The following is a 57671-nucleotide window of genomic DNA, read 5'->3' on the forward strand; positions in this document are numbered from 1 at the left end:
ATCATTGAACCGACGAAGGAGCTGACGGCGGAGATCGACAGGGCCACGCCGCCGCGCCCCTGCTGCGCCATAGGATAACCGTCGATGGCGGTCATAATGGCGGCGGCATCGCCGGGCACGTTAAGCAAGATCGATGAAATACGTCCGCCGTATTCACAACCTATATAGACCGTGGCCAGCAGAATGAGCGCCGATTCAGCGGGCAGATGCAGGGCAAAGGCCAGCGGCAGTAGGATCGCCACGCCGTTAATTGGGCCCAGGCCCGGCAGCAGGCCGACGATGGTGCCAACGAAGCAGCCAATCAGCGCGATCAGCAGGTTGGTCGGCGTCATGGCGACGGCGAAGCCCTGCGACAGATAAATCCAGATATCCATAAACTCCTCCGTTAACTCAACCAGACGCCGAGCGGCAGGGTGACATCGAGCAGGGCGTCAAAGACGTACCACAGCGCGATGCCCATCGCCACGCCGGCTACCCCGGCAGCGGGCAGGGTGGCGCCAAACAGCAGGCCAAAAACGGCGGTCAGCAGCGCGGTGGCCAGAGGAAAACCCAGCCATTCAAAACCCCACGCGTAGACCACCAGTGCCACCACCATCGTCAATAAACGTTGTAAAACCAGACGCCCAGGCCAGGTGATGGCGTCGGGCCGACGCAGAAGCAGTAAAACAGAGCACAGCAGCATCAGGCCGATAATGCCTACCGGGAAAGGGCGCGGGCCGACGGGTTCATAGGCGTATTCGCTGTGGATTTGCCAGGCGATAAACATTCCCCCCGCGCAGAGCAGCAGCCACACACCGGCAAAAATACGATCGCTCATCGCAACCTCCGTTAATTATTTTGCCAGGCCAAAGGATTTCGCCTGCTGGCGATACGCTTCCACCTGCTTTTTGACATAGGCGTCCAGTTCCTTGCCGTTCATGTTGAATTCAAACAGGCCGCGCAGCTCGCGCTGCTTTTTGAACGCGTCGGTCTGCTGCAATTTAGTGAACTCATCCACCCACCACTGATAGTCGGCGTCGCTGACTTTCGGGCCCACGAAGAAGCCGCGAATAATCGGCCATACCAGGTCATAGCCCTGCTCTTTGGCGGTGGGGACATCGGCGAGCGCGCCCGGTAGCCTTTCGTTAGCGAAGACCGCCAGCACGCGGATTTTATTGCCCTGTAGATAAGGCACCATTTCGCTGAGATCGCCGGAGACTGCCTGCACGTGATTGCCCAGCAGCGCGGTGACCGGTTCGCCGCCGCCCTCAAAGGCCACGTAACGCATTTTGTGCGGATCGACGTTCGCTTTTTGCGCCAGCAGCGCCGCTTTCATCCAGTCCTGGCTACCGATTGAGGCGCCGGCGCCGATGACGATACTGGCGGGGTTTTTTTCCATCGCCGCCATGAACGACGGCAGGTCTTTCCACGGCGAGTCGGTGCGTACCGCGATCATGCCGTAATCGGTGCCGACGCTGGCCAGCCAGCGGACATCATCCACGCCGTAGCGGCCAAACTTGCCCTGCGCCAGGTTGAGCAGCGAGCCGCCGGAAAAGGCGACCACGGTACCGGGTTCGCCGGGACGCTGGGCGACGATCGCATTGTAGGCCACTGCCCCTACGCCGCCGGGCATGTAGGTGACGCGCATCGGTTTTTTGATGGCGCCGGTTTCCATCAGGCTGACCTGAATCAGTTTGCAGGTGAGATCGAAGCCGCCGCCGGGCTTGGCGGGCGCGATACATTCGGTACGGGAAGGCGCCTCGACGGCCCAGGCGGAGGCGGTACAAAGGCATAGCGCGAGGGCGCTAAGATGGCGCAGGAATGGAATATTCATAGGCTTCCTCAGTCAGTTACAGGGTACGTTTTTTTGATTATGTGAACCGGCATGTGGCTATTCGGTTGCATGATTGTTAAAACAATTACCTTTCATTTCCCTTTCAACGCGGCAGCAACTTTTCAGGATGTGATATGCGTCTCTTACTGGCAGAAGATAACCGTGAGCTGGCTCACTGGCTGGAGAAAGCGCTGGTACAGGGCGGGTTTGCCGTGGACTGCGTATTTGATGGCCGGGCGGCCGATCATCTGCTGCAAAGCGAAAAATATGCGCTGGCGGTGCTGGATATCGGCATGCCGGGACTCGACGGTCTGGAGGTGGTGCAGCGCCTGCGAAAGCGCGGGCAGACTCTTCCCGTCCTGCTGTTAACCGCCCGCAGCGCGGTGGCGGATCGGGTTAAAGGGCTGAACGTCGGCGCCGATGACTATTTGCCAAAACCTTTTGAGCTCGAAGAGCTGGATGCCAGGCTGCGCGCGCTGCTGCGGCGTAGCGAAGGCCAGGTGCATGAGGTGCAACAGATTGGCGCGCTGGAATATCGCGATGAAGGCTATTTTTTACTGCGCGGGCAGACGCTGTCGTTGACGCCGCGCGAGCAGGCGCTGCTGACGGTGCTGATGTTCCGCCGTACGCGGCCGGTGTCGCGCCAGCAGCTGTTTGAACAGGTTTTCAGCCTCAGCGATGACGTCAGCCCGGAAAGCATTGAGCTGTATATTCATCGTCTGCGTAAGAAACTTCAGGAGAGCAACGTGCGTATCGTGACCCTGCGCGGCCTGGGCTACGTGCTGGAGCTCGCTCATGAGGTGGGGTAAACCGCAGTCGTTATTCGCCCAGCTGCTGCTGTTTCTCGGCCTGCCGCTGGTTTTGCTGTGGGGGCTGTCGGCGTTCAATAGCTACGTCAGCGCCCTGCAGGCGGCGACCCAGGCTTACGATCGTACGCTGCTCTCCTCCGCCCGCACGGTGGCGGAGCGTCTGGTGGTACGCCACGGCAGGCTGGAAGTGAATGTTCCCTGGGTGGTGCTCGATAGCTTCGAGCTGAATATGAACGATCGCCTGTACTATAAAGTTCTCGATCCCGAGAGGCGGGTGATTTCCGGTTTTGACGACCTGCCGCCAATGCCGCCATCAACCTCTCGTACCGATCTCTATCCGGCGCTGGCGTGGTTTTATCATACCGAATATCGCGGCCAGGCCATTCGCGTGGCGCGGCTGCTGCAGCCGGTTAACGAAGGCGGCGTTGTCGGCATGGCGGAAATCTATATCGCCGAAACGCTGCAGTCGCGGCGCTGGCTGGCGGGACAGCTGCTGTTTTCATCATGGATCTCGCAGGGGCTATTAGTGCTGCTGACGCTGGTTCTCGCCGGCTGGCTGCTGCGCCGCGTGCTGCGGCCAATGCGCCAGCTTTCGGCGCTGATGATACGGCGCGAACCCGGCCTGTTGACGCCGCTGCCGGAGCTGCTGCCGTGGTCGGAAACCCGGCTGCTGATCGTCGCCTTTAACCGCTATATCGACCGGCTGCGGGTGATGATTTCCCGCCAGGAGCGGTTTAGCGCCGACGCGTCTCATCAGCTCAAAACGCCGCTAGCGGTGTTGAAAACCCAGGCTTCGGTGGCGCTGGCGAGCGGCGATCCCCGACAGTGGCGCGAGAGCCTGGAGGCGATGAGCGGCACGCTTAATAGCACGATCCTGCTCACCGAGCGCCTGCTGCAGCTGGCTACCATCAAACGGAAAGAGCAGGGGGAACAGGCGTTCCCGCCGGTAGACCTTCAGGAGATCGTTCACCATAGCTGCTTTTCCCGTCTTCAGCAGGCGCGGAGCAAAGCTATCGATCTCGGTTATGAGGGGGAAACCTCGACGGTGACCATTGCCGGAGACGGCGTTTTGTTGAGCGAGCTGTGCGCGAATCTGCTGGATAACGCGATTCGCTATACGCCGCAGGGGGGGATCGTCACCGTCAGCCTGCATCGTGACGGAGAGGCGGTGCTGCTGGATGTCGAAGATAGCGGGCCGGGGATCGATGATGCGCAGATTCAGCAGGCGCTCATGCCGTTCCATCGTCTGGAAAACGTGGGGGATAACCCCGGCGCCGGGCTTGGCCTGGCGCTGGTCAGCGATATTGCGCGCCTGCACCGCAGCCATCCGCAGCTGCTGCGGAGCGAAACGCTGGGCGGGCTGAAGGTCAGGCTGCGCTTTTTGCGCGCGCGTTCAGAGTAAGCCTTTCAGGGTGAGGGTCCGGCGGGTCGCCACGTTCAAATCATAGTGAGGAAGATCCTCGGCTTTCACCCAGGCGTAGTCCTGAAACTCTTCGTTGATCGTCACGTCGCGATTGGCGCTGATGCAGTCGAAGATCAGGTAAATCATATAAATTTCTTCCCGGCGGCCATCGGCGTAGGTTTTAACCCGGACGTCGTCGCGAAAGGTCCACGGGGTGACGTTGGTCAGCTGCAGTTTTTCGCCCAGCTCTTCACGAATTTCTCGCCGCAGCGCCTCTTCAATGCGCTCGCCTGGCTCGACGCCGCCGCCGGAGAGCGCCCACTGGCCGGGAAACACGCCGCGATCGTCGGCCATTTTACACAGCAGATAGTGGCCTTCATGTTGAATGAGCGGGCAGACGATAGTCCTTTGACGCATGATTTCTCCTTAATGATGATGCGGATAAAAATTGTAATGGCCCAGTTTGCGAGCCGCCTCGGCAAACCGCAAGCGAAAACGCGCGGTGAATGCGAGTGGTGGTAGGGTGAGCGCAGGTTAATTGGTCAGGGGCCATCATGGAACAGATAGCAAGCCACTCGCCGCACGATGCGGTCTTTAAACATCTTTTGTCCCAACGGGCAACGGCGCGCGATTTTTTGCATATTCATTTGCCGAAGCATTTGCGGGAACAGTGCGATCTGCGGACGCTGCAGCTGGAGTCCGGCAGTTTTATTGAAGAGGACTTACGCGCCAGCCATTCGGATATCCTTTATTCGCTAAAAACCCATGGCGGAGAGGGGTATATCTACATTCTTATTGAGCATCAAAGCTCTCCCGACAGGCATATGGCGTTTCGCCTGATGCGATACGCCATCGCGGCGATGCAGCATCATCTTGATAAAGGGCATCATCAGCTGCCGCTGGTGATTCCTCTGCTCTTTTATCACGGCAGGACCAGCCCCTACCCGTATTCAACGCGCTGGCTGGATGGCTTTCCACAGCCAGAGATGGCCGAGCGGCTGTATAGCCGGAGTTTTCCTCTGATAGACGTCACTGAGATCCCTGACGATCGGCTTGTACAGCACCGCCGGGTCGCTATGCTTGAGCTACTGCAAAAACATATCCGCCAGCGGGACCTGATGGACATCTCTGAGCAACTGGTCAGAATATTATCCTTGGGATACACTACGCGTCGGCAGTTTAAAACGTTGCTGAATTATATGCTTCAGGCGGGTAACGCCGCCGATCCGGTGGCCTTTTTACGCAAGCTCGCGCAAAAGACGCCGCTCAAGCCGCATAAGGAGACGCTGATGAATATTGCTCATTTTCTGGAAGAGCGTGGCCGTAAAGAGGGGATCCTTCAGGGAATGAAGGCGGGGATAGAAAAGGGCTTACAAAAGGGCCGACGTGAAGGTCGCAATGAAGGCCGACGTGAAGGTCGCAATGAAGGCCGAAATGAAGGCCGACATCAAGGTCTGCAGGAGGCGACGCAACGCATTGCCCTGGCGATGCTGGATGAGGGGCTTGAGCCTTCTCAGGTCGCAAAGCTGACCGGTTTATCGCAGCAGCAGCTCGCTAAGCTCCGGCACTAAAATCGTTTAAAAAGCGTAAAATGGCAGCCTTAAGGGCTGCCATCAGTACTTATTCCCCGTGCTTTAAGGCCTGTAACGCCGCTGCAACACCCGCGCCGTAGTCGGGGTGGACTTCGCTGAACAGGCCAATTTGTCGCTGCTGAATAAACTCAGGAATATCCCGCATATCATTGGCGATACGCTGGAACATTCGCTGATGCTCATCTTCGCCTAATAGCTCAAACAGTCTGCGCGGCTGGCTAAAGTAGTCGCTATCTTCCCGGTGATCCCAGTGCGCCGCCGCGCCTTCAAGGCTTAAAGGCGGCTCGCTAAAGTCCGGTTGTTCCTGAAACACGCCAAAGCTGTTGGGCTCATAGGTGACGCCGTTGCCGCTATTGCCGTCAACGCGCATCGCGCCGTCGCGGTGATAGTTATGGAACGGGCAGCGCGGAGCATTGACCGGAATTTGATGATGGTTAACGCCCAGACGATAGCGCTGGGTATCGCCGTAGGAAAACAGCCGTCCCTGCAGCATCCGGTCCGGAGAGAAGCCCACGCCAGGCACCACGTTCGCCGGATTCATCGCGACCTGCTCAACCTCAGCGAAGTAGTTATCCGGGTTGCGGTTAAGCTCCAGTACCCCGACTTCAATCAGCGGGTAATCGCCGTGCGGCCAGATTTTGGTCAGATCGAAGGGGTTGTAAGGGACCCGGCTGGCTTCCGCTTCCGGCATTATCTGCACGTAGAAGGTCCAGCGCGGGAAATCGCCTCTTTCAATCGACTCATAGAGATCGCGCTGCGAACTCTCGCGATCTTCTGCTACCAGGCGTTTCGCTTCATCATCCATCAGGTTGGCGATCCCCTGCTGGGATTTGAAGTGGAATTTCACCCAAAAACGTTCATTTTCAGCGTTAATAAAGCTGAACGCGTGGCTGCCGAAACCGTGCATATGGCGATATGAGCGCGGGATGCCGCGGTCGCTAAAGTCGATGGTTAACTGATGCAGCGTTTCGGGAAGCAGGGAGAAAAAATCCCATTTCCAGGTTGGATTACGCAGGTTGGTGCGCGGGTCGCGTTTGACAACGTGGTTAAGGTCGGGAAATTTCAGCGGGTCGCGAAGGTAGAAAATCGGCGTATTGTTGCCCACCAGATCCCAGTTGCCCTCTTCGGTATAGAACTTGATAGAAAAGCCGCGAATATCGCGCTCGGCGTCAGCGGCGCCGCGTTCTCCGGCGACGGTTGAGAAACGCAGGAACAGGTCGGTGGTTTTACCGACTTCGGAAAAAAGCTTTGCTCGGGTATAGCGGGTGATATCGTGGGTAACGGTCAGTTTGCCGTATGCCCCGGAGCCTTTAGCGTGCATTCGGCGTTCCGGGATAACCTCACGGTCAAAGTGGGCCAGTTTTTCCAGAAACCAGACATCCTGCAGCAGCATCGGTCCGCGAGGACCTGCAGTCACGACATTATTATTATCGACAACCGGCGCGCCGGCACCGGTGGTTAGTCCTTTCTTGCTCATCTTTATCTCCTGACAAAGTTTTATGTAACTTATTCATCTCCCTGAAGGAAAAAAATAAGCTGAGCACACTTTGTAGAATAAATAGCCAGCACGGACAATCTGGCTCTGGCTATCGAATTGATACCCGGAGCCGTTGGCAAAATTCCGGTAGCAACTGGTTACAATCACAATGGCAAACGTTGCTTTAGTTCATTGATTCCTTAGCATTCGGCAGTACAATTTCGCGGTTTTTTGGGATTTTCTTATTATTATTTTCTGGATAGATAAAAATGAAAAAAAGCATATTTATGGCCCTCGCCGGCATGATGTTCGTCTCGACGGCGGCAAATGCGATCAGCGTCAGCGGGCAGGCCGGTGAGCACTACACCAATCTCGGCGTCGGATTCGGCACCGAATCGACCGGCCTGGCGGTAACCGGCAACTGGCTGCACAATGATGACGACGGCGATGCGGCGGGTCTGGGATTGGGCCTGAACATCCCCCTTGGGCCATTCCTGGCCACCGTGGGCGGCAAAGGCGTTTACACCAATCCGAACAACGGCGATGAGGGCTACGCGGCGGCGGTCGGCGGCGGTCTGCAGTGGAAAATCGGCGACAGCTTCCGTCTGTTCGGCGAATACTATTACTCTCCGGATTCACTCTCCAGCGGCATCGACAGCTATCAGGAAGCCAATGCCGGCGCGCGCTTTACCATTATGCGTCCTCTGAGCATCGAAGCCGGCTACCGCTACCTCAACCTGGCGGGTAAAGACGGCAACCGCGATAACGCGGTCGCTGACGGTCCGTACGTCGGCGTCAACGCCAGCTTCTAATCTCTGCGGCGCGGTATTCCGCCGCGCCTGATTTTCAGGCTTTTTCGCCAGCCGCTTTGCGATATAGTATTTCTACTTATCAGGCTGGAGTTCACAATGTTAAACGTGGAAATGCTGTCCACCGGCGATGAAGTACTGCATGGGCAAATCATCGATACCAATGCCGCGTGGCTGGCGGATTTCTTTTTTAATCAAGGATTACCCTTAAAGCGTCGCCATACCGTTGGTGACGATCTCGACTCCCTGGTGGCGATTTTACGCGAGCGCAGCGAGCATGCCGATGTGCTGATCGTCAACGGCGGTCTGGGGCCGACCAGCGACGACCTGAGCGCGCTGGCCGCCGCGACGGCCAAAGGCGAAGGGTTGATTTTGCACGAAGCGTGGCTGGAAACCATGACCCGTTTCTTTGCCGAGCGCGGCAGGCCCATGGCCGCCAGCAATCGTAAACAGGCGGAAATTCCGCAAAGCGCCGAGATGATCGATAACCCGGTTGGAACCGCCTGCGGTTTTGCCGTGCAGCTAAACCGCTGCCTGATGTTTTTTACCCCCGGCGTGCCTTCCGAATTTAAGGTGATGGTCGAGCAGGAAATCTTACCGCGCCTGCGCGAGCGTTTCCCGCTGCCTGCTGCGCCGCTGTGCCTGCGTCTGACCACCTTCGGCCGTTCCGAAAGCGAACTGGCGCAGAGCCTCGATCATCTGCAGCTGCCGCCGGGAGTGGTGATGGGCTATCGCTCCTCGATGCCGATTATCGAACTGAAGCTGACCGGGCCCGCTGAACAGCGCGAGGCGATGCTGGCGCTATGGCCGGAAGTGCGGAAAGTGGCCGGAGAGAGCATGATTTTCGAAGGCACAGAAGGCCTGCCCGCGCAGATCGCCCGTCGTCTGCAGGAGCGTCAGCTAAGCCTGACGCTGAGCGAGCAGTTTACCGGCGGCCTGCTGGCGCTACAGCTTTCACGCGTCAATGCGCCGCTGTTGGCCAGTGAAGTCATTCCGTCGCAGGAAGAGACTCTGGCGCAGTCCGCGCGCTGGGCGGCTGAGCGGCGCGAGAAACATTTTGCCGGCCTGGCGCTGGCGGTCAGCGGCCAGGAGAGCGATCACCTGAATTTTGCGCTTTCTACGCCGGACGGCACCCACGCGCTGCGGGTGAAATTCACCACCAGCCGCCACAGCGTGCAGGTGCGTCAGGAGGTGTGCGCGATGATGGCACTGAACATGCTGCGCCGCTGGCTGAACGGCCAGCCGGTGGCCGGCGAACACGGCTGGATTAACGTCGTCGAATCTCTCACGGTGTAAACAAACCTCCGCGTCGGGAGTCTTTCCCGACGCGCGATGAGTCCAGCCAGCTGTACTTGCTTTTAAATATTCTGTGTACTACCTCGCATTTTTATCCTTCCGAACGTCCACCTTGCTGGAATAGCGTCGTCATTTGAAGCCGCTCACAATTTATCCGCCTGACAACCGCAACACTGATTCCAGTATTCAGGATTGGAGTCCAGTATGTTGGAATCAAGCAAAGTCCCGGCGCTGACCCGCGCCATTGATATTCTCAATTTGATCGCCCGCATCGGTCCCTGCAGCGCGGCGACCATTATTGACGAACTGGGTATTCCGAAAAGTACCGCCTATCTGCTGCTGGGAGAGCTGAAAAAACAGCGCTTCCTCAGCATGGATAATCAGGATAACTACTGCCTGTGGACCAAGCTGGTTGAGCTGGCCGGGCAGGCGCTGAGCAAAATGGACCTGCGCGAGCTGGCGCGTCCGCGCCTGACGCAGCTGATGGATCAGTGTGGGCTGCTCTGCCACCTGGGCATTATCGACAGCGGCAACGCCTACTACATTCTGAAGATTGAGTCCCCGGCCACCATCAGCGTGCGCTCGCATGAGGGGAAGAGCCTGTCGCTGTATCGCTCCGGTATCGGTAAATGCCTGCTGGCCTGGCAGCCCGAGCGGGTTCAGGAGTCGATTATCAGCGAGCTGCGGTGGGAACGGGCGACGCCAACCACTATCACCAGCGCCCAGCAGCTTCGCGATGAGCTGGGGCGTATTCGCGCCCGCGGCTGGAGCTTCGATAACGGCGAAGACTATCCCGACGTTCGCTGCGTGGCCGCCCCGGTGTTTAACGCCAATAACGAGCTGACCGCCGCCATTTCCGTGGTGGGTACCCGTCTGCAAATCAATGAAGACAATCGCGATTACCTCGCCGGTAGGGCGATTGCCTGCGCCAAAGATATTTCCCGTCTGCTGGGGTGGAAGAGCCCCTTCGAACAACAAGCCTCATAATAAGGAGAAGATCATGACCCTACCGAAAATTAAACACGTCCGCGCCTGGTTTATCGGCGGCGCTACCGCAGAGAAAGGCGCTGGCGGCGGCGATTATCATGACCAGGGGGCAAATCACTGGATTGACGATCATATCGCCACGCCGATGAGCAAATATAAACAGTATGAACAGTCTCGCCAGTCGTTTGGCATCAACGTTCTCGGTACGCTGATCGTTGAAGTGGAAGCCGAAAACGGGCAGACCGGCTTTGCGGTGTCGACTGCGGGCGAGATGGGTTGCTTTATCGTGGAAAAACATCTGAACCGCTTTATTGAAGGTAAGTGCGTCAGCGATATCAAACTGATCCATGACCAGATGCTCAACGCTACCATGTATTACTCCGGATCCGGCGGTCTGGTGATGAATACTATCTCCTGTATCGACCTGGCGCTGTGGGATCTGTTCGGCAAAGTGGTTGGGCTGCCGGTTTATAAACTGCTGGGCGGCGCGGTGCGCGATGAAATTCAGTTCTACGCCACCGGGGCGCGCCCGGATCTGGCGAAGGAGATGGGCTTTATTGGCGGCAAGATGCCGACCCACTGGGGGCCGCACGATGGCGACGCGGGGATCCGCAAAGATGCCGCGATGGTGGCCGATATGCGCGAAAAATGCGGGCCGGACTTCTGGCTGATGCTGGACTGCTGGATGAGCCAGGACGTGAATTACGCCACTAAACTGGCCCACGCCTGCGCGCCCTCTAACCTTAAGTGGATCGAAGAGTGCCTGCCGCCGCAGCAGTACGAAGGCTACCGCGAGCTGAAACGCAATGCGCCAGCCGGAATGATGGTCACCAGCGGCGAGCACCACGGCACGCTGCAATCTTTCCGCACGCTGTCGGAAACCGGCATCGATATTATGCAGCCTGATGTGGGCTGGTGCGGCGGCCTGACCACGCTGGTGGAGATTGCGGCGATCGCCAAATCGCGCGGCCAGCTGGTGGTGCCGCACGGCTCGTCGGTCTATTCGCACCACGCGGTCATTACCTTTACCAATACGCCGTTCAGCGAGTTCCTGATGACCAGCCCGGACTGTTCAACAATGCGTCCGCAGTTTGACCCGATTCTGGTTGACGAGCCGGTGCCGGTAAACGGGCGCATTCATAAAAGCGTGCTGGATAAACCGGGCTTCGGCGTCGAGCTGAACCGCGACTGCAACCTGAAACGTCCTTATAGCCACTGATCCCGTCGTGCCGCACAGCGCAGATGTGCGGCCCATTGTTGAGGATATTACGATGAGCAACACCTTGCTTGAAAGCGTGGTGAAGAAAAACCGCGCCCGTTTGATCCCTTTTATGCTGGCGCTGTACGTGCTGGCGTTTCTTGACCGTTCGAATATCGGCTTTGCCAAAGAGACCTATCAGCTGGATACCGGCCTGAGCAACGAGGCCTATGCGCTGGGGGCGGGGATTTTCTTTGTGGTGTACGCCTTTCTCGGGGTGCCCGCCAACCTGCTGATGCGCAAATTCGGCGCAAGAAAATGGATCGGCTGCACCACCTTGCTGTGGGGGCTTCTCTCCGCGGCGATGGCGTGGGCGGATACCGAAGCGAAGTTTCTGCTGGTGCGTACCCTGCTGGGCGCCGCCGAGGCGGGCTTCTTCCCGGGTATGATCTACCTGACTTCCCAGTGGTTCCCGCAGCAGAACCGCGCCAGCATTATGGGGCTGTTTTATATGGGCGCGCCGCTGGCGCTGACCCTCGGGTCGCCGCTCTCCGGCGCGCTGCTGGAAATGCACGGCTTTATGGGCCATCCCGGCTGGTTCTGGATGTTTATCATTGAGGGGCTGCTGGCGGTCGGCGCCGGGTTCTTCACCTTCTTCTGGCTTGACGATACGCCGCAAAAGGCGCGTTTCCTGAGCGCTGCCGAAAAACAGGCGTTAATCAGCGAGCTGGCCAGCGAAGAGCAGAAAAAGGTGACTTCGCGTTTGTCCGATGCGCTGCGCAACGGCCGCGTCTGGCAGCTGGCCATTATTTATCTGACCATTCAGGTAGCGGTTTACGGTCTGATCTTCTTCCTGCCGACCCAGGTTGCCGCGCTGCTCGGCACCAAGGTGGGGTTTGTGGCTTCGGTGGTGACCGCTATTCCTTGGGTAGCGGCGCTGTTCGGGACCTGGCTGATTCCGCGCTACTCCGACCGTACCGGCGAGCGGCGTAATATTGCCGCATTCACCCTGCTGGCGGCGGCGATTGGCATTGCGGTCTCCGGGCTGGTGTCGCCAGTGCTGGCGATTATCGCGCTGTGCGTTGCCGCCGTGGGCGTCATTGCCGTACAGCCGGTGTTCTGGACCATGCCGACGCAGCTGTTGTCCGGCACGGCGCTGGCCGCGGGCATCGGTTTCGTCAACCTGTTTGGCGCCATCGGCGGTTTTCTGGCGCCGATTATCCGCGTCCAGGCTGAAACAATGTTCGCGAGTGATTCTGCCGGATTAGTGACGCTCGCCTGCGTGGCGATTGTCGGAGTTGTTATTATCTTTTCACTGCGCGTCAATCGTACGGTGCCGCAGGCTGACAGCGTACAGCATTAATGTAAGGGAGAACTATGAACGCAATTTTATCGAACCCATTTAAAGCGGGATTGTTGCAAGGGGAAGCGCAAATTGGCCTGTGGCTGAGCTCGACCTCTTCGTATATGGCTGAGATTGCCGCCACCTCGGGTTACGACTGGCTGCTGATTGACGGCGAACATGCGCCCAATACCATTCAGGACCTGTATCATCAGCTGCAGGCCATCGCGCCCTACGCCAGCCAGCCGGTGATTCGCCCGGTGGAGGGCAATCGTAGCCTGATTAAACAGGTACTGGATATCGGCGCCAGAACGCTGCTGATCCCGATGGTCGATACCGCTGAACAGGCGCGGGAGATCGTCTCGGCTACCCGCTATCCGCCGGTGGGCACCCGCGGCGTCGGGGCCGGGGTGGCCCGCGCCGCGCGCTGGGGGCGGGTAGAGAACTATATGGCGCAGGCCAACGATGAACTGTGCCTGCTGATTCAGGTGGAGAGCAAAACCGCCCTCGATAATCTGGATGCGATCCTCGAAGTGGAGGGGATTGACGGCGTCTTTATCGGCCCGGCTGACCTATCGGCTTCGCTGGGCTACCCGGACAACGCCGGGCATCCGGACGTTCAGCGCATTATCGAACAGAGCATCCGCCGCATTCGCGCGGCGGGAAAAGCCGCCGGTTTCCTCGCCGTTGACCCGGAGATGACGCACAAAGCGCTGGCGTGGGGGGCCAATTTTGTCGCCGTGGGCGTTGATACCAACCTCTATACCCGCGCGCTGGATAAACGGCTGGCGATGTTCAAGCCGATAGCCGAACAGGCGGAGGGAAAGGGGAGCTATTAGTCCCCCCGCAGCCGGTGCTGGTATCAGGCCAGCGCCTGCGCCAGCAGAGAGATGGGATGTTCGCAGCGTTTGCTGGTGGACATCTCAATCTGCCATTTGCAGGTTTCACAATCGGTCACCACCAGGTCGGCGCCGCTCTCCTCAATTTGCCGGAACAGCGGCGCGCCAATGGCCTGCGATGAGTCATAGTTCTCCGACTTAAACCCATAGGTGCCGGCAATGCCGCAGCATTGAGAGTCGAGCACCTCCAGCTGCAAGCCGGGGATCAGCCGCAATAGCTCAAGGGTATACAGCGACCAGCCCATTTTCTCCATATGACAGGGGGTGTGATAGACCACCTTCAGCGGCAGCGGTTTTAGCTGCAAAGGCCGCCCATCATCCAACTGACGCCAGATCCAGCGGGTTGCCAGCTCAATACGATCGCGAACGTCGCGGTTCTCAATATCGAGTACGTGCGGGTATTCATCGCGTAGGGTAAAGGTGCAGGTTGATGAGGTCGCAATAACAGGGAGGCTATTTTCCCGCATCGCGGTGACGTTGCTCTGCGCCTGCTTGCGCGCCCTGGCAAAAAAACCGTTGGCAATCAGCGGCACGCCGCAGCACTGCTCCTTACTGAATAACTGCACGCCGATGCCCATGGCGTTCAGCACCCGGATAAGATCTTTGCCCAGCTGTGGGTGGTTGTAGTTGACATAGCAGCCGTGAAAAAACGCCACCTGTTCGGCGTATTGCGCCTGCTGAGCAGACAGCTGACGATACGCGCGGCGAAAGGTGCCAAAGCCATATTTCGGCAGCGTACGGCGGTGATCGATTTTAAGCGCGGCGTCGAGGAGTCGCCGTACCGGCTTCAGCCCGGTGGTGGCGTTCACCAGCGGGGCAAACGGCGTGGAGAGGGTGCCCATCAGGTCGGTATGGCTGAGGATCGCATCGCGCAGGGTGGGCTTTTGCCGACCATACTCCATGCGCGCGCGCTGGATAATATCGCCGATTTTGACGTCTGAGGGGCAGGCGACTTCACAGCGTTTGCAGTTAATGCAGTATTTTAACGCCTCGTCGTAGAGCGTGCCGTCTTTCAGGCGCAGGCGCTCGCCGTCCGGCCCGGCCTGTTTTGGCCCAGGGTAGCGCGGGTTAACCCGGCTGACCGGGCAGGCGGTGGTGCAAACGGTGCATTTAATGCAGTGTTCAAAACGCGTGTCGTTCATGACTCACCTCCGGCAAGCTCGCCGATTAACCTTGCGGCGTGCAGCGCGGTGACCGCGCAGACGCCGCCGCCGCATCCCAGCGCGATGGCATCAAAACCGCCGAGAATAGAACCTACGGCGAACAGATTCTCCAGCGTCTGCCCCTGAAGCTGCGGACGCAGGGCCGCATCGGTTTTCAGGCCGAAACGCTGCCAGGGCTGGGAAGCAAAAAAGTCCTGCTGATACCAGCGCTCGCGCGGTAGCGTCTGCTGCAGATCAAGGCCAAGAATAGGCTCGCGCACGCCGCTGCGTTCGGCGACCAGCCCATTGCTGAAAAAGCTGCCGCTGGCCAGCACCGCGAAGCGCGGGCGCAGCGGGATATCGCCGTGGTTGCGCGTCCAGATAGCGTTAACGATACCGTTCTGCTGGCTAATATTGATGACTTCGTCGCCGGTAAGCCAGGTGCCGCCGCCGCGGATAAAATGCCGCTGGAGCTGGGCGTGCAGGCGCATCCCCGGCACCGACGGCGGCAGCGTAGGCAGCAGGCGCAGCGGGCAGGGAAGGCGCTGCTGTAGCCACTGATACAGACGATCGTCGGCGAGGCCGAAGCAGGCGGGCATGATAATGAAACGGTGCCGCTGCGCCAGCGGACGCAGCGCCGCCAGCAGCGCTGGCCACTGCGTTTCATCGTCCAGACGGCGGGCGATATTGGCGGCGCGAAATTCGGATGGGCTATCGCGCAGAACATCAAGGAGCGGTAAATCTATCTCCTGCGCTTCGGCGTGAACGCCATGCTGGTTCAGCGAGGCGGCGGCAAGATGCGGCTGGAAGTCGCCGAATCCGCTGATGCCGACCACGCAGACGCCGTTGGCGGGCAGCGGCGCGGTGGCAATCTCCTGCGGCGAAAGCCAGGCCGCGCGTAAGGTTCCCAGCGGCGTCACGCGCAGATGCGGCTGGCTGGCCTCACCCTGCATGGCGATACCGCAGTCGGCAAACAGAGCCTGCGCCTGGCTGGCGTAACCCATTACCCGTTCGACGCCGAGTCTGGCATAAGGATGCTCGGGAAGCAGGCGGGCCAGTTGGCCGATGCCGTGAGCAACATCGGTGACGGTTTCGCCATTCGGCAACGTCGAGAGCAGATCCAGCGAGGCGGAAGAGAAGTGCAGGGCGCTTTGGCCGCGGCTGATAATCACGCTGCGCAGGCCGCGCTGATTGAGCGCCAGCCCGCAGAGCAGCCCGGCAAGGCCGCCGCCGATAATGGCGCAATCAAACTTCATCCTGATGCTCCTTTTGTAATCCGCACAGGCCGAGATAGACCCAGCGGGTGAACTCGCTTTCGCGCAGCGCGTCTCCCCAGGCCACCGGCTGGACGCCTTTCCAGCGCTCGTTCAGAAATTCAGACAGCTGGGTAAGGGAGCGCGCGGAGGTGGTGACGTTAAAACGCGCGAGCAGCCCGGCGGCCCGGCAGGCGCACAGCTCGCCCTGACAGGTGCCCATGCCGACGCGGGTGCGCCGGCGCAGGTCGAGCAGGTTTTTCACCGCCAGATTTTCGACCGCGTACTGAACCTCGCCGGCGGTGACCGCTTCGCATTCGCAGACCAGGCTGCGGTGCTGGCGGCTATCGCCAAGCCAGGCGGGGGTACGATCGCCGTGGCGATAAATGGCCGACCCGCGCAGCGATGCTGGTAAAGCGATGATTTTGCGTAACGTGGTTTCCGTCGGCTCCTGCGAGCCGGGAAGCGGCGCATCGGCGGTTGTACAGGGGGCGGTATTGCCGAGCTTGCGGCATACCGCATCCGTAGCCCATTCCGCCATCAGGCGGTAGGTCATCAGCTTACCGCCGGTGATGGTGATAAAACCTTCCATGCCGTCGCGCTGGGCGTGGTCGAGCAGCACGATGCCGCGGCTGACGCTGCGTCCACTGGGATCGTCATCGCTGGCGACCAGCGGACGTACGCCGGAGTAGGCGCGCAGTATCCGGGTCCGCCCCATGATCGGCGCCAGCTTTTCCCCCTCGCGTAGTAGCGTATCGACTTCCCCGGCCGTCACCCGGTTGTCGTCAATTTCGTCATAGGGAATGTGCATCGAGGTGGTGCCAATCAACGAAATGGTATCGCCGGGTACCAGGATATCGGCGTCAGCCGGTTTGCGGCAGCGGTTGATAACCTGACGGTTAATGCGGTGGTCGAGGATCAGCAGCGATCCTTTTGCCGGAAACATCGCGATGCGCAGGTCGGCATACTCTGCGATACGCTGCCCCCAGATCCCGGCGGCGTTGACCACCACCTGCGCGCGCAGGCTGAGCGGTTCACGGCGCTGACGATCGTAGAGCGCTACCCCCTGGACGCGATCGCCCTCGCGCAGCAGGCCGGTGACTTCGCAGCCGGTGAGGATCGGGGCGCCATGTTCGCGGGCATCGAGCATATTCGCGGCGGTGAGGCGGAACGGATCGACGGTGCCGTCCGGTACCTGCACGGCGCCAAGCAGCGCGGGATTCACGGCAGGCTCCAGGCGCAGCGTTTCGGCGGGCGTCAGAGGCTGGGCTTCAATACCCGCCTGCTGGCAGGCGGTGATAAAGGTGTGCTGATACGCCGGGTCATCTTCCGGCAGGGTAATAAAGAGTCCGCTGGTGGGCTCAATGCAGTGGCGGGCGATACGGCGTAAGATGCGGTTTTCGCTGATGCACTCGCGCGCCGATTCGCTATCGGTGACCGCATAGCGCGCGCCGCTGTGCAGCAGGCCGTGGTTACGCCCGGTCGCGCCGGTGGCGATATCGTAGCGCTCAACCAGCGCAGCCTTCAGCCCGCGCAGCGCGCAGTCGCGCGCGATCCCGGCGCCGGTTGCGCCGCCGCCAATAATAATGACGTCATATTCACGACTATCGGCCATCTCCCTGTCCTCTGTGTTCGTTTTACATCATTTAGCCATATCGATAGCGTTTAATGTTTGATTTCGAGCATATTTGCGCGTAATTCGAGCATTTGTTGTGACTTTGCGCGCATATTGGAAAGCATTGTCATATTTCTGTAACAAAGTGTGCGACATTTCACAGTATTAGATTTACGCTTTGCCTACTATCGCGACCAAATTAGAAGTCAGTGAATAAATTACGTTTTTTTGCGTCGACGTCAGAAAAACAGCAATGGCCACGGAGGCTGATATGTTAAGTATATTTAAACCCGCAGCGCATAAGGCGCGTTTGCCAACGGCGGAAATCGATCCGTTATATCGTCGATTACGTTGGCAGATCTTTATTGGTATCTTCTTCGGATATGCCGCTTACTATCTGGTTCGTAAGAACTTTGCTTTGGCTATGCCTTATCTTATCGAACAGGGATTCTCCCGTGGCGATCTCGGCTTTGCGCTTTCCGGTATCTCCATCGCCTACGGATTTTCGAAATTCATCATGGGCTCGGTCTCAGATCGTTCGAATCCGCGCATTTTTTTACCGGCAGGGCTGATCCTGGCCGCGCTGGTGATGCTGGTCATGGGCTTCGTCCCCTGGGCGACCTCCAGCATTATAGTGATGTTCGTGCTGCTGTTCCTGTGCGGCTGGTTCCAGGGGATGGGCTGGCCGCCGTGCGGGCGCACGATGGTGCACTGGTGGTCGCAAAAAGAGCGCGGCGGTATTGTGTCGGTATGGAACTGCGCGCATAACGTCGGCGGCGGGATCCCGCCGCTGCTGTTTCTGCTGGGGATGGCGTGGTTTAACGACTGGCACGCGGCGCTGTATATGCCAGCTTTCGGCGCGATCCTGCTGGCGATTTTCGCCTTCGCGATGATGCGCGATACCCCGCAGTCCTGCGGCCTGCCGCCGATCGAAGAGTATAAAAACGATTATCCCGACGACTATAGCGAGAAACACGAAGAAGAGCTGACCGCAAAGCAGATCTTTATGCAGTACATCCTGCCGAACAAGCTGCTGTGGTACATCGCCGTCGCTAACGTGTTTGTCTATCTGCTGCGCTACGGCATCCTCGACTGGTCGCCGACCTATCTGAAGGAGGTTAAGCACTTCGCGCTGGATAAATCATCCTGGGCCTACTTCCTTTATGAATACGCGGGGATCCCGGGCACCCTGCTGTGCGGCTGGATGTCGGATAAAGTATTTAAAGGCAACCGCGGCGCGACCGGCGTCTTCTTTATGACCCTGGTCACCATCGCCACCGTCGTTTACTGGCTGAACCCGCCGGGTAATCCGGGCGTGGATATGGCCTGCATGATCATCATCGGCTTCCTGATTTATGGCCCGGTGATGCTGATTGGCCTCCATGCGCTGGAGCTGGCGCCGAAAAAAGCCGCCGGCACCGCCGCGGGCTTCACCGGCCTGTTCGGCTATCTCGGCGGCTCGGTAGCCGCGAGCGCTATCGTTGGCTACACCGTCGATTTCTTCGGCTGGGACGGCGGCTTTATGGTGATGATCGGCGGCAGCGTGCTGGCTGTCCTGCTGTTGATTATCGTGATGCTGGGTGAACGACGTCATCACCAGCAGATGAAACAAGGCTAAGGAGCGGCGATGAAAAGTCAATTAACCGCTCTGATGAGCGGCATGATGCTGGCCGCTACCGCGCTCTCTTTCAGCGCCGTCGCGGGGGAGAAAATCGTTATCGCCCACCGCGGCGCCAGCGGCTATCTGCCGGAACATACCCTCCCGGCGAAAGCGATGGCGTATGCTCAGGGGGCCGATTACCTTGAGCAAGATCTGGTGATGACTAAAGACGACCGGCTGGTGGTGCTGCATGACCACTATCTGGACCGGGTGACCGACGTGGCGCAGCGTTTCCCGCAGCGGGCACGTAAGGATGGCCGCTTCTACGCCATCGACTTTACGCTCGCCGAGATAAAGTCGCTGAAGTTTACCGAAGGGTTTGAGCCGAAAGATGGCAAGAACGTGCAAACTTATCCGGGCCGTTTCCCGATGGGGAAGTCTGATTTCCGTATTCATACCTTTGAAGAGGAGATTGAGTTTGTGCAGGGGTTGAATCACTCAACCGGCAAAAACATCGGCATCTACCCGGAAATCAAAGCGCCGTGGTTCCATCATCAGGAAGGTAAGGATATTGCCGCCAGTACGCTTAAAGTGCTGAAAGAGTATGGCTATACCCGCAAGCAGGATAAGGTCTATCTGCAGTGCTTTGACGCGGATGAGCTGAAACGTATTAAACACGAGCTGGAGCCGAAGATGGGGATGGATCTCAATCTGGTGCAGCTTATCGCCTATACCGACTGGAATGAAACCCAGCAGCGGCAGGCCGACGGCAAATGGGTGAACTACAGCTATGACTGGATGTTCAAACCGGGGGCGATGGCGCAGATCGCGCAGTACGCTGACGGCATTGGTCCGGACTACCATATGCTGGTGGCCGAAGGCTCGAAGCCGGGTGATGTGAAGCTGACGGCTATGGTGAAAGAAGCTCACGCCAGCCATATGCAGGTCCATCCGTATACGGTCCGTGCCGATCAATTGCCGGAGTACGCAACCGACGTCAATCAGCTCTACAACGTGCTGTATCGCCAGGCGGACGTCGACGGCCTGTTTACTGATTTCCCGGATAAAGCGGTGCAGTTCCTGAACGCGAAGCAGTAAAAAGCCGGGCTTACCCGGCCTGTGAACGGCAGTTTTGTCGGTCGGGTAAGCGTTACGCCAGCCGACAAAACTTACATCTCAATTTCGATATCGCCTTTCGCCCGGCAGCAGCAGGGCAAAATCTCTCCCGGCTGGACAAACGCCAGCGGCTCGGTGAGCCAGTCAACCTGGCCCGACACCAGCCGTAGACGGCAGGAGCCGCAGTACCCTTCGCGGCACTGATACTCCACGTCGATATTGTGCGATTCCAGGGCCGCCAGCAGAGAGGGGTGTTCATCCTGACACTCAAGACGAGTGTCAGAAATCTTCAAAAAAATGTGTTTCATCAGAGCTGGAAGTTGCTCAGATCGTCGGCGTCGACTTCGGAATCGATCTGCCCGACGAGATAGGAACTGACTTCCACTTCCTGCGGCGCCACCTGCACGTTATCGGACACCAGCCAGGTGTTGATCCACGGGATCGGGTTGGAGCGGGTCTGGAACGGCAGATCGAGACCCACCGCCTGCATGCGGATGTTGGTAATGTACTCAACGTACTGGCAGAGAATATCTTTGTTCAGGCCGATCATCGAGCCGTCGCGGAACAGATAATCCGCCCACTCTTTTTCCTGCTGCGCCGCCTGCACGAACAGGTCGTAGCACGCCTGTTTGCACTCTTCGGCGATTGAAGCCATCTCCGGATCGTCGACGCCGGAACGCAGCAGGTTCAGCATGTGCTGAGTACCGGTCAGGTGCAGCGCTTCATCGCGGGCGATCAGACGGATAATCTTGGCGTTACCTTCCATCAGCTTGCGCTCGGCAAAGGCGAAGGAGCAGGCGAAGCTGACGTAAAAACGGATGGCTTCCAGCGCGTTCACGCTCATCAGGCACAGGTAGAGTTTCTTTTTCAGCTCGCGCAGGTTCACGGTGATGGTTTTACCGTTCACGCTGTGGGTGCCTTCGCCCAGCAGATGCCAGTAGCTGGTCAGCTCAATCAATTCATCGTAATAGCTGGAAATCCCTTCCGCGCGTTTCTGAATCTGCTCGTTGGTGACGATATCGTCAAACACCATCGCCGGATCGTTAACGATATTGCGGATGATATGGGTGTAGGAGCGCGAGTGAATGGTCTCTGAGAACGCCCAGGTTTCAACCCAGGTTTCCAGCTCCGGAATTGAAATCAGCGGCAGCAGGGCGACGTTCGGGCTGCGTCCCTGGATCGAGTCGAGCAGCGTCTGATATTTCAGGTTGCTGATAAAAATGTGTTTTTCGTGTTCCGGCAGCGCCTGGTAGTCGATGCGGTCGCGGGAAACGTCAACTTCTTCCGGACGCCAGAAGAAGGAGAGCTGTTTTTCAATCAGCTTTTCGAAGATGTCATATTTTTGCTGATCGTAGCGGGCGACGTTCACCGGCTGACCAAAAAACATCGGCTCAAGCAGCTGATCGTTTTTGGTCTGAGAAAAAGTGGTATATGCCATGAGTGGGGATCCTGTCCTGGAATTACAAGCCGGGTGGCGCTTCGCTAACCCGGCCTACAATATACCGTAGGCCCGGCAAGCGACGCGCCGCCGGGCAATATTATCAAATCTTACATGCGCCGCTTTCGCAGCCGTCGTCCTGGATGGACGGCGCCAGATCGTCCTGGGCATCTTCCGCGCCATCGCGAGTGTTGTGATAGTACAGCGTTTTGACGCCGAACTTATAGGCGTTGAGCAAGTCTTTCAGCAATTGCTGCATCGGCACTTTACCTGACGGGAAGCGGGTCGGGTCGTAGTTGGTGTTGGCGGAAATCGACTGGTCGATAAACTTCTGCATAATACCGACCAGCTGCAAGTAACCGTCGTTGTTCGGCATTTCCCACAGCAGCTCGTAGCCGTTCTGCAGTTTTTCGTAATCCGGCACCACCTGGCGCAGGATCCCGTCTTTCGACGCTTTGATGCTGACGTGGCCGCGCGGCGGCTCAATGCCGTTGGTGGCGTTGGAGATCTGCGAAGAGGTCTCGGACGGCATCAGCGCGGAGAGCGTGGAGTTACGCAGGCCGTGCGTTTTGATCGATTCGCGCAACGCTTCCCAGTCGTAATGCAGGGATTCATTGACGATCGCATCCAGGTCTTTTTTATAGGTATCGATCGGCAGAATGCCTTTGGCATAGGTGGTTTCGTTAAACCACGGGCACGCGCCCTGCTCGATAGCCAGTTCGTTAGAGGCTTTCAGCAGGTAGTACTGAATCGCTTCGAACGTTTTATGCGTCAGGTTGTTGGCGCTGCCGTCGGAGTAGCGTTTACCGTGCTTCGCCAGATAGTAGGCAAAGTTGATTACGCCAATGCCCAGCGTACGACGGCCCATGGCGCCGCGTTTGGCTGCCGGGATCGGGTAGTCCTGATAATCCAGCAGGGCATCCAGCGCGCGAACCGCCAGCACCGCCAGTTCTTCCAGCTCATCAAGGCTATCGATAACGCCGAGGTTGAAAGCGGAGAGGGTGCACAGCGCAATTTCACCGTTTTCGTCGTTCACATCTTCCAGCGGCTTGGTCGGCAGGGCGATTTCCAGGCACAGGTTGGACTGGCGCACCGGCGCGACCACCGGGTCAAACGGGCTGTGGGTGTTGCAGTGGTCGACGTTCTGGATGTAGATACGGCCGGTGGAGGCGCGCTCCTGCATCATCAGCGAGAACAGCTCTACCGCTTTAATGCGCTGCTTGCGAATGCTGTCGTCCTGCTCGTATTTGGTGTACAGGCGCTCAAACTCGTCCTGATCGGCGAAGAACGCATCGTACAGGCCCGGGACGTCTGACGGGCTGAACAGGGTGATATCGCCGCCTTTCAGCAGACGGGTGTACATCAGCTTGTTGATCTGTACGCCGTAGTCCATGTGACGAACGCGGTTGGCATCGGTGCCACGGTTATTTTTCAGCACCAGCAGGCTTTCGACTTCCAGATGCCACATCGGGTAGAAGAGGGTCGCCGCACCGCCGCGCACGCCGCCCTGCGAGCAGGATTTCACTGCGGTCTGGAAGTGCTTATAGAACGGAATACAGCCGGTGTGGAACGCTTCACCGCCGCGAATCGGGCTACCCAGCGCGCGGATGCGACCGGCGTTGATGCCGATACCGGCGCGCTGAGAGACGTATTTAACAATGGCGCTGGAGGTGGCGTTAATCGAATCCAGGCTGTCGCCGCACTCGATCAGCACGCAGGAGCTGAACTGGCGGGTCGGGGTGCGCACGCCGGACATAATCGGCGTCGGCAGGGAGATTTTAAACGTCGACACCGCGTCATAGAAACGCTTGATGTAGTCCAGACGCGTCTCGCGCGGGTAGTTGGAGAACAGGCACGCGGCGACCAGAATGTACAGGAACTGGGCGCTTTCATAGATCTCGCCGGTGACGCGGTTCTGCACCAGATATTTGCCTTCGAGCTGCTTAACCGCCGCGTAGGAGAAGGTCATATCGCGATCGTGCTCGATGAACGAATCCATCTGCTTGAACTCTTCTTCCGTGTAGTCTTCCAGCAGATGAGTATCGTATTTGCCGTTTTTCACCATTTTCGACACGTGGTCGAACAGCGCTGGCGGCTCAAACTGGCCGTAGGCTTTTTTACGCAGGTGGAAAATCGCCAGGCGGGCGGCAAGATACTGGTAATCCGGGGCGTCGCGGGAAATAAGGTCCGCGGCGGCTTTGATAATGGTTTCGTGAATGTCGGCGGTTTTGATGCCGTCATAGAACTGAATGTGGGAACGCAGTTCTACCTGGGAGATGGAAACGTTATTCAGTCCTTCTGCCGCCCAATCCAGCACGCGGTGGATTTTATCGAGATTGATGCGCTCGGTGCTACCGTCGCGCTTTGTCACCAGCAGACTCTGATTCATGTGGATTATACCTGTCCGTGAAAGAAAATATCCCCCACTTATCCACAGATCGCCGTTGTGACTAACTCTGTGGATAAATACTATATGTAGGGGGTTGTCGATAAAAGAAACGCTATATGGTGAGTATTCTAGTAAGGATTCTTTTGAGTACAAGAGTTGATTTTGAGGTTAAATTGAGGTTGCGGAAGGGTAATAATCGCCAAGTCCACGCCACATAAGGCCTGGAGAAGATGTCAATAAATCAGAAAAAAAAATGAAAATTTGATCGAGTGCTGATTTCTTCATCGGAAGAAAAAATCACGCGGCTTGATGCCGCGCAATCATCATAGGAAATACAGCTGACGTTATGCTTTTTTCGCCGTTGTATGCAACATATAGTTAACATCAACCCCTGGCGCCAGCTTGAAGGTATTGGTCAACGGATTGTAGTGGAGACCGGTAATATGCTGCTCTTTCAGAATAGTCTCATCAACCCAGCCGATCAGCTCCGCCGGTTTAATGAATTTCTTCACGTCATGGGTACCTTTTGGCACCATCTTCATAACGTATTCGGCGCCCACGACCGCCATCAGCCACGCTTTACCGTTACGGTTAATAGTCGAGAAGAAGACCTGGCCGCCGGGTTTGACCAGCCGCGCGCAGGCGTGGACCACCGACTGCGGGTCCGGGACGTGCTCCAGCATCTCCATGCAGGTGACGACGTCATACTGCTGAGCATGCTTCGCCGCGTGCTCTTCAACGGTTTCCTGGACGTATTCGACCTGAATACCGCTCTCCAGGGCATGCAGCCTGGCCACCTGTAGCGGTTCGAAACCCATATCCAGACCGGTCACCGTTGCGCCTTCTCGAGCCATGCTTTCAGCCAGAATGCCGCCGCCGCAGCCGACATCGAGCACCTTTTTGCCAAACAGGCCGCCGGAGCGCTCCGCGATATAGCCAAGACGTAGAGGGTTGATGCGATGTAACGGCTTGAATTCGCCTTCTAAATCCCACCAGCGCGAGGCGACGGCTTCAAATTTAGCGATTTCATTATGATCAACATTGTGGGCCACCGACGGTTTTTCGGCATTCATGGGCGCTTTTACTCCTGTTCAGTTCAGACCCGCGAGTATATCAGGCCTCAGGGATGAATAAACCGTCTATCCCTGTCGCCTTCCGCCGCGCGAAAATCATTGGGTATAGGTTTACCCGTATCACTACGGGTGTGTTATAATTTGCGACCTTTGAATCCGGGATACAGTAGAGGGATAGCGGTTAGATGAGCGACCTTGCGAGAGAAATTACACCGGTCAACATTGAGGAAGAGCTGAAGAGCTCGTATCTGGATTACGCGATGTCGGTCATTGTTGGCCGTGCGCTGCCGGATGTCCGAGATGGCCTGAAGCCGGTACACCGTCGCGTACTATACGCCATGAACGTATTGGGCAATGACTGGAACAAAGCCTATAAAAAATCTGCCCGTGTCGTTGGTGACGTAATCGGTAAATACCACCCTCATGGTGATACTGCCGTGTATGACACCATTGTACGTATGGCGCAGCCATTCTCCCTGCGTTACATGCTGGTAGATGGCCAGGGTAACTTCGGTTCTGTCGACGGCGACTCCGCCGCAGCGATGCGTTATACGGAAATCCGTATGTCGAAGATCGCCCATGAACTGATGGCCGACCTGGAAAAAGAGACGGTGGATTTCGTCGATAACTATGACGGCACGGAAAAGATCCCTGACGTTATGCCGACCAAAATCCCGAACCTGTTAGTCAACGGTTCGTCCGGTATCGCGGTAGGTATGGCGACCAACATTCCGCCGCACAACCTGACCGAAGTGATCAACGGCTGTCTGGCCTACGTTGAAAACGAAGACATCAGCATTGAAGGGCTGATGGAACATATTCCGGGCCCGGACTTCCCGACCGCCGCGATCATCAACGGTCGCCGCGGCATTGAAGAGGCCTATCGTACCGGTCGCGGTAAAGTGTACATTCGCGCCCGCGCGGAAGTGGAAGCTGACGCGAAAACCGGTCGCGAAACCATCATCGTGCATGAAATTCCGTATCAGGTGAACAAAGCGCGCCTGATTGAGAAAATCGCTGAGCTGGTCAAAGACAAACGCGTCGAAGGCATCAGCGCGCTGCGCGACGAGTCTGATAAAGACGGCATGCGTATCGTGATTGAAGTGAAGCGCGATGCGGTGGGTGAGGTGGTGCTTAACAACCTCTATTCGCAGACTCAGCTGCAGGTATCCTTCGGTATCAACATGGTTGCCCTGCACCATGGTCAGCCGAAGATCATGAACCTGAAAGAAATTATTGCCGCGTTCGTGCGCCACCGCCGCGAAGTGGTGACCCGCCGTACGATTTTCGAACTGCGTAAAGCCCGCGATCGCGCGCACATCCTTGAAGCGCTGGCGATTGCCTTGGCCAACATCGATCCGATTATTGAGCTGATTCGCCGCGCGCCGACGCCGGCGGAAGCGAAAGCTGGCTTAATCGCCCGTTCATGGGATCTGGGCAACGTTTCCGCGATGCTGGAACGCGCAGGCGATGACGCCGCGCGTCCGGAATGGCTGGAACCTGAATTCGGCGTGCGCGACGGCCAGTACTACCTGACCGAACAGCAGGCACAGGCGATTCTGGATCTGCGTTTGCAGAAACTGACCGGCCTTGAGCATGAAAAACTGCTCGACGAATACAAAGAGCTGCTGGAACAGATTGCGGAACTGCTGCATATTCTGGGCAGCGCCGATCGCCTGATGGAAGTTATCCGCGAAGAGCTGGAGCTGGTCCGTGAACAGTTCGGCGACGCGCGCCGTACCGAGATCACCGCTAACAGCGCCGATATCAACATCGAAGACCTGATCAACCAGGAAGATGTTGTCGTGACCCTTTCGCATCAGGGCTACGTGAAGTATCAGCCGTTAACCGACTACGAAGCGCAGCGTCGCGGCGGTAAAGGCAAATCTGCGGCGCGTATCAAAGAAGAAGACTTTATCGACCGTCTGCTGGTGGCCAACACCCACGACACGATCCTCTGCTTCTCCAGCCGCGGTCGTCTCTACTGGATGAAAGTGTATCAGCTGCCGGAAGCCAGCCGCGGCGCGCGCGGTCGTCCGATCGTCAACCTGCTGCCGCTGGAAGCCAACGAGCGCATCACCGCGATCCTGCCGGTCCGCGAATACGAAGAGGGCGTGAACGTCTTTATGGCCACCGCCAGCGGTACCGTGAAGAAAACGGCGCTGACCGAATTCAGCCGTCCGCGTTCCGCCGGTATTATCGCGGTTAACCTTAACGAAGGCGACGAACTAATAGGCGTCGATCTGACCTCCGGTCAGGACGAAGTCATGCTGTTCTCCGCCGCCGGTAAAGTGGTGCGCTTTAAAGAGGACGCCGTCCGCGCGATGGGCCGTACCGCCACCGGCGTGCGCGGCATCAAGCTGGCCGGCGAGGACAAGGTGGTCTCGCTGATCGTTCCGCGCGGCGAAGGCGCCATCCTGACCGTCACGCAGAACGGCTACGGTAAACGTACCGCGGCGGAAGAGTATCCCACCAAGTCGCGTGCGACCCAGGGCGTTATCTCTATCAAAGTCACCGAACGCAACGGTTCCGTTGTGGGCGCGGTGCAGGTAGATGACTGCGACCAGATTATGATGATCACCGATGCGGGCACGCTGGTACGAACCCGCGTTTCTGAAGTGAGCATTGTCGGTCGTAACACTCAGGGCGTGATTCTGATCCGCACCGCGGAAGATGAAAATGTGGTTGGCCTGCAGCGCGTTGCTGAGCCGGTTGATGACGAAGAGCTGGATGCCATCGACGGCAGCGCGGCGGAAGGCGATGAGGATATCGCGCCGGAAGCGGATACCGACGATGATATTGCCGAAGACGAAGAGTAATTCTCTGCGGTAATTGTTCTGAAAGGGTCGGGGCTATCCCCGACCCTTTTTGTTTTCCCGTTGCGGGACCGTTGTTTTATCGTTACCTTAACGCCATTCTGTTGAGCCCCTGACGGCCGAGCATCGCCACATTGAAATATCTAGCTTCTTTCCATAACACGTTAAAGGTTTCACGCTATCTGTTCAGAGCGCTGGCGGTACTGCTGTGGGTGCTGGTCGCTTTTGTGTCGGTGTTTTACATCGTCAACGCTTTGCACGATCGTGAATCGGAAATTCGCCAGGAATTTAACCTCAATGCCGATCAGGCGCAGCGCTATATCCAACGTACGGCCGACGTGATCAAAGAGCTGAAGTACGTTGCGGGCAACCGGCCGATGGACGGCGGCGAAGGCGGCGATACGCCGGTTCAGCGCGGCGATATCGCGATACCTAATTTTGAACCGCTCTACCCGGATTCCGACTGCGCGCTGATGAGTACGACCTGGCGTAATTCGCTACAGTCACTGGCGTGGTTTATGCGCTACTGGCGCGACAATTTCTCAACGGCCTACGACCTCAATCGTATTTTTTTGATTGGCAGCGACAATCTGTGTATGGCCAACTTCGGCCTGCGTGATATTCCGCTGGAGCGGGACCATGCGTTAAAAGTACTGCATCAGCGGATTGAGCAGTATCGCGACGCTCCGCAAAATGAGCGCGGTAACAATCTGTTCTGGATAAGCCAGGGCGTGCGTCCGGGCGTGGGCTATTTCTATGCGCTGACCCCAATCTATGTGGCGAATCGCCTGCAGGCGATGCTCGGCGTTGAGCAAACCATCCGTATGGAAAGCTTCTTTACCCCCGGCAGTCTGCCGATGAACGTCACTATCCTCGACGATAACGGTCAGTCGCTGATTTCGCTTGCCGGGTCGGACAGCAATATTAAACCGGATGCGAAGTGGATGCAGGAGCGTCTGTGGTTCGGCTATACCGCCGGTTTTCGCGAGCTGGCGATGAAAAAAAACCTGCCGCCATCATCCCTGAGCATTGTCTATTCGGTGCCGGTGGATCAGGTGCTGGAACGCATCCGGATGCTGATACTGAACGCCGTGGTGCTCAATCTGCTGACCGGCGTCCTCCTTTTTGTCCTCGCCCGCATGTATGAACGGCGGATTTTTATTCCGGCAGAAAATGACGCCCAGCGGCTGGAAGAGCATGAGCAGTTCAATCGAAAAATCGTTGCCTCCGCGCCGGTGGGGATCTGTATTTTACGTACGCTCGACGGCACCAACATTCTGAGTAACGAGCTGGCGCATAACTATCTCAACATGCTAACCCACGAGGACAGGCAGCGGCTGACGCAAATTATCTGCGGCCAGCAGGTGAACTTTGTCGATGTGCTGACCAGCAATAACACCAACCTGCAAATCAGCTTTGTCCACTCGCGCTACCGTAATGAGAACGTGGCGATTTGCGTGCTGGTGGATGTCTCGGCGCGCGTCAAAATGGAGGAGTCGCTGCAGGAGATGGCCCAGGCCGCAGAGCAGGCCAGCCAGTCGAAATCAATGTTCCTCGCCACCGTCAGCCACGAACTGCGCACGCCGCTGTACGGGATTATCGGTAACCTTGATTTATTGCAGACCAAAGAGCTGCCGAAGGGCGTCGATCGCCTGGTGACGGCGATGAACAACTCTTCCAGCCTGCTGCTGAAAATTATTAGCGATATCCTCGACTTCTCAAAAATTGAGTCCGAGCAGCTAAAAATTGAGCCGCGGGAGTTTTCGCCGCGCGAGGTCATGAACCATATTTCCGCCAACTATCTGCCGCTGGTGGTGCGTAAGCACCTGGGGCTGTACTGCTTTATTGAGCCTGACGTACCGCAGCTGATGTCCGGCGATCCCATGCGCCTGCAGCAGGTTATTTCCAACCTGCTGAGTAATGCGATTAAGTTTACCGATACCGGCTGCATTATTCTGCACGTGGAACGGGCGGGCGACTATCTGCAAATCAGCGTCAGAGACACCGGGGAGGGGATCCCGGCGAAAGAGGTGGTACGCCTGTTCGATCCGTTCTTCCAGGTCGGCACCGGGGTGCAGCGCAACTTCCAGGGGACGGGACTCGGTCTGGCGATCTGTGAAAAGCTTATCAGCATGATGGATGGCGATATTGCCGTCGAAACCGAGCCCGGTATGGGCAGCCGGTTCACCATTCGTATCCCGCTTTATGGCGTACAAAATACGCCGCCGCCGCTGATTGACGGCCTGGCTGAAAAATGCTGCTGGCTGGCGATTGATAATAGCTCGCTGGCGCTGTTCGTCGAGCAACTGCTGAATTACCACGGTATCCCGGTCCGCCGCTATGCGGGGCAAGCGCCGGGAGCGGAGGATATTTTATTGACCGATAGCGAGGCGCGTGAAGCCTGGCCCGGCGGCGCGATGGTGATCTTCTGTCGACGCCATATCGGTATTCCGCAGGAGCGGGCGCCCGGCGAATGGCTGCATAGCGTGGCCACGCCGCATGAGCTGCTGCCGCTGCTGGGACGCATCTTCCATATCGCCGTGGCCAGCGCGGAAAACGGGCCCGCGCTATCCGCGGCGGATGCGCAAACCACCAGCAATGATGACATGATGATCCTGGTGGTGGACGATCATCCCATTAACCGACGTCTACTGGCCGATCAGCTGGGATCGCTGGGCTATCAGTGCGTAACGGCAAATGATGGGGTCGATGCGCTGAATGTTCTGAGCAAGCAGCATATTGATATTGTGCTTAGCGACGTCAACATGCCGAATATGGATGGCTATCGTCTGACCCAGCGCATACGCCAGTTGGGGCTCACGCTGCCGGTGATCGGGGTTACCGCCAACGCTCTGGCGGAAGAGAAGCAGCGCTGCCTGGAGTCGGGGATGGACAGCTGCCTTTCTAAGCCGGTGACTCTGGATATTATCAAGCAAACCCTGACGGTCTACGCCGCACGGGTACGTAAGGGAAGGGAGTAAGGCAGTTTCCCGGATAGCGCAGCGCTATCCGGGAAGGAAGACGTTAGTCTTTGTCCGTGGAGCTCAGGGAAACGGAAGAGAGGTAGTTCAGCAGGGCAATGTCGTTTTCCACGCCGAGCTTCATCATTGCCGATTTTTTCTGGCTACTGATGGTTTTGATACTGCGGTTGAGCTTTTTGGCAATCTCGGTGACCAGGAAGCCTTCGGCGAACAGACGCAGTACTTCACTCTCTTTAGGCGACAAACGTTTGTCACCGTAACCGCCGGCGCTGATTTTTTCCAGCAGGCGCGAAACGCTTTCCGGGGTGAATTTTTTGCCTTTTTGCAGCGCGGCCAGCGCTTTAGGCAGATCGGTTGGCGCACCCTGTTTCAGGACGATCCCTTCAATGTCCAGATCCAGCACCGCGCTCAGGATCGCCGGGTTGTTATTCATTGTCAGGACAATGATGGACAGATCCGGGAAATGACGCTTGATGTATTTGATAAGCGTAATGCCATCGCCGTATTTATCACCGGGCATGGATAAATCGGTAATCAGGACGTGTGCGTCCAGCTTTGGCAGATTGTTGATTAAGGCCGTGGAGTCTTCAAACTCGCCAACAACGTTCACCCACTCAATTTGTTCAAGTGACTTACGAATACCGAACAGTACGATCGGATGGTCATCGGCAATAATTACGTTCATATTGTTCATGTATTAGGCTACCTTGCTACAGCAAGCTCTTGACGTAAACGTCAATGTCGCTGATATATTTTTCTATGCCTTGCGCATCTTTTTCACGAATCAGATGCTCAAGCGTTTCACATAACTGCTTGCCGGGTACCAGATTTAGCATAGCAAACGCCCCTTTGAGGCGGTGAGCGGTCTGCGCCAGCGCGGCGAAATCGCCTGTTGCCCGTTCATTATACAGCCTCTTAACATCATCTGGTACCGTGTCAGCAAACAGCGTGTAATAGCCGCTGGCATGCAGTTCGGCGTTACTTTCGCTACCGGCAGAGGAAGGGTGCTCCTCTTCCTCTGCAAGCTGCTGCTCAATCAGCTGGAGGATAGCTTCCTGCATCGCAGCGCTGATATTAAAATTCACGCGGAGCTGACCAGGACCAATCTTATGAACCCGGACCTCATCATCGCTTAAAAGCAAGCCCGAAGCAGTAAGATTAGACGGATTATCCGTTAAAAAGAGATCATATTGTTGACTTGTGATTCTGTCATCCGGCGTGATGCAGGTGGCCCCCCAGCTTTCAAGCTGGCGGGTGACGATACGGCGGACTTCATTGGCCGTCACATCAAGCAGTATCACGACCTCATCGAGCAGATGTTCCCCTGAATCACTCTCCTCTGCGCTGGCGGCCATTTTTAGATGCAGGGAGTAGCGGGTGCCCAGCGACTCGCGCGCCTTGATATTGAGCTGCCCGCCTAGCTTGCGGGTCAGGCGATCGCAGAGCCAGAAGGTGAGGGCATTGGCTTTACCGTAAAGGTCTGCCTGCGTCTCGTTGAGGAACGGGAAGTGCATATTGTCGATTTCGTTCGCCGAAACGCCGTTGCCGGTATCCAAAATACGGAAGGTCAGGCGGTCATCCGCTGATTCATCTTTACTCACTTCCAGGGTGATTTTGCCAATAGGCGTGGTGGTAACCGAGTATCGGATGAGCAGTAAAAGGGTGCGGCGCAGGGCGTCGCGATCGCCGTAGCGTTGCTCATTGGCCGGCAGCGCGTTGTTAATCAGCAGTTGAAGACCTTTACGTTTGATGATGGGCAGGACTTCAGGCACCACTTCATCTATCAATTCCTGAATGGAGAACAGACCCTGTGCGCTCTTCCAGCTATCGCTCTCCAGCAGGTTTGCCAGCTGTATTTCATCGACCAGCTGGACCAGTTCATCCGCATGCTGGGCCAGCTTGCGGCTTTCGGCTATGCCGAGCGCCGCGGCTTCTTCCGCCAGCGTTTGCGCCGGCTGCTTCAGCGCCGTACCGATATGCTGCATAAAAGCAGTGCGGCCCAGCTGGTTTTTCTCATACAGGCGCTGGGCCTGCTTGAGCTTCTTATTCACCAGCACTTCACGGTCCTGATCGCGAATAATAAAGATTTGCGTACGCGGCGAAACCTGACTGCGGAACTGACGGATTTCATACAGTTCATTGTTCACCGTCGCTTGAATTACGCCCTGATGCTGATCGGCCATGTTAATGATGTTTTGCAGGTTCAGATGTGGCAGCAGATGATCGGCAATCGGATTGCTTATCACCGTACGGTTAGCGTCCTGATCGTGCACCAGCAGCCCTAGCGGCAGCAGGGAAACAATCTCTTCGTGAATGGCGCGCTGGGCGCGCAGCTCATTATTGGCTGCCGAAGAGACCGCCGTTCCCACGATGCTTTTGCGGCCGCTGTAGTGACGGAAGGTGGTAAATCCGAACAGCGCCAGCGCCAGCAGACCAATGTTCAGCAACAGCGGCAGTAAGATACTCTGCAAGGACTCCAGAATCAGCTCGCTAAAGGGGACCATCCAGACCAGACGCATACCGGTGGTATTAATGGTGGTGAGAATTTCAATCTGCGGGCCGTTAAAGTTAATGCTGACGATGTCGGCGGCTTCTTTATCCGGATTGCTGTTGACGCTTTGCGACGGATCGGGCTCCAGCCGGAAGCTCTCCAGCGACATACTGGGAGGAATGAGATCGTTAATGGGCAGATCGAAGGCGACAACGGTCGCCAGGTGACCGGGCTGGTTGAATGTCGTGCGTAAAGTAAAGTAGTAGCCGTTTTGCCAGGCAAGGTGGCGCAGCGACGAAAAGGTCTCGCGTTCATCTAAGGTGTTGGCCTGAAGCAGCATTTCTGCCCGTCGTGATTCGACGACGCTGCTGATGGTCGACTCTTTGAAGCTGGAAGAGAGATCTTTTAAGGGCAGCGTTGAAACCAGAATCAGGCTGTTATCAAGCCCGTTCAGGTAATACATCGACCAGGGAATCGTCTCGGCGCCCCACAGGATATCGAGATAGTTGGAGATCTTTTGCGTCATTTCCAGCGTTGAGCCGTCATGCGAGCCAAAAATCAGCGCTTCCGTTTTGCGCCGGGGTTTCTCCAGGTAGTAAACATCCTGTTTTAATCGCGTTTCCTGGAGCCCTGTCTCTGAGGCTGAACTGGACGAGGTCGCGGCGATATTGTCATAAATCTGCCAGGTGGCGTAGCGCCAGGTATCGATGCGTTTATGTAAGTCGTAGCTGACATCGACCACCTGGTAGCTTTTGTCTTTTAGCCAGGTGTTAACGGCGCTTTGGATCATGACCCCCATCGTCGCCAGCAGGACGATGACCATGAGAATAAAGAAGCGAGTAATGTTGCCGGGTATCAGGGAAAATTTTTTCGGGGTCATCGTGTGAGAGTACGACTCATCAGTGTGTGTAAACGGACTGTTGCACCAAGTTAACCGGGGGCAGCGCAGATGCTACGAACAGTATAAAGGTTAACGTGCAAAATCCATACATCTGAATACCCTACAATGACTTTTTTGCCTTGAGATTTATCTCAAACCAATAAGGCGTACAAAGATGTACGCCCCGGTGGTTTTTGTACAATTATTTACGGATTCGAGAATGTAAATAGCACTAAATAACAAGAAATTATATAAATGACCCTGGGTTTAGCCGTAAGTTGTTTGATTAATAACCGTTATTTTTTTCGCGGCTAGCAGGGAATAATTAAAGATGTGTAAAGAAGGGTAAAAAAAACCGGATGCGAGGCATCCGGTTGAAATAGGGGTAAACAGACATTCAGAACTGAATGACGGTAATAAATAAAGTTAATGATGATAGCGGGATTAATTTTAGTCCCAGATGAGAATTTTGTTTTACCATTCAGTGCTATAGGTGTGTAACTGTGTAACTCGTTGACGTTTATTGATAATTTTTATTTTTTGATTATTAGTGCTTATTTTTATGAGCTTTTTGTGCGGAAAAAAAGTTCCCTTGCATTTACAAATTGAAACATCTTGTGGGTATTTTGAAACATCTTAGAAGTTTTAGTATCATATTCTTGTTGGATTATTCTGCATTTTGCAGCACAATGAAATAGCCGACTGATTAGAAGGGTAATCAGTAAGCAGTGGCAATAATAAAAGGCATATAACAAACAGAGGGTTAATAACATGAAAGTTAAAGTACTGTCCCTCCTGGTACCGGCACTGCTGGTAGCGGGCGCAGCGAATGCGGCTGAAGTCTATAACAAAGATGGCAACAAATTAGACCTGTACGGTAAAATCGACGGTCTGCACTATTTCTCTGACGACAAAGGCCAAGATGGCGACCAGACCTACATGCGTCTGGGCATCAAAGGCGAAACCCAGATCAATGACCAACTGACCGGTTACGGCCAGTGGGAATACAACGTCCAGGCTAACAACACCGAGAGCTCCAGCGATCAGGCGTGGACTCGTCTGGCGTTTGCGGGTCTGAAATTCGGCGACGCGGGTTCTTTCGACTACGGTCGTAACTACGGCGTTGTTTACGACGTAACTTCCTGGACTGACGTTCTGCCGGAATTCGGCGGCGACACCTACGGTTCTGACAACTTCCTGCAGTCTCGCGCTAACGGCGTGGCAACCTACCGTAACTCTGACTTCTTCGGTCTGGTTGACGGCCTGAACTTTGCTCTGCAGTATCAGGGTAAAAACGGCAGCGTAAGCGGTGAAGGTACTTCCCCGACCAACAACGGTCGTGGCGCTCTGAAACAGAACGGTGACGGCTACGGCACCTCTCTGACCTATGATATCTACGACGGTATCAGCGCTGGTTTCGCGTACGCCAACTCTAAACGTAATGGCGATCAGAACAGCCAGCTGGCTCTGGGTCAGGGCGACAACGCTGAAACCTACACCGGTGGTCTGAAATATGACGCCAACAACATCTACCTGGCGTCTCAGTACACCCAGACCTACAACGCAACTCGCGTAGGTTCCCTGGGCTTTGCTAACAAAGCGCAGAACTTTGAAGTAGTCGCTCAGTACCAGTTCGACTTCGGTCTGCGTCCGTCCGTAGCTTACCTGCAGTCTAAAGGTAAGGACCTGTACATCAACGGAACTAACCGTAGCTACGGCGATCAGGATATCCTGAAATATGTTGATGTAGGCGCGACCTACTACTTCAACAAAAACATGTCCACCTACGTTGACTACAAAATCAACCTGCTGGACGAAAACAACTTCACCCGTGCTGCCGGTATCTCTACCGACGACATCGTTGCTCTGGGCCTGGTTTACCAGTTCTAAGCACGCTGAAGTTTGAAAAAAGGCGCCGATGGCGCCTTTTTTTATGCCCGGTTTAACCTTGCTGGTGTACTCTTTGCGCCTTAGCCAGAGGAAGCCAATTTTATGGATATCACTTTTTTTCGCGCCGCCCTGTTCGGCGCCTGCGTATTACTTTCAGGCTGTGATTCAGCCACCGCTCCCCAGACGCCAAAATCCGCCGCCACCGTGCTGGAGGGTAAAACCATGGGCACATTCTGGCGGGTCAGCGTCATCAACCTTGATGAGGCGAAGGCCGAGGCGCTGCGCCAGAAAGTGCAGGCTCAGCTCGATGCCGACGACCGCCTGCTTTCCACCTGGAAGAACGATTCAGCGTTGATGCGCTTTAACCATTCGCCGGGTACGTCGCCGTGGCCGGTCAACGAGGCGATGGCGGATATCGTGGCGATGTCGCTGCGAATTGGCGCAAAAACCCATGGCGCCATGGATATCACCGTCGGGCCGCTGGTCAATTTATGGGGCTTTGGCCCGGATAAACAGCCGGTCAAAACGCCGGATCCGCAGCAGATCGCCGCGGCAAAAGCGCGCAGTGGACTACAGCATCTGACGGTGATCAACCAGGCCGGCCAACAGTATCTGCAAAAAGACATTCCGGATCTGTTCGTCGATCTCTCTACCGTAGGTGAAGGCTACGCCGCCGATCATCTGGCGCGCCTGATGGAGCAGGAAGGGATCTCGCGCTATCTGGTCTCGGTGGGCGGCGCGCTGGTGAGCCGGGGGATGAATGCGGAAGGGCAGCCGTGGCGGGTGGCTATCCAGAAGCCGACCGATCGTGAAAACGCGGTGCAGGCGATCGTTGATATCAACGGACATGGCATCAGTACCTCCGGCAGCTACCGCAACTACTATGAGCTTGACGGTAAGCGCATCTCGCACGTTATCGATCCGCAGACCGGGCGACCTATCGATCATAAACTGGTTTCAGTGACCGTTATCGCTCCGACGGCGCTGGAGGCCGACGGCTGGGATACCGGGCTGATGGTGCTGGGGCCGGAAAAAGCGCAGGACGTGGTTCGCGAACAGGGGCTGGCGGTGTATATGATTGTCAAAGAGGGGGACGGGTTTAAAACCTGGATGTCGCCGCAGTTCCGCGCGTTCCTCGTCGGCGAGAAAAATTAAAGCGCAAGATTTCGGGTTTTTGTTAACGGACTTCGGCCCAGACTGCAGATACACTTACAGCAGGAGTCCGTGATGAAACCGATAATGATTGATACCGATGAGCGCCGCTGGCAGGCGGTATGCGAACGTGATGCCCGCGCCGATGGTCAGTTTGTTTTTGCCGTGCTGACCACTGGCGTTTGCTGCCGTCCGACCTGCCGTTCGCGTCGCGCGCTGCGGGAAAATGTTCGCTTTTACCCTGACGTTGCAACCGCGCAGGCGGAAGGTTTTCGCCCGTGCAAACGCTGCCAGCCGGAAAAAAGCGACCCGCAGCAGCAGAAGGTAGAGAAAGTGGCCGCCGCGTGCCGTCTGCTGGAGCAGGAAACGCCGATGACGCTGGAGGCACTGGCGCGCCAGGCCGCGCTCAGTCCCTTTCATTTTCACCGCCTCTTTAAATCCGTCACCGGAATGACCCCTAAAGCCTGGCAACAGGCTTGGCGCGCTCGCCGTTTACGCGAAGCGCTGGGGCAGGGGGCGAAAATTACCGATGCGGCGCTGTCGGCCGGCTTCCCGGACAATAGCAGCTACTATCAGCAGGCAGATGCCGCGCTGGGGATGACCGCCCGCCAGTTTCGCCGCGGCGGCGAGGATCTCGATATTACCTGGGTATGCGGCGATGGTCCACTGGGACGCTGTCTGGTGGCTGAGAGTGAACGGGGCGTGTGCGCCGTGCTACCGGGAGAGAGCGATGCCTTGCTCTGTGCTGAATTAGCCAGCCTGTTTCCCAATGCGCGGCTGCATCCGGGCGACGAGGCTTTTCGTCAGCGGGTGGCGCAGGTATTTTCCCATCTTGATGACCACCGGCAGCCGTTTTCCCTGCCGTTGGATTTGCGCGGCACGGCTTTTCAGCTTCAGGTCTGGCAGGCGCTGCGTCAGATCCCGGCGGGGGAGACCCGCAGCTATCGTCAGGTCGCGCAAAGCATCGGCCGCCCCCGCGCGGTGAGAGCGGTGGCAAGCGCCTGCGCCGCTAATAAGCTGGCGCTGGTTATTCCCTGCCACCGGGTCGTTCGCGAAGATGGGGCGCTATCCGGCTATCGTTGGGGGACGGCGCGCAGGGCGCTGCTGTTGGCACGAGAAGCGTCATCCGAGGAGAAATAATGTTCGATCTTTTTGCCGATACGCCGCCCTGGCAGGAGCCGCTGGCTCCGGGGGCGATAATTTTGCGCCGCTATGCCCGAGAACGCGCCCCGGCGCTGTTGCAGGTAATCGCCGGGATTGCCGGTCGTTCGCCTTTTCGCCAGATGGTCACCCCCGGTGGTTACACGATGTCGGTAGCGATGACCAACTGCGGCGAGCTGGGCTGGACCACGAACCAGCACGGCTATCTTTATGCTGCCGACGATCCGCTGACCGGCAAGCGCTGGCCGCAGATGCCGCAGCTTTTCCGCGAGCTGGCCGCAGAGGCCGCGGCGGCGGCCGGCTATGCGCGCTTTACCCCGGATGCTTGTCTTATCAACCGCTACCAGCCCGGCGCGAAGCTGTCGCTGCATCAGGATAAAGACGAGCATAACCTGCGGGCGCCGATTGTCTCCGTCTCGCTGGGGCTGCCGGCAATATTTCAGTTCGGCGGGCTGCGGCGTAACGATCCGCTACAGCGGGTGCTGCTGGAGCACGGCGACGTGGTGGTCTGGGGCGGCGAATCGCGGCTTTTTTACCATGGTATTCAGCCGCTCAAAGAGGGCATCCATCCGGAGACCGGCGCCTGTCGTTACAATCTCACTTTCCGCCTGGCGGGTAATAAAGAATAAAAATAAGAATTATTCTTGCTGTCATCGTCGAGCAGTTTAAACTGCTGGCTGTTTTTGCTTGCCCGGATTATGCGTTATGGAACTTCTTCTTCTTGTCTGGCGTCAGTATCGCTGGCCGTTTATCTCCGTCATTGCCCTGAGCCTGCTGAGCGCGGCGCTGGGTATTGGGCTTATCGCCTTTATTAATCTGCGTCTGATTACCCTTGTCGACACTTCCCTGACGGTCCTGCCGGAGTTCCTCGGGCTGCTACTGCTATTGATGGCGGTCACGCTCGGTTCGCAGCTGGCGCTGACCACGCTTGGCCACCATTTCGTCTACCGCCTGCGCGGCGAATTTATTAAGCGCATTCTCGACACGCAAATCGAGAAGATCGAGAAAATCGGCAGCGCGTCGCTGCTGGCCGGGTTAACCAGCGATATCCGTAATATCACCATTGCCTTCGTGCGTCTGCCGGAGCTGGTGCAGGGGATTATTCTCACCTTCGGTTCCGCCGCCTATCTGGCCTGGCTGTCGGGAAAAATGATGCTGGTTACCGCGCTGTGGCTGGCGTTGACCATCTGGGGCGGTTTTATACTGGTATCGCGGGTGTATAAACACATGGCCTCGCTGCGCGAAAGCGAAGATAAGCTGTATCACGATTACCAGACGGTTCTCGAGGGGCGCAAAGAGCTGACCCTCAACCGCGAGCGAGCTGAGTATGTGTTTAACCAGCTCTATCTCCCCGATGCGCAAGAATATCGGCACCATATTGTTCGCGCCGATACTTTCCATCTGAGCGCGGTCAACTGGTCGAATATTATGATGCTGGGCGCGATTGGCCTGGTCTTCTGGATGGCCAACAGCCTGGGCTGGGCCAATACGGCGGTAGCGGCGACCTACTCGTTGACCCTATTATTCCTGCGCACGCCGCTGCTTTCCGCGGTTGGCGCGCTGCCCACTCTGCTCAGCGCACAGGTGGCGTTCAACAAGCTGAATAAATTTTCGCTCGCGCCGTATCGCGCTGAATTTCCGCAGCCGCAGGCGCATCCCCACTGGCAGACCCTCGAGCTGCGCGATATCACCTTTCATTATCCTGACAACAGCTTTGCGGTCGGGCCGATTAATATGACCCTCAAGCGCGGTGAGCTGGTCTTTCTGATTGGCGGCAACGGTAGCGGGAAATCGACGCTGGCTATGCTGCTGACCGGCTTGTATCAGCCGGTATCCGGACAGATCCTGCTCGATGGACAGCCGATGGCGGCGGATAAACCGGAAGATTATCGTAAGCTGTTCTCGGCGGTGTTTACCGACGTCTGGCTGTTCGACAGGCTGCTGGGGCCGGAAGGGAAGGCGGCTGACCCGGCGTTGGTGGAGAAGTGGCTGGGTTATCTGCAGATGAACCATAAGTTACGGCTGGATGACGGCAAAATCCTCGACCTGAAGCTGTCAAAAGGGCAGAAAAAGCGCGTGGCGCTGCTGCTGGCGTTAGCAGAAGACAGAGATATCATCATGCTGGATGAATGGGCGGCGGATCAGGACCCCCATTTCCGCCGTGAGTTCTATCAGGTGCTGCTGCCGCTGATGAAGGAGATGGGTAAAACCCTCTTTGCTATTAGCCATGACGATCACTACTTTCAGCACGCCGACAGGCTGCTGGAAATGCGCGGCGGCCAGCTATCGGAGCTGAGCGGAAAAGAGCGCGAGCTGGCGACGCGCGACGCGGTCGCCCGTACCGCCTGATAGCACAGGCTCATCCCGGAGGCGCCAGCCGACCTCCGGGCTTCCCGCAGGCTGCTGTTTTTTCCGTCGACTGAATTCATAGCGGTTATTATTTCCGCCTCCTCGCGCTATGCTTAAGGCTTCCGGCCTGCTGGTCTGACAGATATTTTTACAAGGATTGCCTGACCGATGTCCGTTTTGCATAAAAAAAGCGCCAGATTGCGTGACGAAGAGCGCGCCCGCCTCATTTGGCTCCTGAGCACCGATAAAGCCGTCACATCTTCGCTGCTGGGGAAATTAACCCTCGCTGAACGTTACGATGACAACACGCTTGCCGACGATCTGGCGGAAGTGGAGATGCTGGTTTCACACCTGCCGCCACCGGACCTTGCCGATGCGCTTGAAGCGCTGCCTTATGATGCGCGCAACGCGCTCTGGCGGCTGGTTGCTGACGATAAGCGCGGTGAAGTGCTGCTGGAGGCATCGGAAAGCGTCTGGGGCGACCTCATCGAGGAGATGAGCGATCACGACCTGCTGTTCGCGCTGCAAAATCTCGATATTGATGAGCAGGTCTATCTGCTGCAGCACCTGCCGCGCGATCTGACCGGACGTTTGCTGGCAACGCTGCCCGCGGATAAGCGCGCGCGTATTCGCCAGATGATGCGCTACGCCGACAATACCGTCGGCGCGATCATGGAGTTTGAGGTCATTACCGTTCGTCCGGAAGCCACTCTCGCGGCGGTACAGCGCTATCTGCGGCGATTAGGCAAAATGCCGGAGAACACCGACAAACTGTTTGTGACCACCCGCAATAAGCTGCTGCTCGGCGAACTCGAGCTGCAAACCATTCTGCTTAACGATGCGCAGAAGCGGGTAGGGGAAGTGATGGAAGGCGATCCGGTGACCTTCCAGCCGCACGAGGACGCGGAAAAAGTGGCGCGTACTTTTGAACGTGATGACTTACTTAGCGCCGCGGTGATTGATGCCGACGGCAAGCTGATGGGGCGTTTAACCATCGACGAGATCGTCGACGTGGTCTATGAAGAGACGGACAACGATTTACGCCGGATGGGCGGCCTGAGCAACGATGACGACGTTTTTGCTCCGGTCAGCAAGGCGGTGAAGACCCGCTGGGCCTGGCTGGCGGTGAATCTGTGCACCGCATTTATCGCCTCCCGCGTTATCGATGGTTTCGAGCACACCATTTCGCAACTGGTGGCGCTGGCGTCGCTGATGCCGATTGTCGCCGGGATCGGCGGCAATACGGGCAATCAGACGATCACCATGATCGTGCGGGCGATGGCGTTACAGCATATTCAGCCGGGAAGCTTTTCGTTCCTGATCCTGCGCGAGATGGGCGTCGCGCTGATCAATGGGATCGTCTGGGGCGGGATTATGGGGGCCATTACCTGGTGGCTGTATGACGATCCGCAGCTTGGCGGCGTAATGACCCTGGCGATGATGCTCAACCTGCTGATGGCGGCGATGATGGGCGTGATTATCCCGATGGTGATGGTTAAGCTGGGACGCGATCCGGCGGTCGGTTCCAGCGTAATGATTACCGCGATTACCGACACCGGCGGATTCTTTATTTTTCTTGGGCTGGCGACGATTTTTCTGATGTAGCCCGCGCTTGATTACGCAGGCGGCGGGGGATCAGCGCCATCGAAACCAGGCCTGCCAGGACGCCAATGGCCAGATTGCTGGTGCCGACGGTCGCGCCAACGGTAACCAGCATCACCAGCGTTTCCGGCCACGGGTTGCGCGCCAGCTCCGCCGGACGAACGCTGTGCCAGCTAAAGGTTTTTACCGCCACAATCACCATCACCCCGGCGAGAACGGCCATCGGGATTTTCGCCATCACTTCGCTGAGCGCGGTCACCAGCAGGAGCAGCACCAGGCCTGCGACAATGGTCGAGACGCGGCTGCGCGCTTTGCCCATTTCAACGTTAACGATAGTCTGACCGATCATGGCGCATCCGGCGATGCCGCCATAAAACCCGGCGAGGATATTGGCGAAGCCAAGACCGGCGCTCTCGCGCGCCTTACTGGAAGGGGTATGGGTCAAATCATCGACCAGCTTCGCCGTCAGAAGCGACTCCATCAGGCCGACAAAAGCGATGCTCAGTGCGCAGGGCCAGATAATGCTCAGCGTGGTTAAGTCCAGAGGCACCATCAGGCTGGTGAATCCCGGCAGTCCGCCGCTCATGGAGCCTTCGTCGCCGACGGTCGGCAGCAGCTGGCCGCTGAAAACGGTAAACAGGGTCAACAGAACGATAGCGATCAGCGGAGAAGGGATCGCCTTAATAACGCGCGGCGCCCACAGCACAATCAGCAGCGTTAACACGAACAGGCCGATAATCAGCGGCTGCTTGCTCCAGAAATGCGGTACCTGAGCAAAAAAAATGAGAATACCCAGCGCGTTAACAAAACCGGTCATCACCGCCTGCGGGATAAAGCGCATCAGGCGTGCCATGCCGCAAACGCCAAACAAAATTTGAATAACTCCCGCCAGAACGACCGCCGGCAGAATATAGCCGACGCCGTATTGATGCACCATTGGACCGATAACCAGCGCCACCGACCCGGCGGCCGCGGTGACCATGGCTGGCCGTCCGCCCAGGAGCGACATCGCCAGGCACAGCACCACGGAGGCAATCAGGCTAACTTTCGGATCGACCCCGGCGATGACGGAGAAGGAGATGACTTCGGGGATCAGGGCCAGTGCGGTGAGCACGCCAGCCAACGTTTCACGCGTCAGCAGCGCGGGCGAACGCAGTATCTGGCCTGGTGCGCCAGCGTTACCGGAGGTTGCGGAATCAGAAACTGGAGGCATAAAAAAAGTTCGCAGATTTTAAAAATTTGGCGGCAGGACCGATCGCTACTTACGTGCGGTCGGTCACAAAACCGAGGATAATAGCGCGTAAGCGCCGCTGACACCAGTACAAAATGTGATTTGTGATACACATTTATTAAACATTTTTATAACAGATCTCAAAACTCAACTTAAAATTTAAACAATATTTAAATTTTTTTTCTTCAGTGTTACCTTTGAAGCCGAGAATCGTTTCACCTGCGCTAAATAAAAAAGCGAGTAAAGTAAGGCTCAAATCCGATGAAGAAAAAGATGGCCGTACCCAGCTCACAGGCGGTTGGTTCCAATAACACTCGGACCAACACCCGCCATGAGCAAGAGACGGATGTATTGTTGATTGGCGGCGGCATCATGAGCGCCACGTTGGGAACCTGGCTGCAGGAACTGGAGCCGGACTGGTCTATTACCATGGTCGAGCAGATGTCCAGCGTCGCGGAAGAGAGCTCGAACGGATGGAACAACGCGGGCACCGGCCACGCGGCGCTGATGGAGCTGAACTATACGCCGCAAACCGCTAACGGTATCAATATCGATAAAGCGGTTGATATCAACGAATCTTTCCAGATTTCTCGTCAATTTTGGGCCCACCAGGTGACCCGGGGCATTCTGAAAAAGCCGAAATCCTTTATTAACAGCGTGCCGCACATGAGCTTCGTGTGGGGCGAAGACAACGTTAACTTCCTGCGCGCCCGCTATGCGGCTTTACAACAAAGCGAGCTGTTCCGCGGTATCCGCTACTCCGAAGATCATCAACAAATTAAAGAGTGGGCTCCGCTGGTGATGGAAGGACGCGATCCGCAGCAGAAGGTGGCCGCAACCCGCTCGGAAGTCGGCACCGACGTGAACTACGGTGAAATCACCCGTCAGCTGATCGCCGGGCTGCAAACCCATGACAATTTCTCGCTTCAGCTGGGTACCGTGGTACGCCGCTTTAAGCGCAATGCCGATAAGAGCTGGAGCGTCACGCTGGCGGATGCGAACAATCGCCACCAGAAACGGGTTATCAAGGCTAAGTTTATCTTTATCGGCGCCGGCGGCGCCGCGCTGACCCTGCTGCAGGAAACCGGTATTCCGCAGGCGAAGGAGTACGCGGGCTTCCCGGTCGGCGGGCAGTTCCTGGTCTGTGAGAACCCGGAAGTGGTTAACCACCATCTGGCTAAAGTCTATGGCCAGGCGGAAGTGGGTGCGCCGCCGATGTCGGTTCCGCACATCGATACCCGTATTATCGATGGCAAACGCGTGGTGCTGTTTGGGCCGTTCGCGACCTTCTCAACCCGCTTCCTGAAAAATGGTTCGCTTTGGGATCTGCTGGCTTCCACCAACACATCAAACATCATGCCGATGCTCAACGTCGGGCTGGATAACTTCGATCTGGTAAAATATCTGATTAGCCAGGTGCTGCAAAAGGACAAAGATCGTCACGCAGCGCTGTGCGAGTACTACCCGGAAGCGCGCAAAGAAGACTGGCGCTTATGGCAGGCCGGCCAGCGCGTGCAGATTATCAAGCGTGATGAGAAGAAGGGCGGCGTTCTGCGTCTGGGTACCGAAGTCGTCAGCGATGATGAAGGTACCGTTGCCGCGCTGCTGGGCGCCTCGCCGGGGGCTTCCACCGCCGCGCCAATCATGCTGCAGCTGATGGAGAAAGTGTTCAAAGAGAAGATCAACTCCGCGGACTGGCAGGCGAAACTGAAAGCGATTATACCGAGCTACGGTACGCGTCTGGATGGCAACGCGGCGGAAATTGAAAGGGCGCTGGCGTGGACCAGCGAAGTGCTGGAACTGCACTATGAGCCGCTTACCGCTGCTGATGATGTGCCGCAGGCGACGCTGAAGCCGCTGCCTGAAGGCAAACCTATCGCGGATATCGCGCTGTAAATGCTTTCCGGCGGCTCAGGCCGCCGGAATCTGTCTTAGCCATTAACGCTCAACGGCAGCGCCGATGGTTTCGTCCGCTCGCCAGATACGATATTTCACGTCGATGTTCGCCGGGGTATAAACCACGATAGGTAACCTGCTGTTGTAACGCAGCATGCCCGCATCGCCCAGGCCAGCCATCACAAACTGCTTCTCTTTTTTACCGTCCGGGCAGGCCATCATGGTTGAGACGGGTGACGTCACTTTATCAAACACGTAGTAGTCGTAGCCCCAGCCTTCCAGGGTTCTGCTTTCCAGCTGGCCGCCAAGGCGGTGGCGATTGCAGTCGACTTCCAGCGTCTGGCCAATTAACAGCTCTACTTTTAATGCGGACTCATCCTGCTGCTGCGGCAGCTGAATCACCTGACGCTTCATCCCTTGTTCCGCCTTAGGATACGGAGCGATTTTTTCCAGCGGCTGCTCAGCTGCAACGGCGCTCGCGGAAACGCAGGCAATGGCCAGCAGGGAGGCGGCAAACGTAGTGATTTTTTTCACGTGAGTAATCCTTTGTTATCAATCATAAACAGCACAATGTTAGCATTAGTTTGCGTTATGAATAGTGGTGTTTACCAAAGTTTTCATAGTTTCTAGTTATAAGTTCTGCTATTGCGGTAGGGGGCAGTTATTCATCACCTGCGGCAGCCCGCGTTTTTCCGGTGCCGCCTATTATTGAATAGGTGAATTTTTAAAATGATTATGATCAATAAAAGAATTAATTTACATGTGAGATTATTTCATTCGTTATATTTAGCTTCCGTCATTTATAATGATTCATAAGGGAAATTAATTGAAAGGGAATTGTTCATTTAAATAATTGATATGAGTGATGGTAGATGAAAGTGAAAAAGGTTTTACTGGTTGCGTCGCTGGCAGTTTCTTCGCTATTGGCAGGTTGTACTTCCGAGTCACAGCGTTTGGCGAACTGCGAGGCCAGAGGGATTTCCCGCGATACCTGCTACTTAGCGGAGCAAAATCGTCAGGCCTCGATGAATGCAGCTTATGAGAAGCAGGCGTTAGAAAACGCCGCCGCTGCCGTTCAGCATAGTCAGAGCGCGAAGGTGAAAACCCGGCACTTTAACGGCATGGAGATTAAAGGCACCAGTACCGGCTTAAGTATTGATGGTAAAGCGGCGGCGGTGATTGAGAAAAATAAAGACGCGACCGTTTACCAGCAGGGGCTTTACAACTTTATCGTTTACGCCAACGGCAAAATAGCCGTCACTCAGGACGGCGTGTTTAAAGGCTACGCCAAATAAAAGCGCCGATCGGGGGGATAGGCTCCCCCTGTATACCTGCGCGGTCCAAAAGGAACGCGTTACTCCTCGTGATTTTTACCCTCTTCTAAGAAATCCTCATCAAGCTCGTCGATATTTCCGGCGTGATCGCGTCCGGACAGCAGGTTCCAGCAGGCGATAAACAGGGCGGCGATCAGCGGGCCGATAACAAAGCCGTTGATGCCGTAGATTTCCATGCCGCCGATGGTGGTGATCAGGATCAGGTAGTCCGGCATTTTGGTATCTTTGCCAACCAGTAGAGGGCGAAGAATATTATCGACCAGGCCGACGATGATCACAAAAAAGCCAACGATAAACGCCCCCTGCCATAGCTGACCGGTCGCGAAGAGATAGACTGCCGCAGGAACCCAGATGATCGCCGAGCCCACCGCCGGAATCAGCGACAGAAACGCCATCAGCGCGCCCCACAGGATGCTGCCATCAAGACCCACGATCCAGAACGCCAGTCCGCCAAGCGCGCCCTGCGCGAGGGCGACCGCTACGGTGCCTTTGACGGTTGCCCTGGCGACGGCGGCAAATTTGGCGAAAAGATGCTGCTTCACGTGATTCGATAGCGGCAGGGATTCAAGGATCAGCCTGACCAGGTACGGACCATCTTTGAGCAGGAAAAACAGCAGATAAAGCATGATGCCGAAGCTAATGGTAAAACCAAAGGTGCCTTTACCAATCAGGAATGCGCTACCGGCCAGGTACTGGCCTCCTTTAAGCGCAACGTCCGAAAGCTGGCGCTGAATTTGTTCCGCGCTATCAAGGTCATGCTCTGAGAGGAAGCTCCTGGCCCATTCCGGCAGGTGCGCAAACAGGCTGGCTACCACGGTCGGGAACTGGGTATCGTTATGCTGCAGTTTGGTGTAAACCACGTTTAGCTCGAAGGCCAGCGACGAGAGAATGATCGCCAGCGGGGTAAACACGATCAGACAGATAATCACTATTGTCAGAAACGCCGCCAGGCCGTTGCGCTCGCCGATCCGATCGCGCAGTTTGTTCTTCACCGGGTGGAAGATGACCGCCAGAATTGCTGCCCATAAAATGGCTGAATAATAGGGGGAGAGAACGTCGAAAAAAGCCAGGGTGACGATCAGCACGATCAGGATGAAAAATCCCTTCGTAAGTCCATTAACTCTCATGTGAATCCTTCAGAAAAATGACGTGTACCATCAAATAATAGAAGCTTTTCCATGATTTACAATCAAAGTGACAGGTTCGTTTTGCTGAGAACAGGGAGGAAATATGACATTAAAAAACCCGCAGTCTCTGTAAGAGTGCGGGTTCTTAAGGGGTTACCGATTTAATCGGTGAATAATTTGGTCGGCACGAGAGGATTTGAACCTCCGACCCCCGACACCCCATGACGGTGCGCTACCAGGCTGCGCTACGTGCCGATTCGTGGGGAACAATATTACCCGTTCCCCAAGCGAATGCAAGCCGGGAAATGCCTGATTGATTTATAAATAATCAATCAGTTAGCGATAAAGCGTTTTTCATCGGTCAGCACCTGCAGCAGCAAGCTGAGCTGCGGTTTTTGATCGTTAATTTTCTCGCCGTCGCTGTTCCATGTTCGGTAAGTGCCGTTGTGATTAAGCACGACGGTGACTTTCGGCGTGGTAATGGCCAGCGTATCGCTATTCGCTGCGGTGACCCAGGCTCGGCGACGGGCGGCGCTAAACAGGTCTTCACCTTGCGAATACTCGTTTGCCGGGGTGGAGACGTGGAGCAAACGCTGCATCAGCGTCGTCATCACGTCTTTGTTATCCGTCAGCGTCGCGATCTCCTGCGCCGGCGTGCCTGGCCAATGGATCACCAGGGGAACCTGCAGCTGCTCGCGCGACCAGCCAAACTGCTCATGCTGCGGGTTCAGCGGCATTCCGCGGCCCGCCGTCACGATCACCACCGTGTTGTCCAGCTTGCCCGCTTCGCGCAGCGCGTTCAGCACACGACCAATTTGCGTATCGACCGCACCGGCAGCGCTGCTGTAGCGACGGACAAAGTTTTGCTGCTGCCCGTCGTCAAGGGTGGTGCCGTTGAGCGAAACCCATGAGAACCAGCGGTTTTCATCCTGGGCGTAGCGGTCCAGCCAGTTAATCCACTGGTTGGCCGTCTGCTCATCGCTTTGCGCTTTCGCGGCTGGCAGTGAAAAATCGGACAGCAGCGCCTGGCGGTAAAGTGGGCTGCTAAAGCCGTCGGACGAGAACAGGCCCAGCTGATAGCCCTGTTGGTTCAGCGAAGTAATCAGCGCCGCGGGAATACGCGCGGAGAGGACGCCGTCCATATAGCTCGGCGAAATACCGTAGAACAGGCCAAACATGCCGCTGTCAGCGGTATTACCGGAGCTCATATGCTGGGTAAAGTTAACGTTCTCTTTCGCGAACCCGGCCAGCGCCGGCATGTTTTTCTCAAAGCGCGAATAATTAAGATTATCAACGGTAATCAGCAGCACGTTATAGCCGGTACCGAGATCGCGATAACGCAGATCGCTCAGCGGGTATTGTACCGACACGGCTTCCGGCGCGCCTTGCTCCACCAGGCGGCGCTGGTAGTCCTGCGCGTCGAGCAGGCCGTGTTTTTCCAGAAAACGGCGCGCCGTCATCGGATAGGAAAGCGGCAGGTTGGCCCGCTGCATGGTTATCGGGCGATAGAAATTGGCGTCCGCCCAGATATAGACCAGGTGGCTACTGATAAAAGAAATAAAGAAGAACCAGGCAACGGGACGCGCATAGTGGCGGCGACGCGTCAGGCTGCGCAGCTTCTGCCAGCTCCAGGTCGCAAACAGCATCTCCAGCAGAAAAATGATCGGCACGCTGATAAACATCAGCTGCCAGTCGCGCGCCATCTCGTTCTGATCGGGGTTAATCACCAGTTCCCAGACAAAGGGATTAAGGTGCAGGTGGAAACGGGTGAAAACTTCGCTGTCGATCAGCAGCAGCGTCATGCCCACGGTCGCCAGAACCACCGAGATAAAGCGCATTAAGCGCTGGGATATGACGACAAACGTCAGCGGAAAGAGGATCAGCACATAGCTGGTAAAGACCAGAAAGCTGAAGTGACCAACGAGGCTGACGTACGAAAAAAGACGTCCGGCAAGCGTCGTTGGCCAGTCGGCGACAAACAGATAGCGACTGCCGAGCACCATAGCCAACAACATGTTGAAAAGGGCGAACCAGTGTCCCCAGCTGACCATCTGGGAGACTTTTTCTCGGTAGGGCTGACGAAGAGTCACCATATACTGTTGTTCGTTATCCTTAGTGCGCCGGATCGTCGTTGATAGACGACTGCAGCGCCTGGGCAAAAGAACGGGCGATGGCCTGACGCTGCGCCGGCGCGACGCTACTATTGATCAGGTTAGTCACCATATTGCCCAGTACCATCAGTGACAGGTCAACGGGCGCTTTATGTGTTTCCAGAACGCTCGTCAGCTCGCTGAGCAGCTGTTCGACGTGTTCATCGCTATAGCGGGATAATTGCGGCATAAACTCAAAATCTGTTTGTTCGTGAAAGGGCAACATATTACCGTAGCAGCAGCTTTTTTTCCGCATTTTTTCGCCGCGACGCAAAAGCGCGCGGCTTCGCTCGCAAAGAGTCACGCGGCGGTTGCGTCGTCGCCCCGCCGGTGGTTGAATACCGCCCGGTCTAAAAGGAGAGTTTAACATGAGTCTGGATATCGACCAGATTGCCCTGCATCAGTTAATCAAACGTGATGAACAAAATCTGGAGCTGGTGCTGCGCGAGTCACTGTTGGAGCCGACGGCGACGGTGGTGGAGATGATGGCCGAACTGCATCGTGTCTACAGCGCGAAAAATAAAGCCTACGGCCTGTTTAATGAAGAGAGCGAGCTGGCGCAGGCGCTGCGCGGGCAGCGTAAGGGCGAAGAAGCGTTCCTGCCGTTCAGCCGCGCCGCTACCGGTCGCCTGCGCGACGAACTGGCAAAATATCCCTTTGCTGAAGGCGGAATCGTGCTGTTTTGCCAGTATCGCTATCTGGCGGTGGAATATCTGATGGTGGCGGTGCTGAACAATTTAAGCAGCATGCGCGTCAACGAAGAGCTGGATATCAGCTCCACCCATTATCTGGATATCAATCACGCGGATATCGTCGCCCGTATTGATTTAACCGAATGGGAAACCAACCCGGAGTCAACCCGCTATCTGACCTTCCTGAAAGGCCGGGTAGGGCGCAAGGTGGCGGATTTCTTTATGGATTTCCTCGGCGCCAGCGAAGGGCTGAACGCGAAAGCGCAGAACCGCGGCCTGCTGCAGGCGCTGGATGATTTCGCCGCCGATGCGCAGCTGGATAAATCTGAGCGTCAAAACGTGCGCCAGCAGGTATACAGCTACTGCAATGAACAGCTGCAGGCCGGTGAGGAAATCGAGCTGGAGTCGCTGTCAAAAGAGCTGGCGGGCGTCAGCGAGAAGACGTTTCAGGAATTTACCGCCGAACAGGGCTACGAGCTGGAAGAGAGCTTCCCGGCGGATCGCAGCACTTTGCGTCAGTTAACCAAGTTTGCCGGCAGCGGCGGCGGGTTAACCATTAACTTTGACGCGATGCTGCTGGGCGAGAGGGTATTCTGGGATCCGGCCACGGATACCTTAACCATTAAAGGCACGCCGCCTAACCTGCGCGATCAGCTGCAGCGCCGCACCTCGGGCGGGAATTAAAACGCAAAATCCCGACGCCGGGTCGGGATTTTTTTAGCCTTGGGCCTGAGCTATCCGGCGCAGACGATCTCTACGCCATCGATGGCTAACTGCTGGCGCAGCGTCTCGTCTAACGTCGTATCCACGATCAGCGTACTGACCAGACCCAGCCCGCCGATAGCAAAAGCCGACGCGGAGTTCAGCTTCTCTTGTGACGCCATCACCACCGTTTCGGCAGCCCGCGTCGCCAGCGCGCGCTTGATCCCCGCTTCTTCATAATCGCCGGTGGTGAATCCCGCCCGCGGGTGAACGCCGGTGACGCCCATAAAAAACAGATCGGCATTGATGCGGGAAATACTTTCCAGGGCTGCGGACCCGACGCTGACCACCGAATGTTTAAACAACCGGCCGCCAATCAAAATCACCTCGATCAACGGTTTATCCACCAGCGCGACGGCGATCCCCGGACTGTGGGTGACCACCGTACACGCGAGGGTAGCCGGCAGCAGGCGCACCATCTCTCCGGTGGTGGTGCCGCCGTCGATAATCACCACCTGGCCGGGTTGAATGAGCTCTACCGCGCGCTGGGCAATGGTCTGCTTTGAGGCCATTTGCACGCTCTTTCTTGTTTCAATGGGCGCGATGGCTTCGGAAACCGGCAGCGCGCCGCCGTGGACGCGCTGCAGTTTGCCTTCCGCGGCCAGCTCCCGCAGATCCCGGCGAATGGAGTCTTCTGAGACGCTAAAGCGCTGGCTGAGATCCCCTGACATCACCTGTTTTTCCTCGGCGAGGATCTGCAAAATTTGCTGTTTTCTCTGGCTGGCGAGCATCAAAACACCTTCATGATTGATCTTGTTTGTGCACGATTATGCATGTTATGTTGCTCTCTGTCACCTAAAAGGGGAAAAACATGCACGCTGACGCACCGCGCGTTCGCCATATCCGCGAAACGCTGTTATCGGACAACTGGTATACGCTCAAGAAATATACTTTCGAACTATTGCGCCGGGACGGACGCTGGCAGGAGCAGAGTCGGGAAGCTTACGACCGCGGCAACGGCGCGGTGATTTTACTCTACAACCGCGAAAAGCAAACGGTAGTGCTGGTTCGCCAGTTTCGCTTTCCGGTGTGGATTAACGGTCATGATGGATTTTTGATCGAAGCCGCCGCCGGACTGCTGGATAACGCTTCGCCGGAGGCGCGCATCGTTGCCGAAGCCGAAGAGGAGACCGGTTTTCGCGTCACGCGGATTGAGCCGGTATTCACCGCTTACATGAGCCCCGGTTCGGTGACGGAGAAGCTTTACTTTTTCATCGCCGAATACTCTGCCGACGATCGGCGCGGCGACGGTGGCGGCCTGGCGACGGAAGGGGAAGATATCGAGGTGCTGGAGTGGCCGCTGGAAAAAGCGCTGCGGGCTATTGGCGAAGGGGAAATCGTCGATGCGAAAACGATTATGCTGCTGCAGCATCTGGCGCTGAATGCGGCAACGCTGTTAGCCTGATAAACAAAACGCCCCGAACCTTGCGGAGCGGGGCGTTTGCCATACAACTTTCAGTCGGCGATTAAGCGCGAACGAAGTCGATGTGAGTCAGCTTCGGCTTGAACGGGTGGCGCTGAACAGCCTGAGCTTTAACTTTCTCTTCTTTGCCATCAACAACGAGGGTCAGAACTTCGTTGTAGAACTCAGCGTTGTTCTGCATGTTCCACACTTTGTCGTGATCCAGTTCGATTGCTACTGGCGCAGCTTCGCCGCCATAGATGATGGCCGGGAATTTGTTAGCTGCACGCAGGCGGCGGCTCGCACCCTTACCCTGCTCTTTACGTAATTCTGCATTGATAGTAAACATTGATGTCTCTCTATATATAAATCCTGCTACAGGCGACCCAGCAGCAGGCAGATTATCTGCTTTGCGAATGCAAAAGCGGGCGGCATTATAGCTGCCATACGTTTTTGCGGCAACCAAAACCTCAGGCGCGCGGAGGATTAGCGCAATTCATTGGCCCGGCGAAATCGGCCCTGATAATCAAATACTTTCTCCCGCACCTGCCAGTATTGCCCCTTCATGCGCGCCACGACAAAGTCCGGATGGCGCAGCAGCGCCTGCTGGGCGATGATATCGGCGGGCGTTATCCAGCGCAGCGGCACGCCCGGCGTTCGGGTGTGCGGCCGGATAAAGAGCTGCTCAAAGGCGGTGCGCTGGGCGGGGGTATGCAGGCGGAAGCGCTCGCTGACGTCCGCGCCATCTTCATCGTAATAGGTGATTTTCAGCCAGCTGCCTTTATCATCCGCGCCGTGCTGCAGATCCATTCCGCTACAGCGCAGCACCAGCGCGTCTTTTAGCTTCAGCGCGGCTTTCAGCATGTCATCGGGGTCGACCAGAATGGTATCGCACTCGCGGCAGCGGCGGGCGGCGATATCGTTTTCCGCGTTGCACTGCGGGCAGTTTTTGAAGCGAAAGCGAAAATCACACTGCTCGCGATGGCCTTCGTCATCTTCAAACCAGCCCTGGCAGCGGCGGCCAAAGTGTTCAATCAGCGTGCCGTCGGCGGTGGTTTTCCCCCAGAACGTATTGGCGAAACCGCATGCCGGGCAAAACACCTGGACCGGCACGTTGTCGCTTTTTCCTTTCGGCGTCCCCACTTCCGGAGCATAGAGATCGTGCGGATTCCCGGCGTAATCAAGGATCAGGCAGTCGGTTTTACCCGGCGCCAGGCGCAGGCCGCGGCCGACGATCTGTTGGTAAAGACTCACCGACTCGGTCGGGCGCAGGATGGCGATCAGATCGACATGCGGCGCATCAAAGCCGGTGGTCAGTACCGCGACGTTGACCAGATAGCGATACTGCTGGGCTTTAAACGCTTCAATGATGCGATCGCGCTCCGGCCCCGGCGTTTCACCGGTAATTAAAGCCGCTTCACCCTGCGGAAGTAACCCGGTCACTTCACGGGCATGTTCAACGGTGGCGGCGAAAATCATCACCCCTTTACGCGTTTGAGCGAACTCGACGATTTGGCTAACGATATGCGGCGTGACGCGCTGCTGTTTTTTCAGCTCATGGTTCAGGTCGGCCTCGCTGAACAGGCCATTGCTTTGCGCCTGGAGACGGCTGAAGTCATACTGAACCACCGGCATATCCAGCCGCTCCGGCGGCGTCAGGTAGCCGTTCTTAATCATATAGCGCAGCGGCAGCTCGTAGATGCAGTCGCGAAACAGCGCGTTTTCATCGCCGCGCACCATGCCGTGGTAGTGGAACTGGTAAATCCATCCCTTACCGAGGCGAAAAGGCGTGGCGGTCAGCCCCAGCAGGCGCAGATGCGGATTGACCTGCTGAAGGTGGCTGATGATCTGCTGGTACTGGCTGTCATCATCGTCGCTGATGCGGTGGCACTCGTCGACAATCAGCAGCGAAAACTCCCCCTGAAACTGGTCAAGGTTGCGGGCGACCGACTGCACGCTGCCAAAGACCACTTTACCGTGGCTCTCTTTGCGCTTAAGGCCCGCGGCGAAAATATCCGCCTCCAGGCCGAGCGCGCAATACTTGGCGTGGTTCTGCGCCACCAGCTCTTTAACGTGCGCCAGCACCAGTACCCGACCGCGCGCCAGGCGCGCCAGTTCGGCGATGACCAGGCTTTTACCTGCGCCGGTCGGCAGGACAATCGCGGCGGGTTCATGGTGGCGGCGAAACCAGGCGAGCGTGGCGTCGACCGCTTCTTTTTGGTAGGGACGTAGTGTAAAGGTCATGAATTTATAGCGGTTAATTAACTCGCGAATAGTATGCCACGAATCTTTTCCCTTGAGTGGTGTTAATAGCTCGTTATACTACCTATGAAATTCTCCTTTTTCGGGCGCGTTGCCCGCTCCAGCACTCTTACAGGCTAAAAAAATCTCATGCGACTTGATAAGTTTATCGCTCAGCAACTTGGCGTTAGCCGGGCTATTGCCGGGCGTGAAATCCGCGGCAGCCGCGTTACCGTGGACGGCGACATTGTAAAAGACACTTCCTTCAAGCTTCTGCCGGAGCACGACGTCGAGTACGACGGCAATACGCTGGTTCAGCAGAACGGCCCGCGCTACTTTATGCTTAACAAGCCGCAGGGTTACGTGTGTTCCACCGACGATCCGGATCATCCGACGGTGCTTTATTTCCTCGACGTGCCGGTGGCGCACAAGCTGCATGCCGCGGGTCGCCTGGATATCGACACGACCGGGCTGGTGCTGATGACCGACGACGGTCAGTGGTCTCACCGCATTACTTCTCCTCGCCATCATTGTGAAAAAACCTATCTGGTGACGCTGGAAAACCCGGTTGACGAGACGACCGCCGAGCAGTTTGCCAAAGGCGTTCAGCTGCATAATGAGAAAGAGCTGACCAAACCGGCGGTGCTGGAAGTCGTGACCCCGACCGTGGTCCGCCTGACCATTAGCGAAGGGCGCTATCATCAGGTTAAGCGAATGTTTGCCGCGGTGGGTAACCATGTAGTGGGCCTGCATCGCGAACGTATTGGCGACATTGCGCTTGATGCGGCGCTGGCGCCCGGTGAGTATCGTCCGCTGACGGAAGCTGAAATTGCCAGCGTCGGCGGCCAACATGCGCGGAGTAAAACGTGACGGCAAAGCAGAATTCTTCATTAGGGATTGTGTTTATTCTTGGCCTGCTGGCGATGTTAATGCCGCTGTCGATTGATATGTATCTTCCGGCGCTGCCGGTGATCGCGGCGCAGTTTAACGTGCCGGACGGCAGCGCGCAGATGACGTTGAGCACCTATATTCTGGGCTTTGCCCTCGGCCAGCTGTTGTATGGCCCGATGGCGGACAGCTTAGGGCGTAAGCCGGTTATTCTTGGCGGTACGCTGGTTTTTGCCGCGGCGGCGGTGGCCTGCGCGCTGTCGCAGACTATCGATATGCTGATTACCATGCGCTTTTTCCACGGTCTGGCGGCCGCGGCGGCGAGCGTGGTGATTAACGCCCTGATGCGCGATATCTATCCCAAAGAAGAGTTCTCGCGGATGATGTCGTTCGTCATGCTGGTGACGACCGTCGCGCCGCTGGTGGCGCCGATGGTCGGCGGCGCTGTGCTGGTGTGGTTTAGCTGGCATGCGATCTTCTGGATCCTCGCGCTGGCTGCACTCTTAGCCTCGGCGATGATCGCGTTCTTTATTAGCGAGACCCTGCCGCCGGAACGCCGGCAGAAGTTTCACATTCGTACTACGTTAGGCAACTTCGCGACCCTGTTTCGCCATAAGCGGGTGCTCAGCTATATGCTGGCAAGCGGCTTTAGCTTCGCCGGGATGTTCTCGTTTCTGAGCGCCGGCCCGTTTGTGTATATCAATATTAACCACGTTTCGCCGCAGCACTTTGGCTACTATTTTGCGCTGAACGTCGTCTTCCTGTTTGTCATGACCATGATCAACAGCCGGTTTGTGCGGCGGGTTGGGGCGCTGAATATGTTCCGCGCCGGGCTATGGATCCAGTTTGCCATGGCGGTATGGATGGTGGTGTGCGCGCTGTTTGACGTGGGTTTTTGGGCGCTGGTGTTTGGCGTAGCGGCGTTCATCGGCTGCGTTTCGATGGTCTCTTCCAACGCGATGGCGGTGATTCTCGATGAGTTTCCGCATATGGCGGGGACCGCTTCCTCGCTGGCAGGCACTTTCCGTTTCGGCATTGGCGCCATTGTCGGCGCGCTGCTATCGATGGCAACGTTTACCACCGCCTGGCCAATGCTGATTTCCATCGCCTTCTGCGCCAGCAGCTCCATTCTCTTTTATCTCTACGCCAGCCGACGGCGCAAAGCCGCGCGCTAAGCGACTTTCAGGGGGCGATATCGCCCCTTTTTTTGATGCATATCAACCGAAGCCGGCTTCTCAGTTCAGTAATTTGTTTATTTTATGTAAAATCAAATCGCTCTAAAAGTCGCATGATTGCGATAAAAAAGTTGTTTTAGATCACAGAAACGGGTACATATAGCCCGAAGATGTTCCACCTGCACAATTATAAACTTTTAC

47 protein-coding genes and 1 tRNA gene (1 of these 48 only partly in view) are annotated in these 57671 nt (G+C 56.7%); 25 read left to right on the plus strand and 23 right to left on the minus strand.

What is annotated here, in order from left to right; translation table 11 throughout:
* The 3 genes in view from CMQ96_RS08930 to CMQ96_RS08940 are tightly spaced (at most 15 nt apart) and all read right to left on the minus strand, a layout consistent with a single transcriptional unit that may run on beyond the window.
* Positions 1-374: the 5' portion of a tripartite tricarboxylate transporter permease gene (locus tag CMQ96_RS08930; protein ID WP_049087151.1), read on the minus strand. Its footprint begins 1147 nt before the window's first position; the window shows 374 of its 1521 coding nt (coding positions 1-374); it begins with the start codon at positions 372-374; its stop codon lies beyond the left edge, outside the window.
* Positions 375-385: 11 nt separating this feature from the next.
* Positions 386-817: a tripartite tricarboxylate transporter TctB family protein gene (locus CMQ96_RS08935; RefSeq protein ID WP_004133992.1), complete on the minus strand. Its 432-nt coding sequence runs from the start codon at positions 815-817 to the stop codon at positions 386-388.
* Between the two features lie 15 nt (positions 818-832).
* A complete protein-coding gene (locus CMQ96_RS08940; RefSeq protein WP_024359250.1) occupies positions 833-1813 on the minus strand; it encodes a tripartite tricarboxylate transporter substrate binding protein in 981 nt (326 codons plus the stop codon).
* A gap of 134 nt (positions 1814-1947) precedes the next feature.
* Between CMQ96_RS08940 and tctD the strand changes: the two genes are divergently transcribed.
* On the plus strand, positions 1948-2622 hold the full coding sequence (tctD, locus tag CMQ96_RS08945) for a transcriptional regulator TctD (RefSeq protein WP_004133997.1): 675 nt from the start codon (positions 1948-1950) through the stop codon (positions 2620-2622).
* The gene (locus tag CMQ96_RS08950) at positions 2609-4024 is read left to right on the plus strand and encodes a sensor histidine kinase (RefSeq protein ID WP_098066615.1); all 1416 of its coding nucleotides are present in this window, start codon (positions 2609-2611) and stop codon (positions 4022-4024) included. Before tctD ends, CMQ96_RS08950 begins: the two co-directional genes overlap by 14 nt.
* On the opposite strand, the gene nudI is transcribed toward CMQ96_RS08950, so the two are convergent.
* Positions 4016-4441 (minus strand): nucleoside triphosphatase NudI, encoded by a 426-nt coding sequence (gene nudI / locus CMQ96_RS08955; RefSeq protein WP_004134001.1) that lies wholly within the window; start codon positions 4439-4441, stop codon positions 4016-4018. The genes CMQ96_RS08950 and nudI overlap by 9 nt on opposite strands.
* Before the next feature lie 137 nt (positions 4442-4578).
* Between nudI and CMQ96_RS08960 the strand changes: the two genes are divergently transcribed.
* Positions 4579-5595: an Rpn family recombination-promoting nuclease/putative transposase gene (locus tag CMQ96_RS08960; protein ID WP_098066617.1), complete on the plus strand. Its 1017-nt coding sequence runs from the start codon at positions 4579-4581 to the stop codon at positions 5593-5595.
* Between the two features lie 49 nt (positions 5596-5644).
* Here CMQ96_RS08960 and CMQ96_RS08965 read toward each other — a convergent pair whose 3' ends face one another.
* Entirely contained in the window at positions 5645-7093 is a 1449-nt protein-coding gene (locus CMQ96_RS08965) for a catalase (RefSeq protein WP_064343065.1), read from the minus strand.
* A 269-nt stretch (positions 7094-7362) separates the two neighbouring features.
* Here CMQ96_RS08965 and CMQ96_RS08970 point away from each other — a divergent pair, with 269 nt between their 5' ends.
* From CMQ96_RS08970 to yfaU, 6 genes are all read left to right on the plus strand, one after another.
* Entirely contained in the window at positions 7363-7905 is a 543-nt protein-coding gene (locus tag CMQ96_RS08970; RefSeq protein WP_004123076.1) for a YfaZ family outer membrane protein, read from the plus strand.
* 96 nt (positions 7906-8001) lie between these two features.
* The gene (locus CMQ96_RS08975) at positions 8002-9198 is read left to right on the plus strand and encodes a nicotinamide mononucleotide deamidase-related protein YfaY (RefSeq protein ID WP_024359244.1); all 1197 of its coding nucleotides are present in this window, start codon (positions 8002-8004) and stop codon (positions 9196-9198) included.
* A 204-nt stretch (positions 9199-9402) separates the two neighbouring features.
* On the plus strand, positions 9403-10185 hold the full coding sequence (locus tag CMQ96_RS08980; protein WP_004123072.1) for an IclR family transcriptional regulator: 783 nt from the start codon (positions 9403-9405) through the stop codon (positions 10183-10185).
* A 13-nt stretch (positions 10186-10198) separates the two neighbouring features.
* Positions 10199-11404: an L-rhamnonate dehydratase gene (gene rhmD / locus CMQ96_RS08985; RefSeq protein ID WP_004134009.1), complete on the plus strand. Its 1206-nt coding sequence runs from the start codon at positions 10199-10201 to the stop codon at positions 11402-11404.
* Between the two features lie 52 nt (positions 11405-11456).
* Positions 11457-12746 (plus strand): MFS transporter, encoded by a 1290-nt coding sequence (locus CMQ96_RS08990; protein ID WP_024359242.1) that lies wholly within the window; start codon positions 11457-11459, stop codon positions 12744-12746.
* A 14-nt stretch (positions 12747-12760) separates the two neighbouring features.
* Positions 12761-13564: a 2-keto-3-deoxy-L-rhamnonate aldolase gene (yfaU, locus tag CMQ96_RS08995; protein ID WP_098066619.1), complete on the plus strand. Its 804-nt coding sequence runs from the start codon at positions 12761-12763 to the stop codon at positions 13562-13564.
* Between the two features lie 23 nt (positions 13565-13587).
* On the opposite strand, the gene glpC is transcribed toward yfaU, so the two are convergent.
* From glpC to glpA, 3 genes are read right to left on the minus strand one after another with little or no spacing between them, the layout of a single operon-like run.
* Positions 13588-14766, minus strand: a complete 1179-nt coding sequence (gene glpC / locus CMQ96_RS09000; protein WP_024359240.1) for an anaerobic glycerol-3-phosphate dehydrogenase subunit GlpC — start codon at positions 14764-14766, stop codon at positions 13588-13590.
* A complete protein-coding gene (gene glpB, locus CMQ96_RS09005) occupies positions 14763-16022 on the minus strand; it encodes a glycerol-3-phosphate dehydrogenase subunit GlpB (protein WP_098066621.1) in 1260 nt (419 codons plus the stop codon). Before glpB ends, glpC begins: the two co-directional genes overlap by 4 nt.
* Positions 16012-17634, minus strand: a complete 1623-nt coding sequence (gene glpA / locus CMQ96_RS09010; protein ID WP_098066623.1) for an anaerobic glycerol-3-phosphate dehydrogenase subunit A — start codon at positions 17632-17634, stop codon at positions 16012-16014. Before glpA ends, glpB begins: the two co-directional genes overlap by 11 nt.
* Before the next feature lie 271 nt (positions 17635-17905).
* Between glpA and glpT the strand changes: the two genes are divergently transcribed.
* A complete protein-coding gene (gene glpT, locus CMQ96_RS09015) occupies positions 17906-19252 on the plus strand; it encodes a glycerol-3-phosphate transporter (RefSeq protein WP_098066691.1) in 1347 nt (448 codons plus the stop codon).
* A gap of 9 nt (positions 19253-19261) precedes the next feature.
* Positions 19262-20332: a glycerophosphodiester phosphodiesterase gene (gene glpQ, locus CMQ96_RS09020; protein ID WP_098066625.1), complete on the plus strand. Its 1071-nt coding sequence runs from the start codon at positions 19262-19264 to the stop codon at positions 20330-20332.
* Between the two features lie 71 nt (positions 20333-20403).
* Here the strand turns inward: glpQ and yfaE are convergent, their stop codons facing one another.
* The 4 genes from yfaE to ubiG form a co-directional block, all read right to left on the minus strand.
* Positions 20404-20658, minus strand: coding sequence for a class I ribonucleotide reductase maintenance protein YfaE (yfaE, locus tag CMQ96_RS09025; RefSeq protein ID WP_049087159.1), 255 nt, complete (start codon positions 20656-20658; stop codon positions 20404-20406).
* Entirely contained in the window at positions 20658-21788 is a 1131-nt protein-coding gene (gene nrdB / locus CMQ96_RS09030) for a class Ia ribonucleoside-diphosphate reductase subunit beta (RefSeq protein WP_004123058.1), read from the minus strand. The genes yfaE and nrdB overlap by 1 nt, the downstream gene beginning before the upstream one ends.
* A 103-nt stretch (positions 21789-21891) precedes the next feature.
* Complete coding sequence (nrdA, locus tag CMQ96_RS09035) at positions 21892-24177, minus strand: class 1a ribonucleoside-diphosphate reductase subunit alpha (protein WP_004123055.1); 2286 nt, start codon at positions 24175-24177, stop codon at positions 21892-21894.
* Positions 24178-24521: 344 nt separating this feature from the next.
* Entirely contained in the window at positions 24522-25250 is a 729-nt protein-coding gene (gene ubiG / locus CMQ96_RS09045; RefSeq protein WP_049088473.1) for a bifunctional 2-polyprenyl-6-hydroxyphenol methylase/3-demethylubiquinol 3-O-methyltransferase UbiG, read from the minus strand.
* A 185-nt stretch (positions 25251-25435) separates the two neighbouring features.
* Between ubiG and gyrA the strand changes: the two genes are divergently transcribed.
* Positions 25436-28069 carry a DNA topoisomerase (ATP-hydrolyzing) subunit A gene (gyrA, locus tag CMQ96_RS09050; RefSeq protein ID WP_004123050.1) on the plus strand — a complete coding sequence of 878 codons (2634 nt, stop codon included), beginning with the start codon at positions 25436-25438 and terminating at the stop codon, positions 28067-28069.
* A gap of 131 nt (positions 28070-28200) precedes the next feature.
* The gene (gene rcsC / locus CMQ96_RS09055) at positions 28201-31047 is read left to right on the plus strand and encodes a two-component system sensor histidine kinase RcsC (protein ID WP_098066627.1); all 2847 of its coding nucleotides are present in this window, start codon (positions 28201-28203) and stop codon (positions 31045-31047) included.
* 43 nt (positions 31048-31090) lie between these two features.
* On the opposite strand, the gene rcsB is transcribed toward rcsC, so the two are convergent.
* Positions 31091-31741, minus strand: a complete 651-nt coding sequence (gene rcsB / locus CMQ96_RS09060; protein WP_004103995.1) for a response regulator transcription factor RcsB — start codon at positions 31739-31741, stop codon at positions 31091-31093.
* 16 nt (positions 31742-31757) lie between these two features.
* Positions 31758-34418 carry a phosphotransferase RcsD gene (gene rcsD / locus CMQ96_RS09065; protein ID WP_064343061.1) on the minus strand — a complete coding sequence of 887 codons (2661 nt, stop codon included), beginning with the start codon at positions 34416-34418 and terminating at the stop codon, positions 31758-31760.
* 771 nt (positions 34419-35189) lie between these two features.
* Here rcsD and CMQ96_RS09070 point away from each other — a divergent pair.
* From CMQ96_RS09070 to mgtE, 6 genes are all read left to right on the plus strand, one after another.
* Positions 35190-36308: an OmpK36 porin gene (locus CMQ96_RS09070; protein ID WP_049088476.1), complete on the plus strand. Its 1119-nt coding sequence runs from the start codon at positions 35190-35192 to the stop codon at positions 36306-36308.
* Between the two features lie 102 nt (positions 36309-36410).
* Complete coding sequence (gene apbE / locus CMQ96_RS09075; RefSeq protein WP_098066629.1) at positions 36411-37463, plus strand: FAD:protein FMN transferase ApbE; 1053 nt, start codon at positions 36411-36413, stop codon at positions 37461-37463.
* 72 nt (positions 37464-37535) lie between these two features.
* Complete coding sequence (gene ada, locus CMQ96_RS09080; protein WP_098066631.1) at positions 37536-38600, plus strand: bifunctional DNA-binding transcriptional regulator/O6-methylguanine-DNA methyltransferase Ada; 1065 nt, start codon at positions 37536-37538, stop codon at positions 38598-38600.
* A complete protein-coding gene (gene alkB / locus CMQ96_RS09085; RefSeq protein ID WP_098066633.1) occupies positions 38600-39250 on the plus strand; it encodes a DNA oxidative demethylase AlkB in 651 nt (216 codons plus the stop codon). The genes ada and alkB overlap by 1 nt, the downstream gene beginning before the upstream one ends.
* 76 nt (positions 39251-39326) lie before the next feature.
* Positions 39327-40970 (plus strand): multidrug ABC transporter permease/ATP-binding protein, encoded by a 1644-nt coding sequence (locus tag CMQ96_RS09090; protein WP_024359228.1) that lies wholly within the window; start codon positions 39327-39329, stop codon positions 40968-40970.
* A 168-nt stretch (positions 40971-41138) separates the two neighbouring features.
* A complete protein-coding gene (gene mgtE, locus CMQ96_RS09095; protein WP_024359227.1) occupies positions 41139-42575 on the plus strand; it encodes a magnesium transporter in 1437 nt (478 codons plus the stop codon).
* Here the strand turns inward: mgtE and CMQ96_RS09100 are convergent.
* A complete protein-coding gene (locus CMQ96_RS09100) occupies positions 42538-43785 on the minus strand; it encodes a SulP family inorganic anion transporter (RefSeq protein ID WP_098066635.1) in 1248 nt (415 codons plus the stop codon). The genes mgtE and CMQ96_RS09100 overlap by 38 nt on opposite strands.
* A 279-nt stretch (positions 43786-44064) precedes the next feature.
* On the opposite strand from CMQ96_RS09100, the gene mqo reads away from it, so the two are divergent.
* Positions 44065-45699, plus strand: a complete 1635-nt coding sequence (gene mqo / locus CMQ96_RS09105; RefSeq protein ID WP_024359225.1) for a malate dehydrogenase (quinone) — start codon at positions 44065-44067, stop codon at positions 45697-45699.
* 42 nt (positions 45700-45741) lie between these two features.
* Here mqo and eco read toward each other — a convergent pair whose 3' ends face one another.
* On the minus strand, positions 45742-46233 hold the full coding sequence (eco, locus tag CMQ96_RS09110; protein ID WP_024359224.1) for a serine protease inhibitor ecotin: 492 nt from the start codon (positions 46231-46233) through the stop codon (positions 45742-45744).
* Between the two features lie 338 nt (positions 46234-46571).
* Here eco and CMQ96_RS09115 point away from each other — a divergent pair, with 338 nt between their 5' ends.
* Positions 46572-46994 (plus strand): hypothetical protein, encoded by a 423-nt coding sequence (locus CMQ96_RS09115; protein ID WP_004133893.1) that lies wholly within the window; start codon positions 46572-46574, stop codon positions 46992-46994.
* A 59-nt stretch (positions 46995-47053) separates the two neighbouring features.
* On the opposite strand, the gene CMQ96_RS09120 is transcribed toward CMQ96_RS09115, so the two are convergent.
* The 4 genes from CMQ96_RS09120 to CMQ96_RS09135 form a co-directional block, all read right to left on the minus strand.
* Entirely contained in the window at positions 47054-48160 is a 1107-nt protein-coding gene (locus tag CMQ96_RS09120) for an AI-2E family transporter (RefSeq protein ID WP_004133895.1), read from the minus strand.
* A gap of 178 nt (positions 48161-48338) precedes the next feature.
* Positions 48339-48415: transfer RNA gene (locus CMQ96_RS09125), tRNA-Pro, on the minus strand.
* Between the two features lie 77 nt (positions 48416-48492).
* A complete protein-coding gene (gene yejM, locus CMQ96_RS09130) occupies positions 48493-50253 on the minus strand; it encodes an LPS biosynthesis-modulating metalloenzyme YejM (RefSeq protein WP_004133897.1) in 1761 nt (586 codons plus the stop codon).
* Positions 50254-50272: 19 nt separating this feature from the next.
* Entirely contained in the window at positions 50273-50500 is a 228-nt protein-coding gene (locus tag CMQ96_RS09135) for a YejL family protein (protein WP_004133900.1), read from the minus strand.
* 178 nt (positions 50501-50678) lie between these two features.
* Between CMQ96_RS09135 and yejK the strand changes: the two genes are divergently transcribed.
* Positions 50679-51686 carry a nucleoid-associated protein YejK gene (gene yejK / locus CMQ96_RS09140; RefSeq protein WP_004122954.1) on the plus strand — a complete coding sequence of 336 codons (1008 nt, stop codon included), beginning with the start codon at positions 50679-50681 and terminating at the stop codon, positions 51684-51686.
* 50 nt (positions 51687-51736) lie between these two features.
* On the opposite strand, the gene CMQ96_RS09145 is transcribed toward yejK, so the two are convergent.
* On the minus strand, positions 51737-52495 hold the full coding sequence (locus tag CMQ96_RS09145; protein ID WP_004133903.1) for a DeoR/GlpR family DNA-binding transcription regulator: 759 nt from the start codon (positions 52493-52495) through the stop codon (positions 51737-51739).
* Positions 52496-52575: 80 nt separating this feature from the next.
* Between CMQ96_RS09145 and CMQ96_RS09150 the strand changes: the two genes are divergently transcribed.
* Positions 52576-53169: an NUDIX domain-containing protein gene (locus tag CMQ96_RS09150; RefSeq protein WP_004133905.1), complete on the plus strand. Its 594-nt coding sequence runs from the start codon at positions 52576-52578 to the stop codon at positions 53167-53169.
* A gap of 61 nt (positions 53170-53230) precedes the next feature.
* On the opposite strand, the gene rplY is transcribed toward CMQ96_RS09150, so the two are convergent.
* Complete coding sequence (gene rplY / locus CMQ96_RS09155; protein WP_004122948.1) at positions 53231-53515, minus strand: 50S ribosomal protein L25; 285 nt, start codon at positions 53513-53515, stop codon at positions 53231-53233.
* Between the two features lie 137 nt (positions 53516-53652).
* Positions 53653-55410 carry a DEAD/DEAH box helicase gene (locus CMQ96_RS09160; protein WP_004133912.1) on the minus strand — a complete coding sequence of 586 codons (1758 nt, stop codon included), beginning with the start codon at positions 55408-55410 and terminating at the stop codon, positions 53653-53655.
* Positions 55411-55557: 147 nt separating this feature from the next.
* Between CMQ96_RS09160 and rsuA the strand changes: the two genes are divergently transcribed.
* Positions 55558-56277: a 16S rRNA pseudouridine(516) synthase RsuA gene (rsuA, locus tag CMQ96_RS09165; RefSeq protein ID WP_098066637.1), complete on the plus strand. Its 720-nt coding sequence runs from the start codon at positions 55558-55560 to the stop codon at positions 56275-56277.
* Entirely contained in the window at positions 56274-57470 is a 1197-nt protein-coding gene (locus CMQ96_RS09170) for a Bcr/CflA family multidrug efflux MFS transporter (protein ID WP_004122939.1), read from the plus strand. Before rsuA ends, CMQ96_RS09170 begins: the two co-directional genes overlap by 4 nt.
* Positions 57471-57671 lie beyond the last annotated feature (201 nt).

Source organism: Klebsiella sp. MBT K-1 (genome assembly GCF_002556465.1).
Classification (GTDB): Bacteria; Pseudomonadota; Gammaproteobacteria; order Enterobacterales; family Enterobacteriaceae; genus Klebsiella; species Klebsiella grimontii.

Bases quoted from the DNA above. Each gene is read 5' to 3' on its own strand.
- CMQ96_RS08935 (WP_004133992.1), bottom strand. From the start codon at position 817: ATGAGCGATCGTATTTTTGCCGGTGTGTGGCTGCTGCTCTGCGCGGGG.
- CMQ96_RS08940 (WP_024359250.1), bottom strand. From the start codon at position 1,813: ATGAATATTCCATTCCTGCGCCATCTTAGCGCCCTCGCGCTATGCCTT.
- tctD (WP_004133997.1), top strand. From the start codon at position 1,948: ATGCGTCTCTTACTGGCAGAAGATAACCGTGAGCTGGCTCACTGGCTG.
- CMQ96_RS08950 (WP_098066615.1), top strand. From the start codon at position 2,609: ATGAGGTGGGGTAAACCGCAGTCGTTATTCGCCCAGCTGCTGCTGTTT.
- nudI (WP_004134001.1), bottom strand. From the start codon at position 4,441: ATGCGTCAAAGGACTATCGTCTGCCCGCTCATTCAACATGAAGGCCAC.
- CMQ96_RS08960 (WP_098066617.1), top strand. From the start codon at position 4,579: ATGGAACAGATAGCAAGCCACTCGCCGCACGATGCGGTCTTTAAACAT.
- CMQ96_RS08965 (WP_064343065.1), bottom strand. From the start codon at position 7,093: ATGAGCAAGAAAGGACTAACCACCGGTGCCGGCGCGCCGGTTGTCGAT.
- CMQ96_RS08970 (WP_004123076.1), top strand. From the start codon at position 7,363: ATGAAAAAAAGCATATTTATGGCCCTCGCCGGCATGATGTTCGTCTCG.
- CMQ96_RS08975 (WP_024359244.1), top strand. From the start codon at position 8,002: ATGTTAAACGTGGAAATGCTGTCCACCGGCGATGAAGTACTGCATGGG.
- CMQ96_RS08980 (WP_004123072.1), top strand. From the start codon at position 9,403: ATGTTGGAATCAAGCAAAGTCCCGGCGCTGACCCGCGCCATTGATATT.
- rhmD (WP_004134009.1), top strand. From the start codon at position 10,199: ATGACCCTACCGAAAATTAAACACGTCCGCGCCTGGTTTATCGGCGGC.
- CMQ96_RS08990 (WP_024359242.1), top strand. From the start codon at position 11,457: ATGAGCAACACCTTGCTTGAAAGCGTGGTGAAGAAAAACCGCGCCCGT.
- yfaU (WP_098066619.1), top strand. From the start codon at position 12,761: ATGAACGCAATTTTATCGAACCCATTTAAAGCGGGATTGTTGCAAGGG.
- glpC (WP_024359240.1), bottom strand. From the start codon at position 14,766: ATGAACGACACGCGTTTTGAACACTGCATTAAATGCACCGTTTGCACC.
- glpB (WP_098066621.1), bottom strand. From the start codon at position 16,022: ATGAAGTTTGATTGCGCCATTATCGGCGGCGGCCTTGCCGGGCTGCTC.
- glpA (WP_098066623.1), bottom strand. From the start codon at position 17,634: ATGGCCGATAGTCGTGAATATGACGTCATTATTATTGGCGGCGGCGCA.
- glpT (WP_098066691.1), top strand. From the start codon at position 17,906: ATGTTAAGTATATTTAAACCCGCAGCGCATAAGGCGCGTTTGCCAACG.
- glpQ (WP_098066625.1), top strand. From the start codon at position 19,262: ATGAAAAGTCAATTAACCGCTCTGATGAGCGGCATGATGCTGGCCGCT.
- yfaE (WP_049087159.1), bottom strand. From the start codon at position 20,658: ATGAAACACATTTTTTTGAAGATTTCTGACACTCGTCTTGAGTGTCAG.
- nrdB (WP_004123058.1), bottom strand. From the start codon at position 21,788: ATGGCATATACCACTTTTTCTCAGACCAAAAACGATCAGCTGCTTGAG.
- nrdA (WP_004123055.1), bottom strand. From the start codon at position 24,177: ATGAATCAGAGTCTGCTGGTGACAAAGCGCGACGGTAGCACCGAGCGC.
- ubiG (WP_049088473.1), bottom strand. From the start codon at position 25,250: ATGAATGCCGAAAAACCGTCGGTGGCCCACAATGTTGATCATAATGAA.
- gyrA (WP_004123050.1), top strand. From the start codon at position 25,436: ATGAGCGACCTTGCGAGAGAAATTACACCGGTCAACATTGAGGAAGAG.
- rcsB (WP_004103995.1), bottom strand. From the start codon at position 31,741: ATGAACAATATGAACGTAATTATTGCCGATGACCATCCGATCGTACTG.
- rcsD (WP_064343061.1), bottom strand. From the start codon at position 34,418: ATGACCCCGAAAAAATTTTCCCTGATACCCGGCAACATTACTCGCTTC.
- CMQ96_RS09070 (WP_049088476.1), top strand. From the start codon at position 35,190: ATGAAAGTTAAAGTACTGTCCCTCCTGGTACCGGCACTGCTGGTAGCG.
- apbE (WP_098066629.1), top strand. From the start codon at position 36,411: ATGGATATCACTTTTTTTCGCGCCGCCCTGTTCGGCGCCTGCGTATTA.
- ada (WP_098066631.1), top strand. From the start codon at position 37,536: ATGAAACCGATAATGATTGATACCGATGAGCGCCGCTGGCAGGCGGTA.
- alkB (WP_098066633.1), top strand. From the start codon at position 38,600: ATGTTCGATCTTTTTGCCGATACGCCGCCCTGGCAGGAGCCGCTGGCT.
- CMQ96_RS09090 (WP_024359228.1), top strand. From the start codon at position 39,327: ATGGAACTTCTTCTTCTTGTCTGGCGTCAGTATCGCTGGCCGTTTATC.
- mgtE (WP_024359227.1), top strand. From the start codon at position 41,139: ATGTCCGTTTTGCATAAAAAAAGCGCCAGATTGCGTGACGAAGAGCGC.
- CMQ96_RS09100 (WP_098066635.1), bottom strand. From the start codon at position 43,785: ATGCCTCCAGTTTCTGATTCCGCAACCTCCGGTAACGCTGGCGCACCA.
- mqo (WP_024359225.1), top strand. From the start codon at position 44,065: ATGAAGAAAAAGATGGCCGTACCCAGCTCACAGGCGGTTGGTTCCAAT.
- CMQ96_RS09115 (WP_004133893.1), top strand. From the start codon at position 46,572: ATGAAAGTGAAAAAGGTTTTACTGGTTGCGTCGCTGGCAGTTTCTTCG.
- CMQ96_RS09120 (WP_004133895.1), bottom strand. From the start codon at position 48,160: ATGAGAGTTAATGGACTTACGAAGGGATTTTTCATCCTGATCGTGCTG.
- yejM (WP_004133897.1), bottom strand. From the start codon at position 50,253: ATGGTGACTCTTCGTCAGCCCTACCGAGAAAAAGTCTCCCAGATGGTC.
- CMQ96_RS09135 (WP_004133900.1), bottom strand. From the start codon at position 50,500: ATGCCGCAATTATCCCGCTATAGCGATGAACACGTCGAACAGCTGCTC.
- yejK (WP_004122954.1), top strand. From the start codon at position 50,679: ATGAGTCTGGATATCGACCAGATTGCCCTGCATCAGTTAATCAAACGT.
- CMQ96_RS09145 (WP_004133903.1), bottom strand. From the start codon at position 52,495: ATGCTCGCCAGCCAGAGAAAACAGCAAATTTTGCAGATCCTCGCCGAG.
- CMQ96_RS09150 (WP_004133905.1), top strand. From the start codon at position 52,576: ATGCACGCTGACGCACCGCGCGTTCGCCATATCCGCGAAACGCTGTTA.
- rplY (WP_004122948.1), bottom strand. From the start codon at position 53,515: ATGTTTACTATCAATGCAGAATTACGTAAAGAGCAGGGTAAGGGTGCG.
- CMQ96_RS09160 (WP_004133912.1), bottom strand. From the start codon at position 55,410: ATGACCTTTACACTACGTCCCTACCAAAAAGAAGCGGTCGACGCCACG.
- rsuA (WP_098066637.1), top strand. From the start codon at position 55,558: ATGCGACTTGATAAGTTTATCGCTCAGCAACTTGGCGTTAGCCGGGCT.